This is a genomic window from Magnetospirillum sp. UT-4, from assembly GCF_902729435.1.
In the GTDB taxonomy this organism is placed as follows: Bacteria; Pseudomonadota; Alphaproteobacteria; order Rhodospirillales; family Magnetospirillaceae; genus Magnetospirillum.
The window spans coordinates 1-55,572 of the sequence record NZ_CACVCG010000013.1; the positions used below are offsets into that span (position 1 = coordinate 1).

56 protein-coding genes and 1 riboswitch (1 of these 57 only partly in view) are annotated in these 55,572 nt (G+C 67.2%); of the genes, 25 read left to right on the forward strand and 31 right to left on the reverse strand.

Annotated elements, in window-relative coordinates; genetic code table 11:
• The 6 genes from MTBUT4_RS19230 to MTBUT4_RS00710 all read left to right on the forward strand — a co-directional run.
• Nucleotides 1-353, forward strand: a 353-nt coding sequence (locus tag MTBUT4_RS19230) for a hypothetical protein (protein ID WP_217424083.1), incomplete at its 5' end; no start/stop codon positions are given.
• A 202-nt stretch (nt 354-555) separates the two neighbouring features.
• A riboswitch (cobalamin riboswitch) is annotated at nt 556-776 on the forward strand.
• A gap of 147 nt (nt 777-923) precedes the next feature.
• Nucleotides 924-1,715, forward strand: coding sequence for a DUF4198 domain-containing protein (locus tag MTBUT4_RS00690; RefSeq protein ID WP_173977739.1), 792 nt, complete (start codon nt 924-926; stop codon nt 1,713-1,715).
• A 22-nt stretch (nt 1,716-1,737) separates the two neighbouring features.
• On the forward strand, nt 1,738-2,361 hold the full coding sequence (gene cbiM / locus MTBUT4_RS00695; RefSeq protein WP_173977740.1) for a cobalt transporter CbiM: 624 nt from the start codon (nt 1,738-1,740) through the stop codon (nt 2,359-2,361).
• Nucleotides 2,354-2,920 (forward strand): cobalt ABC transporter permease, encoded by a 567-nt coding sequence (locus MTBUT4_RS00700; RefSeq protein ID WP_173977741.1) that lies wholly within the window; start codon nt 2,354-2,356, stop codon nt 2,918-2,920. The genes cbiM and MTBUT4_RS00700 overlap by 8 nt, the downstream gene beginning before the upstream one ends.
• 1 nt (nt 2,921) lies before the next feature.
• On the forward strand, nt 2,922-3,680 hold the full coding sequence (cbiQ, locus tag MTBUT4_RS00705) for a cobalt ECF transporter T component CbiQ (RefSeq protein WP_173977742.1): 759 nt from the start codon (nt 2,922-2,924) through the stop codon (nt 3,678-3,680).
• Nucleotides 3,681-4,370: an energy-coupling factor ABC transporter ATP-binding protein gene (locus tag MTBUT4_RS00710; RefSeq protein WP_173977743.1), complete on the forward strand. Its 690-nt coding sequence runs from the start codon at nt 3,681-3,683 to the stop codon at nt 4,368-4,370.
• A gap of 4 nt (nt 4,371-4,374) precedes the next feature.
• On the opposite strand, the gene MTBUT4_RS00715 is transcribed toward MTBUT4_RS00710, so the two are convergent.
• Complete coding sequence (locus MTBUT4_RS00715) at nt 4,375-5,415, reverse strand: glycosyltransferase family 1 protein (RefSeq protein ID WP_173977744.1); 1,041 nt, start codon at nt 5,413-5,415, stop codon at nt 4,375-4,377.
• Nucleotides 5,343-6,227: a UDP-2,3-diacylglucosamine diphosphatase gene (locus MTBUT4_RS00720; protein WP_173977745.1), complete on the reverse strand. Its 885-nt coding sequence runs from the start codon at nt 6,225-6,227 to the stop codon at nt 5,343-5,345. The genes MTBUT4_RS00715 and MTBUT4_RS00720 overlap by 73 nt, the downstream gene beginning before the upstream one ends.
• 189 nt (nt 6,228-6,416) lie before the next feature.
• Here MTBUT4_RS00720 and MTBUT4_RS00725 point away from each other — a divergent pair, with 189 nt between their 5' ends.
• Entirely contained in the window at nt 6,417-7,334 is a 918-nt protein-coding gene (locus MTBUT4_RS00725; RefSeq protein WP_173977746.1) for a diacylglycerol kinase family protein, read from the forward strand.
• 32 nt (nt 7,335-7,366) lie between these two features.
• On the opposite strand, the gene MTBUT4_RS00730 is transcribed toward MTBUT4_RS00725, so the two are convergent.
• The 7 genes from MTBUT4_RS00730 to moaA all read right to left on the reverse strand — a co-directional run bounded on the left by MTBUT4_RS00730 (nt 7,367) and on the right by moaA (nt 13,696).
• Nucleotides 7,367-8,410 (reverse strand): glycosyltransferase, encoded by a 1,044-nt coding sequence (locus tag MTBUT4_RS00730; protein WP_173977747.1) that lies wholly within the window; start codon nt 8,408-8,410, stop codon nt 7,367-7,369.
• A gap of 2 nt (nt 8,411-8,412) precedes the next feature.
• Complete coding sequence (locus MTBUT4_RS00735) at nt 8,413-9,165, reverse strand: glycosyltransferase family 2 protein (protein WP_173977748.1); 753 nt, start codon at nt 9,163-9,165, stop codon at nt 8,413-8,415.
• The gene (locus MTBUT4_RS00740) at nt 9,162-9,839 is read right to left on the reverse strand and encodes a bifunctional 2-polyprenyl-6-hydroxyphenol methylase/3-demethylubiquinol 3-O-methyltransferase UbiG (RefSeq protein ID WP_173977749.1); all 678 of its coding nucleotides are present in this window, start codon (nt 9,837-9,839) and stop codon (nt 9,162-9,164) included. Before MTBUT4_RS00740 ends, MTBUT4_RS00735 begins: the two co-directional genes overlap by 4 nt.
• A complete protein-coding gene (locus MTBUT4_RS00745; protein WP_173977750.1) occupies nt 9,836-10,978 on the reverse strand; it encodes a glycosyltransferase family 4 protein in 1,143 nt (380 codons plus the stop codon). The genes MTBUT4_RS00740 and MTBUT4_RS00745 overlap by 4 nt, the downstream gene beginning before the upstream one ends.
• A 5-nt stretch (nt 10,979-10,983) precedes the next feature.
• The gene (locus MTBUT4_RS00750) at nt 10,984-11,703 is read right to left on the reverse strand and encodes a polysaccharide deacetylase family protein (RefSeq protein WP_254434684.1); all 720 of its coding nucleotides are present in this window, start codon (nt 11,701-11,703) and stop codon (nt 10,984-10,986) included.
• A 206-nt stretch (nt 11,704-11,909) separates the two neighbouring features.
• Nucleotides 11,910-12,677 carry an NAD kinase gene (locus tag MTBUT4_RS00755; protein WP_173977752.1) on the reverse strand — a complete coding sequence of 256 codons (768 nt, stop codon included), beginning with the start codon at nt 12,675-12,677 and terminating at the stop codon, nt 11,910-11,912.
• A gap of 35 nt (nt 12,678-12,712) precedes the next feature.
• Nucleotides 12,713-13,696 carry a GTP 3',8-cyclase MoaA gene (gene moaA, locus MTBUT4_RS00760; RefSeq protein WP_173977753.1) on the reverse strand — a complete coding sequence of 328 codons (984 nt, stop codon included), beginning with the start codon at nt 13,694-13,696 and terminating at the stop codon, nt 12,713-12,715.
• 216 nt (nt 13,697-13,912) lie between these two features.
• Between moaA and MTBUT4_RS00765 the strand changes: the two genes are divergently transcribed.
• Nucleotides 13,913-14,431 (forward strand): DUF2478 domain-containing protein, encoded by a 519-nt coding sequence (locus MTBUT4_RS00765; RefSeq protein WP_173977754.1) that lies wholly within the window; start codon nt 13,913-13,915, stop codon nt 14,429-14,431.
• Here the strand turns inward: MTBUT4_RS00765 and MTBUT4_RS00770 are convergent.
• The 3 genes from MTBUT4_RS00770 to MTBUT4_RS00780 all read right to left on the reverse strand — a co-directional run bounded on the left by MTBUT4_RS00770 (nt 14,417) and on the right by MTBUT4_RS00780 (nt 17,800).
• On the reverse strand, nt 14,417-15,373 hold the full coding sequence (locus MTBUT4_RS00770) for a glycosyltransferase family 9 protein (protein WP_173977755.1): 957 nt from the start codon (nt 15,371-15,373) through the stop codon (nt 14,417-14,419). The genes MTBUT4_RS00765 and MTBUT4_RS00770 overlap by 15 nt on opposite strands.
• Nucleotides 15,370-16,638: a nucleotide sugar dehydrogenase gene (locus MTBUT4_RS00775; protein ID WP_173977756.1), complete on the reverse strand. Its 1,269-nt coding sequence runs from the start codon at nt 16,636-16,638 to the stop codon at nt 15,370-15,372. The genes MTBUT4_RS00770 and MTBUT4_RS00775 overlap by 4 nt, the downstream gene beginning before the upstream one ends.
• A 61-nt stretch (nt 16,639-16,699) precedes the next feature.
• Nucleotides 16,700-17,800: a glycosyltransferase family 1 protein gene (locus MTBUT4_RS00780; protein ID WP_173977757.1), complete on the reverse strand. Its 1,101-nt coding sequence runs from the start codon at nt 17,798-17,800 to the stop codon at nt 16,700-16,702.
• 101 nt (nt 17,801-17,901) lie between these two features.
• Between MTBUT4_RS00780 and MTBUT4_RS00785 the strand changes: the two genes are divergently transcribed.
• From MTBUT4_RS00785 to MTBUT4_RS00795, 3 genes are read left to right on the forward strand one after another with little or no spacing between them, the layout of a single operon-like run.
• Nucleotides 17,902-19,038, forward strand: coding sequence for a glycosyltransferase family 4 protein (locus MTBUT4_RS00785; protein WP_173977758.1), 1,137 nt, complete (start codon nt 17,902-17,904; stop codon nt 19,036-19,038).
• Nucleotides 19,035-20,297: a glycosyltransferase family 4 protein gene (locus tag MTBUT4_RS00790; RefSeq protein ID WP_173977759.1), complete on the forward strand. Its 1,263-nt coding sequence runs from the start codon at nt 19,035-19,037 to the stop codon at nt 20,295-20,297. The genes MTBUT4_RS00785 and MTBUT4_RS00790 overlap by 4 nt, the downstream gene beginning before the upstream one ends.
• On the forward strand, nt 20,294-20,782 hold the full coding sequence (locus MTBUT4_RS00795) for an NUDIX domain-containing protein (RefSeq protein WP_254434685.1): 489 nt from the start codon (nt 20,294-20,296) through the stop codon (nt 20,780-20,782). The genes MTBUT4_RS00790 and MTBUT4_RS00795 overlap by 4 nt, the downstream gene beginning before the upstream one ends.
• On the opposite strand, the gene asnB (MTBUT4_RS00800) is transcribed toward MTBUT4_RS00795, so the two are convergent.
• Complete coding sequence (gene asnB, locus MTBUT4_RS00800) at nt 20,773-22,698, reverse strand: asparagine synthase (glutamine-hydrolyzing) (protein WP_173977760.1); 1,926 nt, start codon at nt 22,696-22,698, stop codon at nt 20,773-20,775. The two genes, MTBUT4_RS00795 and asnB (MTBUT4_RS00800), sit on opposite strands and share 10 nt — an antisense overlap.
• A 107-nt stretch (nt 22,699-22,805) precedes the next feature.
• Between asnB (MTBUT4_RS00800) and MTBUT4_RS00805 the strand changes: the two genes are divergently transcribed.
• Genes MTBUT4_RS00805 through MTBUT4_RS00825 form a run of 5 tightly spaced genes read left to right on the forward strand, consistent with a single transcriptional unit; the run spans nt 22,806 to nt 28,004 of the window.
• A complete protein-coding gene (locus MTBUT4_RS00805) occupies nt 22,806-23,390 on the forward strand; it encodes an SIS domain-containing protein (RefSeq protein WP_173977761.1) in 585 nt (194 codons plus the stop codon).
• Between the two features lie 7 nt (nt 23,391-23,397).
• A complete protein-coding gene (locus MTBUT4_RS00810; protein WP_173977762.1) occupies nt 23,398-25,020 on the forward strand; it encodes a carbamoyltransferase C-terminal domain-containing protein in 1,623 nt (540 codons plus the stop codon).
• 16 nt (nt 25,021-25,036) lie between these two features.
• Nucleotides 25,037-25,780 carry an AAC(3) family N-acetyltransferase gene (locus MTBUT4_RS00815; RefSeq protein WP_173977763.1) on the forward strand — a complete coding sequence of 248 codons (744 nt, stop codon included), beginning with the start codon at nt 25,037-25,039 and terminating at the stop codon, nt 25,778-25,780.
• Nucleotides 25,781-25,813: 33 nt separating this feature from the next.
• On the forward strand, nt 25,814-26,959 hold the full coding sequence (locus MTBUT4_RS00820; protein WP_173977764.1) for an FkbM family methyltransferase: 1,146 nt from the start codon (nt 25,814-25,816) through the stop codon (nt 26,957-26,959).
• 13 nt (nt 26,960-26,972) lie between these two features.
• Nucleotides 26,973-28,004: a radical SAM/SPASM domain-containing protein gene (locus MTBUT4_RS00825; RefSeq protein ID WP_173977765.1), complete on the forward strand. Its 1,032-nt coding sequence runs from the start codon at nt 26,973-26,975 to the stop codon at nt 28,002-28,004.
• A gap of 16 nt (nt 28,005-28,020) precedes the next feature.
• Here the strand turns inward: MTBUT4_RS00825 and MTBUT4_RS00830 are convergent, their stop codons facing one another.
• The 17 genes from MTBUT4_RS00830 to MTBUT4_RS00910 form a co-directional block, all read right to left on the reverse strand.
• On the reverse strand, nt 28,021-29,619 hold the full coding sequence (locus tag MTBUT4_RS00830) for a B12-binding domain-containing radical SAM protein (RefSeq protein WP_173977766.1): 1,599 nt from the start codon (nt 29,617-29,619) through the stop codon (nt 28,021-28,023).
• 112 nt (nt 29,620-29,731) lie between these two features.
• Complete coding sequence (locus tag MTBUT4_RS00835; protein WP_217424084.1) at nt 29,732-30,565, reverse strand: class I SAM-dependent methyltransferase; 834 nt, start codon at nt 30,563-30,565, stop codon at nt 29,732-29,734.
• A 22-nt stretch (nt 30,566-30,587) separates the two neighbouring features.
• On the reverse strand, nt 30,588-31,247 hold the full coding sequence (locus MTBUT4_RS00840; RefSeq protein ID WP_173977767.1) for a class I SAM-dependent methyltransferase: 660 nt from the start codon (nt 31,245-31,247) through the stop codon (nt 30,588-30,590).
• Nucleotides 31,247-32,128 (reverse strand): NAD(P)-dependent oxidoreductase, encoded by an 882-nt coding sequence (locus tag MTBUT4_RS00845; RefSeq protein WP_173977768.1) that lies wholly within the window; start codon nt 32,126-32,128, stop codon nt 31,247-31,249. The genes MTBUT4_RS00840 and MTBUT4_RS00845 overlap by 1 nt, the downstream gene beginning before the upstream one ends.
• 17 nt (nt 32,129-32,145) lie before the next feature.
• Nucleotides 32,146-33,423: a nucleotide sugar dehydrogenase gene (locus tag MTBUT4_RS00850; protein ID WP_173977769.1), complete on the reverse strand. Its 1,278-nt coding sequence runs from the start codon at nt 33,421-33,423 to the stop codon at nt 32,146-32,148.
• Nucleotides 33,420-34,340 (reverse strand): Gfo/Idh/MocA family protein, encoded by a 921-nt coding sequence (locus MTBUT4_RS00855; protein ID WP_173977770.1) that lies wholly within the window; start codon nt 34,338-34,340, stop codon nt 33,420-33,422. The genes MTBUT4_RS00850 and MTBUT4_RS00855 overlap by 4 nt, the downstream gene beginning before the upstream one ends.
• 5 nt (nt 34,341-34,345) lie before the next feature.
• Nucleotides 34,346-35,896, reverse strand: coding sequence for a PfkB family carbohydrate kinase (locus tag MTBUT4_RS00860; RefSeq protein WP_173977771.1), 1,551 nt, complete (start codon nt 35,894-35,896; stop codon nt 34,346-34,348).
• 15 nt (nt 35,897-35,911) lie between these two features.
• Nucleotides 35,912-36,907: an NAD-dependent epimerase/dehydratase family protein gene (locus MTBUT4_RS00865; protein WP_173977772.1), complete on the reverse strand. Its 996-nt coding sequence runs from the start codon at nt 36,905-36,907 to the stop codon at nt 35,912-35,914.
• Entirely contained in the window at nt 36,904-37,617 is a 714-nt protein-coding gene (locus MTBUT4_RS00870) for a transaldolase (protein WP_217424085.1), read from the reverse strand. Before MTBUT4_RS00870 ends, MTBUT4_RS00865 begins: the two co-directional genes overlap by 4 nt.
• Before the next feature lie 24 nt (nt 37,618-37,641).
• Complete coding sequence (locus MTBUT4_RS00875; protein WP_173977774.1) at nt 37,642-38,199, reverse strand: HAD-IIIA family hydrolase; 558 nt, start codon at nt 38,197-38,199, stop codon at nt 37,642-37,644.
• Nucleotides 38,178-39,416, reverse strand: coding sequence for a hypothetical protein (locus MTBUT4_RS00880; protein ID WP_173977775.1), 1,239 nt, complete (start codon nt 39,414-39,416; stop codon nt 38,178-38,180). The genes MTBUT4_RS00875 and MTBUT4_RS00880 overlap by 22 nt, the downstream gene beginning before the upstream one ends.
• Nucleotides 39,413-40,183, reverse strand: a complete 771-nt coding sequence (locus MTBUT4_RS00885; RefSeq protein ID WP_173977776.1) for an ABC transporter ATP-binding protein — start codon at nt 40,181-40,183, stop codon at nt 39,413-39,415. The genes MTBUT4_RS00880 and MTBUT4_RS00885 overlap by 4 nt, the downstream gene beginning before the upstream one ends.
• Nucleotides 40,184-40,193: 10 nt before the next feature.
• Complete coding sequence (locus tag MTBUT4_RS00890; RefSeq protein ID WP_173977777.1) at nt 40,194-40,964, reverse strand: ABC transporter permease; 771 nt, start codon at nt 40,962-40,964, stop codon at nt 40,194-40,196.
• Nucleotides 40,965-41,078: 114 nt separating this feature from the next.
• The gene (locus tag MTBUT4_RS00895; RefSeq protein WP_173977778.1) at nt 41,079-42,062 is read right to left on the reverse strand and encodes a GDSL-type esterase/lipase family protein; all 984 of its coding nucleotides are present in this window, start codon (nt 42,060-42,062) and stop codon (nt 41,079-41,081) included.
• A gap of 2 nt (nt 42,063-42,064) precedes the next feature.
• Complete coding sequence (locus MTBUT4_RS00900; RefSeq protein WP_173977779.1) at nt 42,065-43,453, reverse strand: MBOAT family protein; 1,389 nt, start codon at nt 43,451-43,453, stop codon at nt 42,065-42,067.
• Nucleotides 43,454-43,509: 56 nt separating this feature from the next.
• Entirely contained in the window at nt 43,510-43,668 is a 159-nt protein-coding gene (locus tag MTBUT4_RS00905; protein WP_173977780.1) for a hypothetical protein, read from the reverse strand.
• Complete coding sequence (locus tag MTBUT4_RS00910) at nt 43,668-44,882, reverse strand: hypothetical protein (RefSeq protein WP_173977781.1); 1,215 nt, start codon at nt 44,880-44,882, stop codon at nt 43,668-43,670. Before MTBUT4_RS00910 ends, MTBUT4_RS00905 begins: the two co-directional genes overlap by 1 nt.
• A 289-nt stretch (nt 44,883-45,171) precedes the next feature.
• Between MTBUT4_RS00910 and MTBUT4_RS00915 the strand changes: the two genes are divergently transcribed.
• Nucleotides 45,172-45,678 carry a hypothetical protein gene (locus MTBUT4_RS00915; protein ID WP_173977782.1) on the forward strand — a complete coding sequence of 169 codons (507 nt, stop codon included), beginning with the start codon at nt 45,172-45,174 and terminating at the stop codon, nt 45,676-45,678.
• A gap of 12 nt (nt 45,679-45,690) precedes the next feature.
• On the opposite strand, the gene MTBUT4_RS00920 is transcribed toward MTBUT4_RS00915, so the two are convergent.
• Entirely contained in the window at nt 45,691-46,422 is a 732-nt protein-coding gene (locus MTBUT4_RS00920) for a bifunctional 2-polyprenyl-6-hydroxyphenol methylase/3-demethylubiquinol 3-O-methyltransferase UbiG (protein ID WP_173977783.1), read from the reverse strand.
• A 336-nt stretch (nt 46,423-46,758) separates the two neighbouring features.
• Here MTBUT4_RS00920 and MTBUT4_RS00925 point away from each other — a divergent pair, with 336 nt between their 5' ends.
• From MTBUT4_RS00925 to MTBUT4_RS00960, 8 genes are all read left to right on the forward strand, one after another.
• Nucleotides 46,759-47,754, forward strand: a complete 996-nt coding sequence (locus MTBUT4_RS00925) for a radical SAM/SPASM domain-containing protein (RefSeq protein ID WP_173977784.1) — start codon at nt 46,759-46,761, stop codon at nt 47,752-47,754.
• Nucleotides 47,754-48,716, forward strand: coding sequence for a fatty acid desaturase (locus tag MTBUT4_RS00930; protein WP_173977785.1), 963 nt, complete (start codon nt 47,754-47,756; stop codon nt 48,714-48,716). The genes MTBUT4_RS00925 and MTBUT4_RS00930 overlap by 1 nt, the downstream gene beginning before the upstream one ends.
• Nucleotides 48,713-49,711, forward strand: a complete 999-nt coding sequence (locus MTBUT4_RS00935; RefSeq protein WP_173977786.1) for a class I SAM-dependent methyltransferase — start codon at nt 48,713-48,715, stop codon at nt 49,709-49,711. The genes MTBUT4_RS00930 and MTBUT4_RS00935 overlap by 4 nt, the downstream gene beginning before the upstream one ends.
• A gap of 39 nt (nt 49,712-49,750) precedes the next feature.
• On the forward strand, nt 49,751-51,121 hold the full coding sequence (locus MTBUT4_RS00940) for an SGNH/GDSL hydrolase family protein (protein WP_173977787.1): 1,371 nt from the start codon (nt 49,751-49,753) through the stop codon (nt 51,119-51,121).
• A gap of 11 nt (nt 51,122-51,132) precedes the next feature.
• Nucleotides 51,133-53,001 carry an asparagine synthase (glutamine-hydrolyzing) gene (asnB, locus tag MTBUT4_RS00945; RefSeq protein ID WP_173977788.1) on the forward strand — a complete coding sequence of 623 codons (1,869 nt, stop codon included), beginning with the start codon at nt 51,133-51,135 and terminating at the stop codon, nt 52,999-53,001.
• A 17-nt stretch (nt 53,002-53,018) separates the two neighbouring features.
• On the forward strand, nt 53,019-53,891 hold the full coding sequence (locus MTBUT4_RS00950; protein WP_173977789.1) for a glycosyltransferase family 2 protein: 873 nt from the start codon (nt 53,019-53,021) through the stop codon (nt 53,889-53,891).
• Nucleotides 53,892-54,039: 148 nt separating this feature from the next.
• Nucleotides 54,040-55,242 carry an NAD-dependent epimerase/dehydratase family protein gene (locus MTBUT4_RS00955; protein WP_173977790.1) on the forward strand — a complete coding sequence of 401 codons (1,203 nt, stop codon included), beginning with the start codon at nt 54,040-54,042 and terminating at the stop codon, nt 55,240-55,242.
• Nucleotides 55,243-55,246: 4 nt separating this feature from the next.
• On the forward strand, nt 55,247-55,572 hold the 5' portion of the coding sequence (locus MTBUT4_RS00960) for an NAD(P)-dependent oxidoreductase (protein WP_173977791.1). Its footprint extends 616 nt past the window's final position; only the first 326 of its 942 coding nucleotides appear in the window; it begins with the start codon at nt 55,247-55,249; the stop codon falls past the right edge of the window.

Sequence of the window (55,572 nt, forward strand, 5' to 3'; positions counted from 1 at the left end):
TAGGACGGGCTAGAGTAGCCCAGAGGCTGCTACATCATATCAAGTCGGAGAAGGGTTTTTTTGAAGGACGTATTGTCCCGGACGATCTCGGATCAATCGTCTGCGTAAAGGCAAAACGGACCAATACCCGTATCAAATCACAATCAGGCGCCTTTTTGCTTTTCGGCCATGAGGCCGCGCTCCCTGAGGCTGGGCAGGAGGGCATTGAGATTGCCCGTATAACCATTACAAATAAGCAGCATATCGTGCGGCAGCTAGATAGCCTTAATATAAATACCACCACGGTGTATCCTAGTATCGACCAGACAACAGTTCATCTAAGGAAGCGATACCTGGCGGCGCAGTCAAGATAAACGAGCGTAAATGATGGGTCTCATATACGCGTCTCATTTGAAGGGCTAAGACATGTTCAGTCAACGCACCATTGACATGGTCGTAGTGGACGAGTCCGTAGACTTCATTCGCAAAAAACGGGGGCCACAGACAAGCCCCGAAAACGGGGGCAGTCATTCCCCCCCCTATCTCCACCTTGACGCCCCCGCGGCATTGGGTGTAGCCCTTGCCCTGCGTGATGGTTCCCGTTCGGGCCAAGCCCGATGGGATTAAAAGGGAACACGGTAAGGGACGACCCAGACAGGGGCCCTCATCCGTGGCTGCCCCCGCAACTGTGAGCGGCGAGCTCGCGTCCGACAACGCCACTGGGCATTCGCCCGGGAAGGCAGGGCGCAGGCGACGACCCGCGAGCCAGGAGACCTGCCCACGCCGGCGGCCGCAAGGCCGCTGAAGCCGCATGGACGCCGGGGTGGGCGTTGTGGGTGTCGGGTTTCCGTGCCGGTCGCGTCCGGAAACCCCCGCCGGTTCCCCCTCAAGCGTCTCCCGAACCACCGCCCCGCCATGGGGGCGATCCGTCAGGGGGATAGCCGATGAAGCACACCGTTTTCGCCGTCGCGGCCCTGGCCGCGCTCACTGCTGCGACCGCCGCCCAGGCGCATTTCCAGCTGATCCACACGCCCGAGGTCAACGTCGCCAGGGCCGGCGAGCTGCCGCTCAAGCTGGTGTTCTGGCATCCGTTCGAGAACGGCCCGGTGATGGACATGGAGCCGCCGCTCTCGTTCTTCGTGGTCCACAAGGGGGCGAGGACCGACCTGATGGGGCGGCTGAAGCCGATCACCTTCCAGGGGGCGGCCAACAGCGCCAAGGCCTACGACGCCTCGGTGCCGGTCAAGCAGAACGGCGACTACGTCCTGGTGCTGACTCCCGCCCCGTATCTGGAACGCAGCGAGGACGTCTTCATCCAGCAGATCACCAAGGCCTTCATCAACAAGGGCGGCGTGCCCTCGGGCTGGAACCAGCCGGTGGGCCTGCCCACCGAGATCGTGCCGCTGAACAAGCCGACCAACATCCTGGCCGGCTCCACCTTCACCGGCCGCGTGCTGGCCGAGGGCAAGCCGGCGGCCGGGATCGGGGTCGAGGTGGAATACATGGCGGCCGAGCCGGACATGAAGGCCAACCGCGCAGGTCCGCCCAAGGCCTCGCCCATGCCGGGCGGCGCCGTGGTGGCGGTCACCGACGATGCCGGCATGTTCACCTTCGGCATCCCCAAGGCCGGCTTCTGGGGCTTCGCCGCGCTGGGCGCGGGGCCGGCCAGGCAGCACCAGGGCAAGGAGATGTCGCAGGACGCCGTGCTGTGGGTGCGCGCCCACGACGTGCAATAGGACAGGCCGAAGGAGGTTTCCCATGCATATCGTCGATGGTGCCTTGTCCGCGCCTGTGCTGGTCGGCGGCGCGGTTCTCGCCGCCGCCGGCATCGGGCTGGGGCTGCGGCGGCTGACGATCGAGAAGATTCCGGCGGCCGGCATCCTGTCCGCCACCTTCTTCGTCGCCTCGCTGATCCATGTGCCGGTGGGGCCGTCCAGCGTCCACCTGATCGTCAACGGGCTGGCCGGGCTGGTGCTCGGCTGGGCCGCCTTCCCGGCGCTGTTCGTCGGGCTGCTGCTGCAGGCGGTGTTCTTCGGCTTCGGCGGGCTGCTGGTGCTGGGCGTCAACACCGTCGCCATCGCCCTGCCGGCGGTGCTGGTGCATTACGCCTGCCGGCGCGGCATCGCCGCCGAGTCTCCCCACGGGGCGGCGATCTGGGGCGCGGTGGGCGGCGGCGCGGCCATCGCCCTGACCGCCGGCGCGGTGGCGCTGGCGCTGGCGCTGTCGGGCGCCGAATTCGTGCCGGCCGCCCAGCTGGTGCTGTTCGCCCACCTGCCGGTGATGGCGGTCGAGGCGCTGCTGTCGGGCGCCGCGGTGCTGCTGGCGCGCAGGGTCAAGCCCGAGCTGTTCGGGCTGATGCAGGCCGAGGCCGGCCATGCGTGACGCTCTCGCCGCCGTGGCCCTGCTGCTGGCCTGCGTGGCGGCCGGGCCGGCCCAGGCGCACAAGGTGGTGGCCTCGGCCTATGCCGAGGGCGCGCTGATCGAGGGCGAGGTGGGCTTCTCCAGCGGCGACATGGCGCCGGCCGGCACATTGGTCGAGGTGTTCGACCCGGCCGGCGCCAGGCTGGGCGAGACCCGCACCGATTCCGACGGCATCTTCCGCTTCACGCCGACCCAGGCGGTGACCCATGTGTTCCGCGCCGATCTGGGCGCCGGCCACGTGGCCGAGACCATCCTGGCGGCGGCGGATATGCCAGGAGCAACTGGTGCCCCGGCCGAGAGTCCGGCGCCAGCGGCACCGGCGGGCGCCGCCGGGGCTGCCGACATCCACGCATTGGTCGCCGCCGCGGTGCGCGACGAGATCAAGCCGCTGCGCCGCGAGATCGCCGCCTACAAGGAGAAGAACGATCTGCAGGCGGTCCTGGGCGGGATCGGCTACATCATCGGGCTGGTCGGACTGGGCTATTACCTGGCGGCGCGGCGCAAGCTGCGGCAGGGCTGACATGGCGGCGGTCCTGGACGGCGATGACCACGATCATGCCGGTCCGATCGGGCGGGTCGATCCCCGCGCCCGCATCGTCGCCGCCGTCGTCTTCGCCGTCGCGGTGGTGTCGTGCCGTCAGCCGGCGGCCCTCGGCCTCGGCCTGGGCTTCGCCTTCGCCCTGATGCTGCTGGCGCGCCTGCCGGTGGCGGCGACGCTCCGGCGCATGGCCGCCATGGACCTGTTCGTGGTGGTCATGCTGCTGACCCTGCCCTTCACCATGCCGGGCGACGTCGTGTTCGAGCTCGCCGGCTTCCCGGCCAGCCGCCAGGGGCTGGACCGCGCGCTGGAGATCGCGCTGAAGGCCAATGCGGTGGTGCTGGCCCTGCTGGCCCTGGTGGGGTCCATGTCGCCGGTGACGCTGGGGCATGCGCTGCACCGGCTGCGGCTGCCGGCCAATCTGGTCCACCTGCTGCTGTTCACGGTCCGCTACATCGACGTGCTGCACCAGGAATACCAGCGGCTGCGCACCGCCATGACCACCCGCGGCTTCCGCCCGTCCACGTCGCTGCACACGCTGCGCAGCTTCGGCTATCTGGTCGGCATGATGCTGGTGCGCGCCCTCGAGCGCTCCGAGCGCATCCTCGCTGCCATGACCTGCCGCGGCTTCGCCGGCACCTTCCCGCTGTTCGACGACTTCCGCCTGGGTGGGCGGGACTGGGCGTTCGCCGCCCTGGTGCTGTCCGCCTGCGCCATGACCGTGGCCGTGGAGATGCTGTAAATGTCGCCGCTGATCGAGATGTCGGGGATTCATTTCGGCTATCCCGGCCGGCCGCCCGTGCTCAAGGGCGTCGATCTCCGGCTGGAGGCGGGCGAGCGGCTGTGCCTGACCGGCGCCAACGGGGCGGGCAAGAGCACCCTGTTCCACCTGGTGGTCGGGCTGCTGCGCCCGTCGCAGGGGCGCATCCTGGCCTTCGGCGGCGAGCGCAAGGCCGAGGCCGATTTCCACGAGGTGCGCCGGCGCGCCGGCCTGGTGTTCCAGGACCCCGACGACCAGCTGTTCTGCCCGACGGTGGCCGAGGACGTCGCCTTCGGCCCGCTCAACCTGGGCCGGTCGCGGGCCGAGGCCAGGGCCATCGTCGCCGATGTGCTGGACCGCCTTGGCCTCGGCCACCTGCACGACCGCGTCACCCACAAGCTGTCGGGCGGCGAGAAGCGGCTGGTGACCCTGGCGGCGGTGCTGGCCATGGACCCCGACGTGCTGCTGCTGGACGAGCCCACCAACGCGCTGGACGAGCCCACCACCGAGCGCATCGTGGAGATCCTGGGCGGCCTGAAGCAGGCGATGATCGTCATCTCCCACGACCCCCACTTCCGCCGCCGGATCGCCACCCGCACCCTGCGCCTGGAGCACGGCCGGCTGGAAACGCCGCAGCCGAAATGCAGCCACGCCATCGGCGAGAAGGGTTAAGGGCCTACGCCGCGCTGCGCAGGCGGCCTGCCTCGAACGGGCGCAGATTGTCGAGGAACTGGCGGGTGCAGGCGGTCCACGAGAAGGACAGGGCGTGGGCGCGGCAGGTTTCGGGGGTGATCGTCAGGGCGTCCAGCGCCGCCTGGCGCAGATCCTCGGACAGCACCCCGGCGGGCGACTGGCCGATCACGTCGAGCGGGCCGGGGACCGGATAGGCCGCCACCGGCAGGCCCGAGGCCAGTGCCTCCAGCAGTACCAGGCCGAAGGTGTCGGTGCGCGACGGGAACACGAAGACGTCGCCGGCGGCGTAGTGGCAGGCCAGGTCCTCGCCGAACCGGGCGCCGACGAAGCGCACCTCGGGATGCTTGCGGCGCAGGGCCTCCATCTGCGGCCCGTCGCCCACCACCACCTTCGACCCCGGCAGATCGAGGTCGAGGAAGGCCTGGATGTTCTTCTCCACCGCCACCCGGCCGACATAAAGGAAGATCGGGCGCGGCAGGCCGGCCAGCGGCCCGTCCTCGCCGCGGCATTCGGGGCGCGGGCGGAAGGTCTCGGTGTCGACGCCGCGCGACCAGCGGCCGATGTTGCGGAAGCCGCGGCGCACCAGTTCGTCCTCGATGCCCTTGGTCGCCACCATCACCCGCGACGAGGCGCCGTGGAAGCGCCGCATCACCGCGTAGGACAGGGCCAACGGCACCCGCCAGCGGGCCTGGATGTATTCCGGGAACTTGGTGTGGTAGGCGGTGGTGAAGGGGATGCCGCGCTTCAGGCAATAGCGCCGCGCCGCCCAGCCCAGCGGCCCTTCGGTGGCGATGTGGATGGCGCAGGGCTGCGCCGCCTGGATCAGGCGCGCCACCTTGCGTCCCGGCTTCACCGCCAGACGGATCTCGGGATAGGTGGGACAGGGCAGGGAGCGGAAGCGGTCGGGGGTGACCAGGACCACCTCGTGGCCGTCCTTTTCCAGCTCGCCCCTCAGGGTATCAAGCGTGCGAACGACACCATTGACCTGAGGAAGCCAGGCGTCCGAGACGACGAGTATTCGCATTCAATCTCCTTGGCCTTGTCCTTGGCCGGCGGGGACGGCGCGGCCAGGCTGACGGCCGCTTCGGCAAGCCAGTGCAGCACCTCGAGCCGGCCGTCGGCATGCTCGACCAGGGCGGTGCAGCTTTCCACCCAGTCGCCGTCGTTGCAGTAGACGATGCCGTTCAGATCGCGCATCTCGGCATGGTGGATGTGGCCGCACACCACCCCGTCGACGCCCAGGCGGCGGGCCTCCTCGGCCATGGTGTGCTCGTAATTGTCGATGTACTGGACGGCGTTCTTGACCTTGTGCTTCAGGTAGGCCGACAGCGACCAGTAGGGCAGGTCCAGCCGGCGCCGCGCCTCGTTGAACCAATGGTTCAGCCAAAGGGCCAGGGTGTAGGCGGTGTCGCCCAGGTGGGCCAGCCACTTGGCGTATTTCACCACGCCGTCGAATGCGTCACCGTGGATGACCAGCAGCCGCCTTCCGTCGGCGGTCTGGTGGACGGCCTCGCGGACCACCTCGATGTCGCCGAACTTCAGATCGGCATAGTCGCGGGCGAATTCGTCGTGATTGCCCGGAATGAACAGCACCTTGGTGCCCTTGCGCGCCTTCCTCAGAACCTTCTGCACCACGTCGTTGTGGGCCTGCGGCCAGAACCAGCCCTTGCGCAGCCGCCAGCCATCGACGATGTCGCCGACCAGATACAGGGTGTCGGATTCGGTGTGCCTGAGGAAATCCAACAGGTATTCCGCCTTGCACCCGCGGGTGCCGAGGTGGACGTCGGAAATCCAGATGGCGCGGTAGCGCCGGGTCGGAAGGGTGTCGGCGGTCATGGACATCAAGCCCGCATGCAGTACCGCGTGGTGAACTTGAGCCGTTTTAGTATTCGGGCTGCGGCCATGTACATATAGATTGTGGCGACGAACCAAAAGTTCATCAAATTGCAGTGAGCCTGTAACAATTAATTCACTGCGTATTCATCCCCCCTTGCCGCTATATCCCCAACCATGTTGGCACATGCTATGACCCATTCGGATAGCCCCCTCATCGCCCCGGCGCAGCCGCGACGGGTGCTGGTGATCCACAACCCGACCGCCGGCCGCAATCGCAGGAAACGGCTGGAGACGGTGATCGGGCATCTGCGCCGCCTGGGCTGCGCCGTCGAGACCCGCGAGACCCGCTGCCGCGGCGACGCCGAGGAAATCGCCCGCAACGCCTGCGCCGACGACTGGGACGTGCTGGCCGCCGCCGGCGGCGACGGCACCGTCAACGAGGTGGTCAACGGCATGGTGGCCGGCGGCGGCGGTCTGGCGCTGGCGGTGATCCCGCTGGGCACCGCCAACGTCCTGGCCCTCGAGATCGGGCTGGACCCCAAGGACACCCGCCGCATCGCCGAGTCCATCGCCGAGGGTCCTGCCCGCACCGTGCATCTGGGCATGGCCAACGGCCGCCACTTCCTGCTGATGGCCGGGGCCGGCCTGGACGCCCATGTGGTGGCCGGGGTCAGCACAGCGCTGAAGCGCCATACCGGCAAGCTCGCCTATGTGGTGGAAAGCGTGAAGCAGGCCTTCGGCTACGATTTCCCGGAACTCACCATCCGCGCCAATGGCGAGACCTACGAGGGCCGCATGGCGGTGGCCTGCCGCGGCCGCTACTACGGCGGTCCCTTCATCGCCGCCCCCGGCGCCCGCCTCGACCGGCCCAAGCTGGAGGTCTGCATCCTGCCCCGGAGCGGCGTCGCCGGCGCGATGCGCTACGGCCTGGCGCTGCCCATGAACAAGCTGTCGTCGCTGCCCGAGGTCACCCACGTCTCGGCCGACAGCATCGTCATCTGCGGCCCGCGCGGCGCGCCCCTGCAGGGCGACGGCGACATCGTGGCCCGCCTGCCGGCCGAAATCAGCGTCGCCCGCGAGACGGTGGACCTGATCGTTCCGGAATAGGATAGCTCCCTTCCCCACCGGGGGGAGGACGCTCAAGCGCCGATCGCCGCGATCCGCTCGAACTCCGCCGCCGCCCGGTCCCAGCCCCAGGACCGTTGCAGCGCCAGGCAGTCCCTGTGCATGGCCAGCCACAGGGCATCGTCGGACAGCACCCGCACCGCCTTGTCGGCGAAGTCCTCGGCGCCGCGGACCGCCCAGCCGGTGCGGCCCTCGACCACCCGCTCGGTCATGCAGGCGATGTCTTCCAGCACCGCCGGCAGGCCCATGGCCTGGGCCTCCGCCACCGCCGAGCAGAAGGTCTCGCCGATGTCGCCGCGATACAGCAGGGCGCGCGCCGCCGCCAGCTCGTCCACCAGCTGCGCCTTGGGCACCGGGCCGCGCAGGATCACCCCCTGCCCCGCCATGGCCGCCGCCCGCTCCAGCACCGGCCCCATGCGGCCGGCCTTGGCGGCGCCGGCGGCGCCGTAGGTGGCCATGCCGGCGAAGACGTGCAGCTCGGCCGCCGGCACCCGGGGGCGGATGCGGCTTTCCCACACGTCCAGCAGCCAGTCCAGCGAGCGCATGGGGTTGGAGGTGAACACCGCCCGGGGCGGCGGCGCTTCCGTGCGCTCGCCGGCATGGGCGAACAGGTCGGTGAGGCCGTAGGGCACGATCTCGCGCCCGCCGGCGAAGGCCCAGCCGGGATAGGTGCCGGCATGGCTGGCGCCCGAGAACACGATCACCGGCCGGCGCCAGGCCAGCTTCCACTGGTAGCGCCATTTCAGCAGGTAGCCGGCGGGGTTGTGGATCCAGAAGATCACCCGCCGGGCGCCCCGGCACCGCGTCAGCAGCTTGTCGCCGCGATTGGGGATGTAGAGGTCGGCATCGTCGGGCACGCCTTGGGATATGGGCCGCCAGGTGACGCCGCGATGGGTCACCTCGGCCTCGCACTTGTTGCACACCAGCACGTCGTGACCGCGCGCCGCCAGGGCGTTGGCCATCTCGATGAAGCTGGTCTCGGCCCCGCCCAGCGGCCGCTCCTCCAGGGTGCGGCCGTCGAAGGAGATGCCGTCATCGGCCATCACGACTCGCGCCACGGTCACTCCTTCTCGTATTTCGCCTTGAAGTGCGACAGCAGCGGATAAAGCCCGGCGCACACCGCGATGATGAAGCCGTAGCCGCCTTCGCGCCAGCCGCCGCGCCGCACATAGCACTTGAAGAAGCGGCTGACCAGCCGGCGCAGGTTGGACGCGGTCGAGCCCCAGGTCTCGCCCTTGTCGCGCAGGTCGCGGGCCTTGGCCGTGGAATAGGAATCGAGGCGGCGGATCATGTCCGAGATGTCGCGATCGACGTAGTGGTCGAGCCGGTTCTTCAGCATGGCCCCCTTCGACCCCGTCCAGGTCAGCGAGGGATGCACCCGGTCGCGGCCCCAGACCTTGGCGCCCTTGCGGAACAGCCCGGGATAGGCGGCCTTGCCGTAGCTGGCGCCCCAGCCGTGGCGCACCAGCCGCTCGCCGATGTAGTTGTCGACCAGGATCTCGTGCCAGTCGGACCGGGACGCTTCGATCACCCGGCGGATTTCGGCGGCCAGGGCGGGGGGCACGTGCTCGTCGGCATCGACCTCCAGGATCCAGTCGCCGGTGCAGGCATTGATGCCGGTATTGCGGCGGTCGCCCTCGATGTCCCAGCTCCCCTCCACCACCTGCGCGCCGAAGGAACGGGCAATGGCGGGGGTGGAATCGGTGCACTTGTCGCACACCACCACCAGCTCGTCGGCGAAGGCCAGCGTCTCCAGGCAGGCGGCGAGGCGCTTCTCCTCGTTGTGGGCGACCACCAGGGCGGAGAGTTTCATCCCCGCTTCTCCAGCACGCCGACCACGGTGGCCTCCCAGAAATCGGGGCGATAGGTCAGCAGCCGCGACAGCAGCCCGTGCAGCCCGCGCTCGGCCAGGCGCTTCAGCGCGCTGCCGCCGGTGGTGCCGCCGAACACCGCCACCGCTTCGAAGCCGGTGGCGGCGGCCAGCTCGCGCAGGCGGCCGGCGGTGATGGGGGTGACGTGGTCGAAGGTGTCGAAATGCATCTTCAGGCCCCACGGCGAGCCGCAATTGGGGCTGCGCAGCACCACCCGCCCGCCCGGCCTGAGCACCCGGTGGATGTCCTTCATCAGCGCCACCAGCGCCTGCAGCGGCAGGTGCTCGGCGACGTCGAACAGGGCGACGCGGTCGAAGCGCGGACCGGGAAGGCGGTTCAGGTAGCCGGCGGCATCCTCCAGCCGGACCTCGAAGCCGGCCAGGTCGTCCAGCACCGGCGCCAGCCCGGCATCGGCATCGAGCCCGACCACGTCGGAGAAGCCGCGCGCCTTCAGGTAGCGCAGGAAGATGCCGGTGCCGCAGCCGATCTCGAGCACCGCCATGGCCGGGGTGGCGGCGGCGGGGCGGAGGAATTCGCGGTCGAACTGCTCCAGGTGCTTGCGCTTGACCTGGGGCCGGTCGAGGCGCGGCGCGGCATAGACGTCAAGCGCCTTCATGGCGTCACCTCGCGGGCGCGGAGAACGGGTCGCCGGCGGGCGCGGGCGATGGCGATGCGGTAGATCTCCAGCGTCTGCGCCATGCGGTGGTCGAAGCGCATGGCCTGTTCGGCGATGCGCCGGGCGTTGGCGGCGACACGGCCGGCGGTGGCGGGATCGGCCAGCACGGCGGCGATGGCGTCGGCCAGCGCCACCGGATCGGCCGGCGGCACCAGCCAGCCGGTCTCGCCGTCCTTGACGATCTCGGGGACACCGCCCACCGCACTGGCCACCACCGGCTTACCGGTGGCGAAGGCCTGCACGGCGACGCGGGGCTGGGCCTCGGTCAGCGACGGGATCACCACCAGATCGGCGGCCTGCATCAGCTGGGACACGTCGTCGCGGTAGCCCAGGAACCTGGCGTCCAGCCCCAGCCGCGACGCGGCGGCGCGCAGATCCGCCTCGTACCCGGCGCTCTCCGCCGTGGCCGAACCGGCCAGCACCACCGAGGGCTCGACGCCGCGCGCCTTCAGCAGGGCCAGCGCCGCGACCAGATGGTCCTGGCCCTTGTCGGGGCGCAGCATGCCGACGCACAGCAGCACGGTGGCGCCCGCGCCCAGGCCGATCTCGGCGCGCAGGCGGGCGCGGGTGGCGACCGGGTCGGGCAGGTCGAAGAAGCGCTCGTCGGCCCAGCCGCCGATGGCGGTGGACCGGGTCGGATCGGCCAGGCCGATATGGATCAGGTGGTCGCGGGTGCATTCGGCGACGGTGATGACGTGGTCCGACAGCCGCCATTGCAGGCGGCGGATCAGCGACGGCTTCAGGGGCTGGTTGACGTGGCGCGAGCGCACCACCGCGCACAGATCCATGCAGCCGAGCGCGGCCTTGGCGTCGCGGGTGACGTGGGAATCGATCACCTCGATGCGGCGCTCGCGCACCAGGGCGCGCAGGGCCATCATGGTCGCCGGGCGCCACGGGCGGTCGAAATCGAAGTCCAGCACCGGCAGGCCGAGGTCGCGGGCGCGGCCATAGGGCTCGCCGTCGCCGGGCGCCGCCAGCCACACCGCGTGGCCGTGGGACTCGAGCCAGCGCACCTGCTCGATGGTGCGATGCTCCATGCCGCCCCAATTGCGTCCCGGTATGGTGTGGAGGATGCGCATGGGCGTCAGACCAGGGCGTAGCGGGTCCACCACGCCGCACCGGGCGCGGGAACCATGGGGACGGAAACCAGGCCGCGCCGGTCCAGGGCCTGCAGCAGCAGCCGCATCAGGGTGATGGTCACCGCCGGCTTGAACGCGGCCCCTGGGCGCTCGTTGATGGGCTGGTCGTGCATCAGCACCACCGCGCCCTCGAGGCGGGGATCGGCCTCGAGGCGCGCCACCTCGGCGGCGCATTCACGCTCCACGTCGGACTCCGAGGCGCAGCGGGTGGAGATCAGGTGATCCTCGGTGGACAGGCCCCAATGGGCGAACTGGCAGCCCGGCATCCAGGCCGCCAGGGTGCGGTGGACCAGGGAATTGCGGTAGCCGCCGTTCTGCGGCAGACGCACCAGATAGGGCGACGGCGTCGGGCGGAATTCGGTCAGCAGCGCCTCGCAGGCGGCCATGTCGGCGCGCAGCCGGTCGGGACCGGCCTTGTCCAGGCGCACATGCTCCCAGCCATGGGCATAGACCGCATGGCCGCGCGCCACCATGTCGGCGACGATGGCGCGGTTCGGCTCGGCCCGGCAGCCCGACAGGAAGAAGGTGGCCTTGGCGCCATGGCGGTCCAGCAGGTCCAGCAGCGCCGGCGTGGTGTCCGGGTTGGGGGCGTCGTCGATGGTCAGCGCCACCTGGCCCCGCGCCTCACCGGGCAGGCGGCGCAGCACCGGCAACCAGGAACCCAACGACCACGAAACACCCAAGACCGGCACCCTTTCGCCATAACAACGGCGCGCATGGTGCCACGGCGTTCGGGTGGGGGCAATGTTGCGTCGCTTCTCCCCTCCCCTTGATGGGGAGGGGTCGGGGGCGGGGTGGAGTCGCACACTGATGCGCCGACGCGGTTCCCCCCCACCCAACCCTCCCCCACAAGGGGGGAGGGCTGGCTTTGTCAGGGCAGGAACTGCTCGGCCAGGATGCGTTCCTCCAGCGAATGCTCGGGATCGAACAGCAGGGTCAAAGTGAGGTCGGCGGCGCGGCTGACCTCGACCCGGGCGACGTCGCGCGCCTCGGTGTAGTCGGCCACCGCCGAGACCGGGCGCTTGTCGGCCTCCAGCACCTCGAACGCCACGCTGGCATGGTCGGGCAGCAGGGCGCCGCGCCAGCGGCGCGGGCGGAAGGCGGAGATGGGGGTGAGGGCCAGGATGCCCGAGCCCAAGGGCACGATGGGGCCGTGGGCCGACAGGTTGTAGGCGGTGGAGCCGGCCGGGGTGGCGACCAGGATGCCGTCGCACACCAGTTCCTCCAGCCGCGCCTTGCCGTCGATGCGGATGCGGATCTTGGCCGCCTGGCGGGTCTCGCGGAACAGCGACACCTCGTTGATGGCCAGCGCCTCGATGTCGCTGCCATCGGCCAGGCGGGCGCGCATGCGCAAGGGGTGCAGCCGCACCGCCTCGGCCCGGGCCAGGCGCTCCTGGAGCCCATGCTCGCGGAAGACGTTCATCAGGAAGCCGACGGTGCCGCGGTTCATGCCGTAGATGGGCACCCGGCGGTCGATCCAGCGGTGCAAGGTCTCCAGCATGAAGCCATCGCCGCCCAGGGCGACGATCACATCGGCCTCTTCCGGCGGCACGTGCGGATAGTGCGCCAGCAGGCGCGGCAACGCGGCCTGGGCGGCCTCGGTCTCGGCGGCGACGAAGGCGACCTTGGAGAAGCTCATACGCGACCTTACCGCATCGCGGCAGGAAACGCCATTCAGCCGCCGGTGACGCTCATGTGGCGGGCCATGGTCGGGCCGGCGGCGCGGTCGATGATGAAATCGTGGCCCTTGGGCTTGCGCCCGATGGCGGCGTCGATGGCCGCCTCCAGCAGGTGGTCGCCCTCCGAGGCGCGCAAGGGGGCGCGCAGGTCGGCGGCGTCCTCCTGCCCCAGGCACATGTAGAGGGTGCCGGTGCAGGTCACCCGCACGCGGTTGCAGGATTCGCAGAAGTTGTGAGTCATCGGGGTGATGAAGCCGAGCCGGCGCCCGGTCTCGGCCACCGTCACGTAGCGGGCCGGACCGCCGCTGCGGTGGTCGCTGTCGGCCAGGGTGAAGCTGCGCTCCAGCCGCTGGCGCACCGACGACAGCGGGATGTATTGCTGGACGCGGTCGGCGTGGACCTCGCCCATGGGCATGGTCTCGATCAGGGTCAGGTCGAAGCCGTGGGCGCCGCACCACTCCACCAGCCGCTCGTACTCGTCGTCGTTGACCCCCCTCAGCGCCACCGTGTTGATCTTGACCGCCAGCCCGGCGGCCTTGGCCGCCATGATGCCGTCCAGCACCTGGTCGATGCGGCCCCGGCGGGTGACCGCGGCGAAGCGGTGGGGGTCGAGGGTGTCGAGCGAGACGTTGATGCGGCGCATGCCGGCGGCGACCAGGCCGTCGGCGTATTTCGCCAGCTGGGTGCCGTTGGTGGTCAGCGTCAGCTCGTCGAGGCCGTCGCCGATCAGCGATCCCAGGCGGCCGATCAGCCCCATGATGCCGCGCCGCACCAGCGGCTCGCCGCCGGTCAGGCGCAGCTTGCGCACCCCCTTGCGCACGAAGGCGGCGCACAGGCGCTCCAGTTCCTCGAGGCTGAGCAGGTCGCCCCGGGGCAGGAATTCCATGTCCTCGGCCATGCAATAGACGCAGCGCAGGTCGCAGCGATCCGTCACCGAGACGCGCAGATACGTGACCTGACGGCCAAAGGGGTCGATCACCTGGTCCTCCCGTTCCTGCCCGCCACTCTAGGATAAGCGAGCCGCCGAAAACGAGTCTTGGCTTTGGTCAAGCCTTCTTCCTTATGTGCCCTCAGGCGCCGGGCGGGTTTCTCCGAAACCCTTGGCTTCCGCGGCATAAGCCGCGCGGCCCCTTGGGCCTAACCGTACTGCGAAGAGAGGTTCTCTTCGCAGTACGGTATCAGATAGTATCGCGCCATGCCCGCGCCCAGTCCCGCCATCGCCGCCGTCGTCTACGCCCCCGGCCAGCCGGTGGAAGCGCTGCTGCGCGATTTCGCCGCCGAGCTGGCCGCCGCCGGCGTGCGCCTGGGCGGGCTGCTGCAGCGGACGGTGCCGGGCCCCGACCATTGCAAGTGCCGCATGGAGGTGGTCGAGCTGGACAGCGGCCGGCACCTGTCCATCAGCCAGGATCTCGGCAGCGGGTCGTCCTCGTGCTCGCTCGACCCCTCGGCGCTGGCGGAAGCGTCGGGCGCGGTGCGCCGGGCCGTGGAGGCCCGGGTCGAGCTGGTCATGGTCAACAAGTACGGCAAGGCCGAGCAAAGCGGCGGCGGCCTGGCCGCCGAGATGCTGCAGGCCATGTCCGAGGGCGTGCCGCTGCTGACCACCGTCCCCGCCGCGCTGGTGGACGACTGGCGCGCCTTCACCGGTGATGCCGGCGCGCTGCTGGCGCCCGAGGCGGCGGCGCTGCGGGCGTGGTGGCAATCAGGCGTGGGCTGAGCGCCACAGATCCTCGGCCGCCGCGACCACCCGCTCCACCTCCAGGTCCAGCATCATGCAGTCGCCGCTGCGATGGTCGAAATCCGGGGCGTGGCAGATGTCCTCGAACGAACGCGGGCCGCGCACGGCGGCGCAATGGCGGCCGGTCGGCCCGTAGAACAGCTCGGAACTGGGGCCGAACAGCCCCAAGGTCGGCGTGCCCGAGGCGGCGGCGATGTGCATCAGCCCGGAATCGTTGCCGACATAAAGATCGGCGCGGCGGATGCAGGCGTGGATGGTGGCGAGGTCGGTCTTGCCGATCAGGTCGATGACCCGCTCCGCCGGCAGGGTGTCCAGCAGCGGCCGCACCGACTCGCGCTCGGCCTCGGCCCCGAACACCGCCACCCGCGCCCCGGGCAGGATGCCGGAGGCGGCGGTCACGGCCTCGGCCACCCGGGCGAAGCGCTCGGCCGGCCATTGCTTGGCCCCCCAATTGGCGGTCGGCCCCACCGCCAGCACCGGGCCGCCGGCGGGGATCAGCCGCGCCGCCTCGGCCTCCTGCGCCGGATTGTTCCACAGCACCGGCGCCAGCGGCCGCTCGATCCCCAGCACCGAGGCGAGGTGCAGCAGGCGATGCTTCGGCTCCCAGGACGAACGCAGGACCCGGCGTTCCAGGGTCGGCAGCACGTAGCCGATGCCCGAGCCGCGCAGATCCACCACCAGCGACCACGGGGTGGTCACGGTGGCCCGCCACAGATCGAGCCAATGGCCGGAGCGCTTGCGCTTGACCATGGGAATGACCCGCTCGACGAAGGGAGCCGGGCGGAACAAATCGGCGGCCGAGGCGCCGCAGGCCACGGTGAACCTGGCCCACGGCCGGGTCGCCGCCAGATGGGCGAGCAGGCCGGTGGACAGGACGGCGTCGCCGATGCGGCTGGCGGTGATGAAGAGTATCCGACTCACAGCGACCAGAGGCGCAGCCCCTCGGGCAGGGCGCGCCCGCGCCACAGCGCCTTGACGTCGGCCACCAGCCCGCCGGGCTTGAGCAGGGTGCCGAAATGCTCGGCGGTGAAGGCGCAATAGGGGGCGTGCGGCACCGCCCCGACGATGCAGTCGTAGCCGGCGAGCCCATCCAGCGACGGGATCAGGGTCTCGCCGTATTCATGTTCCGCCTCGGCCGGGTCGGCGAAGGGATCGTGCACATCGACGCCGTGGCCGCGCTCGCGCAGGGCGCGGATGACGTCCACCACCTTGCTGTTGCGCAAATCGGGCACGTTCTCCTTGAAGGTCAGGCCGAGCACCAGGATGCGGGACTTCGCCCCCAGCAGGTCCGAGACCTTGCCGGCCACCCACGGCCCCATGCCGTCGTTGATGCGGCGGCCGGCCAGGATGATCTCGGGGTGGTGGCCGTTGTCCTGGGCGCAGCGGGCCAGGTAGAACGGATCGACCCCGATGCAGTGGCCGCCGACCAGGCCGGGCTTGAAGTTGAGGAAGTTCCACTTGGTGGCCGAGGCCTCCAGCACGTCGTGCACCGAAATCCCCAGCTTCTGGAAGATCATGGTGATCTCGTTGATGAAGGCGATGTTGATGTCGCGCTGGGCGTTCTCGATCACCTTGGCCGCCTCGGCGACGCGGATCGAGGCGGCGCGGAACACGCCGCCGGTGGTCACCGCGCCGTAGACGCGGGCCAGCAGCTCGGTGACCTCGGGGGTCTGGCCGGCGATCACCTTGGTGATGCGGTCCACCGTGTGCTCGCGGTCGCCGGGATTGATGCGCTCGGGCGAATAGCCGAGGAAGAAGTCGGTGCCGCATTTCAGTCCCGACGCCTGCTCCAGCGCCGGGCCGCAGATGTCCTCGGTGACGCCGGGATAGACGGTGCTTTCGAACACCACCACCGCGCCCTTGGCCATGGCGCCGCCGACCGAGCGACAGGCCGACAGCACCGGGCCGAGGTCGGGCTCGTTGTCGTCGGTGACCGGGGTCGGCACGGTGACGATGTAGACGCCGCAGCCGCGGATGTCGTCGAGACGGGCGGTGAGGCGGATGGTCGAGGCCCGCAAGGCCGCCGCGTCCACCTCGCCGGTGCGGTCGAAGCCCTTGTGCAGCTCGTCGATGCGCGGCTGCGCGATGTCGAAGCCCACCGTCGGGAAATGGCGGGCGATGCCCACCGCCAGCGGCAATCCCACATATCCGAGGCCGATGACGGCGACCGAAGGGTTGGTGCTCATGAAGGGCAGATCCGATCCTCATCCAGGCAAGCCGGCACTGTTGCCGGGGAACGCGCCGTAGTCAACACCCGCGCGCGGCCTCGACCAGCAGGTCGGCGGTGGCCCGCGCCGTGGCGGCCCACGAGAAGGCGCCGCCGCGCCGCAGGGCCCGCCCGGAAAGCTCGCCGCGCAGGTCCGCGTCGCCGAGCAGGCGGGCCAGCGCCTCGCGCATCGCCGCGGCGTCGAGGGGATCGAACAGCAGCGCCGCGTCGCCGACGATCTCGGGCATGGCGGCGGCGTTCGAGCAGGCCACCGGGGCGCCGCAGGCCATGGCCTCGACCAGCGGATTGCCGAAGGTCTCGGCGGTGGAGGGAAAGACGAAGGCGGCGCAGCGGCGGTAGAGATCGACCAGCGCCGCCTCGTCCAGCCGGCCGAGGAAGGTCAGCCGGTCCGCCACCCCCAGCTCGGCGGCCAGGGCCATCACCTGGGCGTGGTACCAGGGATCGACGATGCGGCCGGCGACCCTCAGCTCGATCCCGGGCAGGCCGGCCAGGGCCCGCACCAGGGTCAGCAGGTTCTTCTGCACGTAGACGTCCGAGACGGTGAGCAGGAAGCCCTCGCGCCGCACCGCCGGATCGGGAGAGAAAGCGGGCGCCACGCCGTGATGGACCACCCGCACCTTGGCGCCGAAGCCGAAGGACAGCCGCTCCGCGGCATAGGCCGACACCGCCACGGCGCGACGCACCCGGGCGAGAGAGGCCCAGGTGAGCGCCGCCAGCGCCCACCAATAGAGCTTCTTGGCCAGGCGCGGTTCGTCGCGGCCGACGGTGACGTCGTTGCGCAGCACGATGACCTGATTCGGAACCGCCAGCGGCCCGAAATTGGCCGGCGAGAACACCACGTCGGCCCCCAGCCCGCGCGCCACCGCCGGCAGGCGCAGCTGTTCCCACAGCATCTCGCGGACCATGCCGCCGGGCAGCTCGACCGGATGGACCCGGATGCGCCCGTCCAGCGGCTCCAGCAGGTGCAGCAGGTCGCGGTGGCCGAGCAGCACCAGTTCCAGTCGCCCGTCCGTCGCCAGCTGCGGCAGCATGGCGCGCAGGTAGGTGACGCCGCCCCCGCTTTTCGCGTGCAGGGCATTGACCAGGACCGTGCAGGGGTGGCCGGCGAGTGCGTCGTTCATGCCGGTTCTATACTCCAGGACAGCGCCGGTGCCCAGCATGGTTGCCCCGGCCGATTCCGCGTGGCACCATTCGCCGCCCGCCCCCAAGTTCCGGCCCCCCCATGCATAGACGCCGCAAGATCCTGTTCCTGATCACGGAGAGCGGCTACCTGCTGTCGCACCGGCTGGAACTGGCCTGCGCCTGCCGCGACCTGGGATGGGAGGTGGTGGTGGCGACCCGGGTGATGGCCGGCAGCGAAATCGACATGCCCGGCATCCGCACGGTGCCCATCACCATGCGCCGCGCCGGCCGCCATCCGCTGCAGGAACTGGCGACCTTGTACCGCGTGTGGCGTCTGCTGCGCCGGGAGCGGCCCGACATCCTGCACAGCGTCGGCCTGAAGCCAGTCCTCTACGGCGCCACCGCCGCCATTTGCGCCGGAATCCCCCACACCGTCAGCGCCCTGGCCGGGATGGGCTACATCTTCATGTCCGCCAGCCTGCGCATCCGCCTGATCCGCCGCCTTCTCGTGATCTGGCTGCGCACGGTGCTGCGGCGCCGCCATTCCTGGCTCATCCTGCAGAACGGCGACGACAGCGCGATGCTGGTCGGCGGCCGGGTCGCCGACGCCGAACACGTCCGGGTGATCCGCGGCTCGGGCGTTGATCTGTCGCACTTCCGGCCCTCGCCCGAGCCGGACGGCCCGGTGGTGTTCGCCGTGGTGAGCCGCATGCTGGCCGACAAGGGCATCCGCGAGATCGTGCTGGCGTCCCGTGAACTCGCCCGGGCCGGAATATCGGCGGAGGTGTGGCTGGTCGGCGCCCCCGATCCGGAGAACCCGACATCCCTGAGCCGGGAGCAGCTCTCGGCCTGGAATGCCGAGGGATGCGTCCGATGGCTGGGCGAGACGTCCGACATCCCCGGCTTCTGGGCCAAGGCCCATGTCTGCGTGCTGCCGTCCTATCGCGAGGGCCTGCCGAAGGCGCTGCTGGAAGCCGCCGCCTGCGGCCGGCCGATCATCACCACCGACGTCCCCGGCTGCCGCGAGGTCGTCCTTGACGGGGTCAACGGGCTGCTGGTTCCCGTTTGCGACTGGTGCGTCCTGGCCGAAGCCATGGCGAAGCTGGCAGCCGACCCGGATCTGCGCCGCCGCATGGGGGCGGCGAGCCGGGCCAAGGCGGAAGCCGAATTCGGTGTGGCGGGGGTGGTCGATCAGACCATGGACCTGTACCGCCGCGTCCTGGAGGTGGGGCCGTGAAGATCCTGTTCCTGGCCGACAATTTCCCGCCCGAGACCAACGCCGCCGCCACCCGCGTCTACGAGCGCGCCCTCTATTGGGTGCGCTGGGGCCATCAGGTGACGGTGATCACCTCGGCCCCCAATTTTCCCCAGGGCACGATCCACGCCGGCTACCGGAACGACTGGTACGCGGTTGAAGAGAAGGACGGCATCCGCATCGTCCGGGTGAAAACCTTCATCACCGCCAACAGAGGCACCCTGCTGCGCACCCTCGACTTTCTCAGCTTCATGTTCACCGCCGGCGCCGCCGGTCTGGTCCAGTCCCGTCCCGACGTGGTGGTCGCCACCAGCCCGCAATTCTTCGCCGCCGTCGCCGGCTGGCTGATCGGCTTCTGCCGCCGCATCCCGTTCGTCTTCGAACTGGGCGACATCTGGCCGGCCTCGATCATCGGCGTCGGCGTCATGCGCCGCAATGTCGGTCTGGCCGTGATGGAATGGCTGGAGCTGTTCCTGTACCGCCGGTCCGCCTGCGTCGTCGCCCTGACCAACGCGTTCAAGGCGAACCTTTCGGAGCGCGGCATCGACCCGGACAAGATCGCGGTGGTGAGGAACGGCGTCGATCTGTCGCGCTACGCCCCCCGCTTGCGCGACGAGGATCTGGCGGCGGAATGGGGCCTTTCGGGGCGCTTCGTCATCGGCTATGTCGGCACCCACGGCATGGCCCACAACCTGATGAACGTGGTCGAGGCGGCGGATCTGCTGCGCCACCGCCCCGACATCTGCTTCCTGATGGTCGGCGACGGCGCCGAGCGGGCGATGGTCAAGGCCGAGGCGGACCGCCGCAACCTGCGGAACCTCGTCATGATCGGCCCGCAGCCCAAGAGCCGCATGCCGAGCATCTGGAGCGTCTGCGACGTCGCCCTGGTCCACCTGAAGGATTCGCCGGTGTTCGCCGAGGTCATCCCCTCGAAGATCTTCGAGGCCATGGGCATGGGCAAGCCGCTGCTGGGGGTGATGCCCAAGGGCGAGGCGCAGGAAATCATCGAACGCGAGGAGGCCGGGCTGTGGGTGCCGGCGGGCGACCCGGAAAAGCTGGCCGAGGCCGCGGCGCGCCTGAAGGATGAACACGACCTGCTGGCACGCCTTGCCGAACGCAGCCATGCCGCCGCACCCTTCTATTCGCGGCGCACCCAGGCCTGGCAGATGCTGCAGGCGCTGGAGATCGCGGCGGCCGGCTGGGGGGCGCATGCGGGGCGCCGCCTGGAGATGCCGACGTGACCGGGCGGCCCGGCAACCAGCTGCATTTCCTCGAAGACCCGACACCCATGCGGCTGCGCCCCGCCGCCGCGGCCATCCTGGTCACCGTCGATGGTCGCTATGTCCTGCAGTTGCGCGACGACACCCCCGGCATTCCCTATCCCGGACACTGGGCCTGCTTCGGCGGCGCGCTGGAGGACGGCGAGGACCCGCCTGCCGCCCTGGTGCGCGAGCTGGCCGAGGAAACCGGCCTCGCCTTCGCCTTGGCCGAACTGTCCTACTTCACCACCAGTACCTTCGACTACGCCTTCGCCGCCGGTCCGATGCTGACCCGCACCTACTTCACCGTGACCATGGACGACGCGCGGCTGGCGGCGGTGCGCCTGACCGAAGGGCGCAACTGGGCGGCGCTTTCGCCCGGCGAGGTGTTCGGCGAGATCCGGCTCGCCCCCTATGACGGCTTCGTGCTGTGGATGCACGCCAGCCGGCGGCGGTTTCACTGGTAGGTCCGCTGCGCCTCGAGCCACGCCTGGAACATCAGCACGTCCCACAGCGGATATTGCCAGTTGGCGGTGCCGGCCAGATGCTGGCGCCAGCGGGCGCGAATGGGCGCCGGATCGAGAAAACCCTCGTGCCGAAGCCGGCTTTCGTCGAGCAGGGACTCGGCCCAGTCCCGCAACGGCCCCTTCAGCCATGCCCCGATGGGAACCCCGAACCCCATCTTCGGCCGTTCGACCAGCGCGTCGGGCACGTAACGGGACAGCACCCGGCGAAGCAGCCATTTCCCCCGTCCCGCCCGTATCCGCTGCCCAAGCGGCAGCCCGAGCGCGAATTCCACCACCCGGTGATCGAGCAGGGGCACCCGCGCCTCGAGGGAAAAGGCCATGCTGGCCCGGTCCACCTTGGTCAGGATGTCGTCGGGCAGGTAGCTCGACAGATCGGCCAACTGCATGCGGGTGACGAAGTCCGGGATGCGCCGCGCCAGGCCGGGTTGGTCGAGCTTGCCCGGCGCCTCGGCACCGGCGCCGATGACCACGGCGGCCGGGTCGTGCCAATGGCTGACCAGGCGCTTGTAGAAATCCTCGGGGCGGCGGACCGTCAGCACGTCGGCGAGCTTGTACAGCCGGTCGCCGGGATGGGCGGGACGCCAGCGGGCCGGCACCGGCGCCGCCAGGCGGTCCCAGGCCGACGGCGGCACCATCCGCACCAGGCCCGCGGCGGCGGCCCGCAACGGGCGCGGCACCGCGACCAGGGCCGGCCCGAAGCGGCGGGCGACGGCATAACGGGTGTAGCCCGCGAACAATTCGTCGCCGCCGTCCCCCGACAGCGCGACGGTGACGTGCGCGCGCGTCATCCGCGACAGCAGCGCGGTGGGGATCTGCGACGAATCGCCGAACGGCTCGTCATACCAGCGGGGCAGCTCGGGGATCACCTCGAGGGCATGGCCGGGCTCGACCATCAGACGGGTGTGGTCGGTGCCGAGATGGCGCGCCACCGCGGCGGCATGTTCGGATTCGTCGTAGGCGGCTTCGCGAAAGCCGATGGAGAAGGTGCGCACCCGGCGCCCGCTTTGCGCCTGCATCAGCGCTGCCACGGTGGACGAATCGATGCCGCCGGACAGAAAGGCGCCCAGGGGCACGTCGGCCACCATCTGGCGCGCCACCGCGTCGCGTAGCAGGGCATCCAGCGCCGCGACCGCTTCCGGCGCGCTCATGGCGGCGGGCGCGGCGGCGGCGCATTCGGTCGCGTCCCAGTAGCGGCGGATCACCGGCCGCGCGCCCGGCCGCCAGCTCAATACCGTCGCCGGCTCCAGCTTGGCGATCCCGCTCCAGATGGTCCCGGGCGCCGGGACATAGCCGAAGCGCAGGAACGAGGCCACCGCCGAGCGGTCGATCTCGGCATGCCAGCCGGAACGCGCCTGCAGCGCCTTCAGTTCCGACGCGAAGGCCAGCCCGTCCTCGCCGCCGCTCCAGTACAGCGGCTTGATGCCGAGCCGGTCGCGCGCCAGCCGGAGGCACCTTTCGGCCCGGTCCCACAGGGCGAAGGCGAACATGCCGTTGAGGCGTTCCAGCGTCTTGTCGATGCCCCAGGCCTCGCAGGCCTCGACCACCACCTCGGTGTCGGAATGGCCGCGGAAGGCCAGGCCGGCGGCCTCGAGCGCGCGGCGCAGCTCGTCGGCATTGTAGACCTCGCCGTTATAGACGATGACGGATCGGCCCGAGGCCGATGCCATCGGCTGCCGCCCGGCGGGCGACAGATCGACCACCGCCAGGCGGCGATGGCCGAGGCAGGCGGGAACCTCCGGATCCAGCCACAGGCCGTCGCCGTCGGGGCCGCGATGCGCCAGGGTGGCGATCATCGCCGCCCCGTCCTCGCGAAGCCTGTCCGTCCTGCCGCCGATGAAACCCGCGATGCCGCACATCGGGCCTTCCTACGCCGGATGGGCGGCGGGTTCAACAGAGTCCTGGACAGGTCAGGCACCGTTGCGCAAGATGGCCGCCCACAGCTCCCGGCACGCGAGAAGGTCCCATGTCACACGCGGCGCAATACCTCGCCCAAACCGCAGAAATCGCCCGGTCCCTGGACCCGTCCAAACTTGAAGCCGTGGTCCAGCGCCTTGCCAAGGTGCGCGAGGACGGCGGACGTCTGTTCCTGCTGGGGGTCGGCGGCAGCGCCGCCAATTGCGCCCATGCCGTCAACGATTTCCGCAAGCTCTGCGGCATCGAGACCTATGCGCCGACCGACAACGTCTCCGAACTGACCGCCCGCACCAACGACGAGGGCTGGGACACCGTCTTCGCCGGCTGGCTCGAGACCAGCCGGCTGAACGACAAGGATGCGGTGATGGTGTTCTCGGTCGGCGGCGGCAATGCCGAGCGCAACGTCAGCCCCAACCTGATCAAGGCCCTCGACCTCGCCCGCGCCCGCAACGCCACCATTCTCGGCATCGTCGGCCGCGACGGCGGCTACACCAAGCAGGTGGGGACCGAGGTGGTGGTGGTGCCGACCGTGGACGCCAACCTGGTCACCCCGCACGCCGAGGCGTTCCAGGCGGTCATCTGGCACTGCTTCGTCTCCCACCCGTCGCTGCAGCGCGTCGCCACCAAGTGGTAGCCTGCGCATGATCGTTCTCGGCCTTCACGGCGGTGTGACCGTCAACCAGCATGAACCGGCGGCGGCGCTGGCCATCAACGGCCGCATCGTCGCCCTGTGCGAGGAAGAGCGCTACCTGCGGGTTAAGTCCTGCTACGGCATGCTACCCGAGCATTCCATCCGCGCCTGCCTGAAGATGGCGGGAATCCGCTGGGAACAGGTGGATCTGGTGGTCGCCCCCGGCATCACCTACGACTTCTTCGCCGACCGCATCCGCGACTATCTGCGCCACCTGTTCGGCTCGTGCCCGCGGGTCGAGCTGGTACACCACCAGGAAGCCCATGTTGCCGCCGCCTTCTACGGCTCGGGCTATGACGAGGCGTTGTGCCTGACCCTCGACGCCAGCGGCGACGGCGCCTGCGGCATGATCGCCAGCGCGTCGAAGGGTGATGGCATCAAGGTCCTGGAGACCATCCCGACCGCCCGCTCCATCGGCTATTTCTACACCATGATGACCTACTACCTCGGCTTCACCGACGGGGACGAGTACAAGGTCATGGGCCTGGCGCCCTATGGCGAGCCGTCGGTGGATGTGTCGCGGATCATCCGTCCCGCCCCGGGCGGCTGGGACTTCGACCCGCATTTCCTGCGCTCTGACCCGCCGACCCGGTCGCCGTTCGAGCCCACCTACTCGCCCCGTCTGGCCGAGCTGCTGGGCCAGCCGAACCGCACCCCCGGCACCCCCCTGACGCAATTCCACAAGGACGTGGCGCGCTCGACCCAGGCGGCGTTCGAAGAATGCCTGATGACGCTGGCGGCGGAGATGAAGGCCGCCAATTCCGGGATCGGGAACTTCTGCTACGCCGGTGGCGTCGCCCTAAACTGTGCCGCCAACCGTCGGCTGATGTATTCCGGCCTGTTCGACAACGTCTACGTCTCGCCCGTCGCCTCGGATCGCGGTCTGGCGCTGGGCTGCGCCTATCTCGGCGCGGTGATGTCGGGCGATTCGCCGTGGCAGCTGTGGGACGCCTATCTCGGCTCGTCCTATTCCGACGACGATATCCGCAAGGAGCTGGTCGCCAATTCCATTCCCTTCGAGGAGGTCCCAGACGGACGCGAGGCCGCCGCCGAGATGCTGGCCCAGGACATGATCCTCGGCTGGTACCAGGGCCGCTCGGAAGCCGGCGCCCGGGCGCTGGGCAACCGCTCGATCGTCGCACCCTGCGGCGACGAGAAGATGCGCGACAAGGTCAACGCCCGTATCAAGTACCGCGAGGAATTCCGCCCCTTCGCCCCCTCGGCCCTGTACGAGGACGCGGAGGCCTATTTCCGTACCGACGGCCGCGACCTGCCGACCATGTCCTTCACCGTCGATGCTTTGCCCGGGAAGGCCGATGGCATCCGTGCCGTGGTCCACGCCGACGGCACCGCCCGCCTGCAGACGGTGAAAAGCTCGACCAACGAGCTTTATTACGACCTGATCTCTAAATACAAGGCGTTGAGCGACGTACCGGTCATCCTGAACACCAGCTTCAACCTGAAGGGCCAGCCCATCGTCGAGACCCCCCGCGATGCCATCATGACCTTTTTCGGTTGCGGGCTCGACGCCCTGGTGATGGGGAATTTCGTTGTCCGCAAGCCCAAGCCGTGAGGCCGCCGTCGCACGCATGCTGAAACGGCGGGGTGTGCCGCGCGACGGCATCCTGCTGGTGCACAGCGCGTTCCGGGGCATGGGGCGCGAGGGCTTCGACCCCGCCGCGGTGGTCGATGTCCTGGCCGAGCACATGACCCCCGGCACCCTGGTCATGCCGACCATGTCCTGGCGCTTCGTCAAGCCCGCCAACCCGGTCTTCGACGAGCTGGCGACCCCGTCCAACACCGGTGTGCTGACCGAACTGTTCCGCCGCGGACCGGCCACCCACCGCAGCCTGCACCCGACCCACTCGGTCGCCGCCCGCGGGCCGGCGGCGGCGCGCCTCACCGACGGCCACCATCTGGACGACACCCCCTGCGGACGCAACAGCCCGTTCGGCCGGCTCGCCGAGGCGGAGTCCTGGGTGCTGATGATGGGGATCAGCATGGATTGCTGCACGCTGCTGCACCATGCCGAGGAGATCACCGCCCCGGACCATTACGTGCGCCCCCCGGACCAGACCGAGACCTATCTTTGCCGCGCCCGCGACGGCCGGACGGTCGATGTGCGGCTACGCCGCCACTTGTTTCTGCGCCGCGACTATTTCCGCATGCAGGACGCGCTGGCGGAACGGGGCGCGCTGTCCGTCGATCTGGTATCTTCCACCGTCTGCCGGCTGTATCGTGCCGCCACGCTGGTGGCGCTGGCCCGGCAGGCGCTGGAGGCCCGCCCCGACGCCCTGCTGGCGTCGCCCGGCGGACGCTACCGCATGATGTAGGATGTCGACCCCCGAACCGATGGCAGGCCCGATATGAACGCTTCCGACCAAACCATGCCCTGGCTGCGGGCTCTGATGGCCGCCGGCTCGGCCGGGGACCTCAGGGCCTCGCTGTTGGCCGCCCATCCGGGGCTGTCCTCGGGACACTTGCGCCGCGTGGCGGTGGTCGGCGCGCGCGACGAGGGGCGCGCCTTCGTGAGCCAGTGCCAGCACAAGGGCATCGAGGTCGCCGCCTGGTGCGACGACAATCCGGCGCTGCTGGGAACCACCGAGGGAACGGCCACCGTGGTCCCGGTGTCGCGCCTCGACGGCCTGGAACGATCCGTCCCCGTCATCGTCGCTTCGCATCGCGGCAGGCCGCTGCGCACCCGTCTCAAGGGCGACGGCTTCGCGCAGGTGGAGCTGCTTTCCCTGCTGCAGGTGATGGAGCCGGACGTCTTTCAGCCGCACATGTTCTTCGTCGAATGGCTGGAACGCACCGTTGGCGATCGCGACCGCATCGCCCGGCTGGCCGGGCGCCTGGGCGACGATGCGTCGCGTCGCGCGCTCGACGCCTTCATCGCCTTCCGCCTGACCGTCGATCCCGACCATTTCGTCCCGGTGGTGGACCACGACCTGTATTTTCCGCAAGGCCTGTTCACCTTCACCGGGGACGAGGTCTATGTCGATGCCGGCACCTTCGACGGCGATTCCATCCGCATGTTCATCGACCGGGTCGGCGGCCGGTACCAGCGGGTCATCGGGTTCGAGCCGGACCCGAACACCTTCGCCGCCCTGGCCGCCAATTTCCGCGGCGAGCCGCGGGTGGAGCCGATCAACAAGGGCCTGTGGTCCGAGACCGGCGTCCTGCGCTTCCGCAACGATGCCAGCCGCGGCTCGATCCTGGACGGCGACGGCGGCACCATCGAGGTGCCGGTGACCAGCCTGGACGACGTGCTGGCGGGCGGGCGAGTCACCTACGTCAAGATGAACATCGAGGGGGCCGAGATCGCGGCCCTGAACGGTGCGCGCGAGGCCATCCGGGCATGGAAGCCGCGACTGGCCATCTCGGTCTATCACCGCCCCTCGGACCTGTGCGACATCTTCGAACTGATCGATGCGATCCGCCCCGACTACCGCTTCTTCCTGCGCCAGCAGGACGAGGGCGTGATCGAATCCGTCCTGTACGCGCTGCCGTGAGGCGGGCCGTCCGATGACCGACTGGAGCAAGGCGCCCTGGGTCGATCCCGCGCTGGACTGGACACCGATGCCGGTGCCCGATCTGCCGCCCAGGGTGCTGATCGATTTCGCCACCCGGTGCAACCTGCGCTGCCCCATGTGCACCGTCTGGGGGTCGGGCGACCAGGAGGCCATCGACGACGTCAAGGGGGTGATGCCTCCGGATGCCGCCGAACGGCTGCTGGACGAGCTTGCCCCGGCGCGGCCGCTGGTTCAGCCGAACATGTACGGCGAACCGCTGCTCATCCCCGATCTGGCCGGCACCATCCGCGCCATGAAGTGCCGCGGCATGGAAGTCGCCCTCAACACCAACGGGCTGGCCCTGTCCCAGGCGGTGTCGGACATGCTGGTGGCCGAGGGGGTGGACTCGGTCTCGGTGAGCATCGACGCCGTCACGCCCGGGACCCTGGCCCTGGTGCGCGGGCTCGACCGGCTGGAAGCCATCGAGGCGGGGGTGTTCCGGTTGCTGGCGGCGCGCGGGCGGGCGCTGACGCCCCGGATCAGCGTCTCCTTCACCGTGCAGGACACCAATCGCCACGAGGCCGACGCCTTCGTCGAGCGCTGGATTTCCAGGGTCGACTGTGTCCGCGTCGGCCTGTTGTTCGAGAACGGCACCTTCCCCGAGATGGAGACGCCGGCCGAACGCCGGCCCTGCCCCACGCTGTACAACACATTGCCGGTCTTCAACGACGGCACCGCCACCATCTGCTGCCTGGACGGTTTCAAGGTCACCGACGTCGGCAACGTCTTCGAGCAGGGGGCCCAGGCGGTCTGGACCGGCGAGGCCTTCGCCAAGGTGCGCTATTTCCACGAGACCGGCCAATGGGACAAGGTGCCGTTCTGCACCAACTGCAACGGATGGGCGCAGCTGTCCTTCGAGGAAACCGAAGCCGACGGCATCCTCGTCCGCCGATCACCCCAGATCGTCTATTACAACCGGGTGGACCGGCTGGAAAACTGGCGCAACAAGCTGCGATCGGCGCACGAAGGAACCAACGCCGAATAAGCTTCGGAACGGCCGCTCACTCGACCGGCGCACCCTGGCCATGAAACCCGCGATACATCTGCCGCAACAGTCCGCGCAAATCCTTGCCGACCAGCATGGCTAGCCCGCGCCCGCCGCGAAACAGGCGCCGCGCATCCTCTATGCCTCGGATTGCCGTCAGATTGCTCCACCACACGCCCGGCGAGCGGTAGTAGTCGAGATAGGCTTGGCGGTACCAGTGCCGCATCCCGTCGGCACCGAAGTTGGGGTTCACGTAGACGGGATTGTCGAAATCGATGGCGATGAAATCGCTCCAGCGCACGGTCCTACGGATTCCTCCGCTTTGCTGGCACGCCAGGAAGAAATCGGAACCAGGAAAGGGGACCGGAAGGTAGAACATCGCCGTGTGGGTACGCAGACTCTTGGCATAGTCTATGGTATTTCGAACCATCTCGGGAGTTTCATTGGGAAGACACAGGATGTAGCTGGTAAGACACCGCATTCGGGCAGACATGGCCCATTGCACCCCTTGGGTCTGCTGTTCGACGGTACACCCCTTGCGGATCAGGTCCAGGGAGCTCTGGTTGCCGGATTCCAACCCCATCGCCAATTGCCGGCAGCCCGCCGCATACATGGCATCCAACATCTCGGGGTCGATGCGGTCAGCACGGGTGTTGCAGGTCCATAGCAGGTCCAGCCCGTCCTTTACCATCAACTCCATGAGCCGCATCACCCATTTCTTGTTAATGGTGAAGGTGGAGTCCTGAAAATAAACCCCACGCGCGCCCTTCTCGTGCTTCAAAATCCGCAATTCCTCAAGGACGCGCTCGGGACTGTGCATGCGCATCTTTTTCCCGAGGATCGAGCCGGCTTCGCAGTAGGAACATGAATAGGGGCATCCCCGCTGGGTCATGAGCGGATAATTGGGAAGCCGGATGTATTGGGTGGGGTGGGGTACGTAACGGTCCAGCTTGAGATCGGAGTAGAACCCCGGAGGCAGATCGTCCAGGTTCCGGATGAAGGGACGTGGGGGGTTGACCACGATTGCTCCATCAGGCCGCCGCCACACCAGCCCGGCGATGGCGGAAAAATCGCTCAGACCGCCAGCGAGCGCCTCCAGAAGCATCTCGATGGTGACTTCGGCCTCGTGGCGAATCACGAAATCCGCCGCCGGACACTGGGTCAGGGTGAATTCCGGCAACTGGGACGCATGCACGTTGCCCAGGATGATGGCCGCCTTCGGCAGGCATCGGCGTACCAGCCGGGCGGTGTCGAACACGTAGTCGGCCGTCGGCGTGAAGGTGGGCAGCCCGACCACGTCGAAGCCGCCATCCACCAAGATGTTCCCGATCTGCTCGGGATCGAGGTCGCCGAACTGTGTGTCGAGGAAGGTCACATCGAACCCGCGGTGCTTCAGCCAGCCATAGACCGAAATGGTCCCCATGGGAGGCAGGAACCCCTGCTCGGTCTTCGCACTGCCCCACACCGCTTCGGCAGGAAAGTAGGGTTCGAGAAGCAGAATCCGTAGGCTGCGGGCCGCCGCATTGGCCGGGCCGTCAGGCAGACCTCCGTCGCGATCCACGGAATTCTTGGCTGAGCTTGGCCGCAGCAGCGAAAGATCGATCTCGGAAGACACGTCGATTTCGCCTGTCACACCGTCAGAACAGGCCCTTAGCGGACCAGGAATGGGGGAGCCGGCACCCGAACAGGTTGCCGCTGCGAATATTTGGGGACGCGTAGCCTCGCGGTCAACCGGGTGGGGCCGCGGGTTTCCGCCCGATTACGGTCCAGCTGTAGCCGTGACGATGATAGCAACATACGTCATGGAAACCGCGTGCGGCAAGAAGCGCATGAGCTTCCGCATTGGTATAATATTTGGCGTGGCTGGGGTTGAGCTGGTCGTAGACGGTCATCATCCGCTGCTTGGGGCTCAACTTCAGGAACTGTTCGACGAAGTACCGCCGCAACGGAAGCGGAAGGTACCTGCACAGACCTCCGTACAGGCTCGCGGTGCCGCTGAGTAGCCAAGCCGAACTGGTGAGGAGCCAGTGGGGCGACCACCTCGCCAGCACCCGCAAGCCGGCGAGCAGCGCCAGGTAAAGCCCATTTCCCTCCTTGCCGTACAGCCAGACCACCATGCTGCCGCCCGGCCGCAATGCCCGGAAGGCTGTATCGACAATCGGGCCGGGATCGGGGACATGATGAAGGACGCCAATGGAAAAAATCAAGTCGAAGGCATCGGTCCCGGGCAGTGTGTCACCGCGCCCCTGCAGCGCCGTGACCCGATCCATGCGGTCGGCAAGGTTGCGCCTCAGGGCGTGAATGCCTTCGGACGGCTCGACCGCGACCACATGCCGCGCCCCGGCATCAAGAAGCATGGCGACGATGCGGCCGGTCCCACTGCCGATGTCGGCAACATCCTTTCCGGCAATGGCATCCACCGGCAGAAGCGGACCGACGATATCGGCCAGCATGTCCGCGGAAACATAATAACCTGTGTTGTCGCCGCCGAAATTGCGCCATTGCACGCTGAAATCGACGACAGAGTCCCCAGCCCCCGTGATGTGCTCAGTCCCCTTCACATGCCAACTCCGCCGAGGATGCCTATTCGATGACCGTCCAGTCCCAATCGCCGCTATATCCCGCTTCCTCGAAGACCCTGAGCCAGCCGTCGGGGTAGTCGTGGAATTCCGCCGTCAGGACCCAGCTTTCGAACACCTCCTTCTGCTCGGGCGTATGGTAGCTGTCCACCACCACAAAGGAGGCGCTGCCCTTGCACACCCGCTCGATCTCGGCCAGGCAGCGGATGGCGCGCGGCCGCGGGAAGTTGTGGATGGTGTTGAGCGAGAGGACGCAGTCGAAGGAATCGTCCGGGAACGGAAGCCGCTCGGCGGTACCCAGGTGCAGGCGGCCGATGGTCTCGTCGGGAGCGTGGGTGACGGCATAGAGCGACACGTCGAGGCCGAAGGCCTCGAGCCCGGGACATTCGAGCATCAGGTCCTTGACCAGGAATCCCTTGCCGCACCCCACATCCAGCACCTTCATGCCAGCCTTCAGGCCGTAATGATCGATGATGTCGCGGGCGACCGGCCGCCAGCGGCCATCGTAGCGATAGCCGCCATAGCCGTATTCGCGCGGCCCGTCCCAGTACATCTCGCCGTACTGCCTGGCGATGGCGATCACCGCCGGGTCCTTGGCCTCCGCCCGTTTGGCGATGTTGCGTCTGGGCTTGGGCAGCGATCGCAGCAGATTGACCTGGGCCATCAGCCGAACTCCTCCTGCTGCGCCAGCCGCAATCCCTCGGCCAGCGGGGTGTAGCGGAAGTCGGGAAACGCGGCCAACGTCGCCGCTGGATCGAAGGCGCGGTAGCCGTTGTGCGGCATCGGACCGCGGCGCGGGCTGCCGGACAGCGTCACCTCCCTGCCGCTGAAGGCGATGACCTGGCGGGCAACCTCGTTGAAACTCGTCACCACGCCGGTTGCCGCGTTCAGCGCGCCGGTCGAGCGATGCGCCAGGATGCGCCAGACCAGTTCGGCCACGTCGTCGATGGCGACATGGTCGCGGCGTTCCTCGCCTTCGCCGAACAGGACGATATCCTCGCCCCGGTTGGCCTTGCGGCGGAAGGAATTGGGCCCGTATCCGTTGTGCGGGTCGCCCGCCCCGTAGATCAGGGTCGGGCGCAAGGTCGCCAGCGGCGCCTTGAGTTCGGCCTGAAACATCAATTCCCGGGCCAGATGCATGGCGCCGTGCAGGCTGGTCGGAGCCGCCACCGCCGATTCGATCATGGGATGGTCGCAATCGCCATAGATGGCGTCCGAACCGATATTGACGACGTGGGCCGCCTCCACCCGGGACAACGCCGAGATCATCGCCGCCGTCATCACCATGTTGTCGCGCAGCATCGCCGCCGTCTTGACCGGCGCCATCGCCGCCGCCGCCACCACCGAATCCCCCGGCCGCAGAAGGATCGCCAAGGCGTCGGCGGCGTCGGCCGCCAGCAGATCGACCTCGCGCCGGGTCAGGGCGAGCACCGGCACCCCGGCCGCCGCCACCCGCCGGCAGACGGCGCCGCCGACGAAGCCGCCGGCACCGATCACCACGACCCGCAGCGGCGGCATGGGCAACGAGGAACCGTGATGAAGCATGAACGCTGTCCTCCCCCTCAGCCGGCGGCGGCGGGCGCCCCCAGGCAGAACCACGACAGGCCGGCCGACCGCGCGGCCGCGCCGTCCAGCATCCGATAGGGATCGATCACCACCCGGCCCCTCATGACGGCCGCCAGGTCGTCGGCCTTCAGGCCGCGGTAGTCCGGCCACGGAGTGGCGATCACCACCGCATCCGCTCCGGCCACCGCCTCCATGGCGCTGGCGCAGCCCCGCGCCCACGGCACCACCGAGGCCGGCACCACCGGATCATGGACGGCGACGTCGTTGCCGGTCAGATGCTCGAGCAGGACCAGAGCCGGCGAGTTCTTGGTGGAATGGGTGTTTTCCTTGTAGGCGAGGCCGAGAACGGCAATCCGGGCCTTTGGGTCGCCGTCCAGCACCGCCGCCTTCAGGGTCCGCCACGGCCAGTCCTTGCGCCATTGGCTGTTGTCGAGCCAAGCCTCGACGACGCCGACATGGGTCCGCCTGTCGCGCGCGATGTCAATCACCGTGCGCAGGTCGCGCTCGAGGTTGCCGCCCGAAATGCCGAGGCCCGGGGCGAGATAGGCGAACGGCCCGATGCGCTTGTCGAGCTTCAGGGCCGGGGTGATCTCGGACCAGTCGGCACCGATGGCCTCGGAAAGCTCGGCCAGGGTGTTGGCCACCGACACCGACGCCACCAGGCAGAAATTGATGCTGATCTTGGCCAGTTCGGCCGATTCGTACCGCATCGGCAGGATCGGGCACGCGAACGCCTCCAGCACCGTCCCAAGGACCGGCGGCAGGCCCCGCGACGGATCGGCCAGCCCGACGATGAACCGTTCGGGGTGCATGGCGCGCTCGACCGCACGGCCGAAGATCAAGGTTTCCACCTGGTAGACCAGGCGGGGGTGGGGGACCGAGGTGAGGGCGCGGGTGAAGCCCGGCGGGACCTGGCACAACACCACCAGCACGGCGTCGGGGCCGAGATGGGGGGCGACCGCGTCGATCAGGGCGCGGATCGGGGCAAGATCGCTCTTGGCGTCGTCATCGGTGGGCACGTCGGCGGCGATGTAGACCACGTCGCAGGCCTTGAGATCGCCCGCGTCGGCGGTGAAGCCGAGGCGGTCGGCATTGGCCGCCACCAGGTCGTCCAGGCCCGGCTCGACGATGGGCAGCCGGCCCGCCGCCAACCGCGCCACCAGCGCGGCGTCGGGATCAAAGCCCAGCGTCCGGAAACCGCGGGCGGCCGTCGCCGCCGCGGTGTTGATGCCGAGATGGGTCATGCCGGCGAAGCCGACGACGGGAAGGCTCATCGGGCGATCTCCGCGGACAGCCGGCGCAGCGTTTCCTGAAGCCACGAATCATTGCTCAGGTCGGTCTGTTCCCCGGCCGCCACCAGGCGCTTGAAGTGCTGGTATTCCAGCGCCCAGGTGGGATCGTCCTGGACCAGCGTCAGGGTTTCCTCGGGCGGGCGGCCCGAGGGCAGGATCCGGGTCCGCCGGGTGAAGGTGGCCGGCCCCCACTTGCACAGGGATTCGATGTGGGCCGAGCCCTTCTCGGCCAGGATGTCGCAGGTGAAGTGGTTGCGCCACATGCACAGCGTCATCTCCAGCTCGATCCGCGGCCGGTTCGCCTCGGAGCCGATGATGACGTGGTCCGGTGCCCGGTTCTCGAAGCGGTTGGCGGCGACGACGGTGAAGGTGTCGGCAAGCGGGCCGAACCAGAACCGGCAGGTATCGAGCAGATGCGAGCCGAGATCCGGCAGCACGCCGGCGCCCTCGTCACGCCACGCCGACTCGCGGACCTGCCGTGCCGTGCCGTTGCCGTAGAACATGCGGCAGGAATAGATGGTGCCAAGGTCGCCCGAGGCGATCAGGTCGCGCATGCGGGCGAAATGCGGCTCGAACCGGTGGTTGTAGGCGGTGTAGCACACCGCGCGGTTGGCACGGGCGATGCGCTCGAGTTCGGCGATGTCCTGGTCCCTGGCGGCCCAGAGCGGCTTTTCCACCAGCACATGCTTGCCGTGCGACAGGAAGTACCTCAGCAGCTCGACCTTGGGCTCGTCCGGCAGACAGGCGAGGACGGCGTCATAGGCGTCGAGCGGCACCTCGTGCGCGGACCTGTAGTCGGCTTCCGGGTTGACCGGATCGACCGAGGCGACGAAGTCCGCGCCGGCGAATTTGCGGCGCTTGTATCCCTGGATACCGAGGCCGACGACGATGGCGCGCATGGCGGTCAGCGCTCGTACTTGGCGCGCGCCTCGACGGCGTCGATCTTGGCCAGCACGTCGTCGGGCCGCACCGGGATGTTGCCGTCGCATTCGCACTCCACCGCCGCCGCCATGGAGCCGATGATGGTCGCCACCACCGGGTCGCCGGTCGCCAGCATGGAGAGGGTGGAATAGGCCAGCAGCGCGTCACCCGCCCCGACGGCATCGACCACCCGATCGACGAAGGAATCGACGACGAAGAAGGAATCCAGCGATTCGTGGTCGTGCGAGCGGCAGGTCAGCACGCCGCGATCGCCCAGCTTCAGGATCAGCACCTTGGCTTTGGCCGCCTCGTAGACCTGCACCGCCAGCGGCCGCACGCCCGAATCCTGATCCGCCAGGGCGAAGCGCGCCTCACGCTCGTTGGGGGTGATGAGATCGAAGCCCTGGAACTCGGTGATGTTGCCCCAGCGGCTGGCGACCTGGCTGTCGGCAACCTTGAAGGTGTTGTCCGGGATGGCGCCGACCAGGGCGGGAATGGTGCGGCGGTTGAAGATCCCGTGGCGGAAATCGGCGAAGACCACCGCGTCGGCCGGCGTCGATCGCACCGCCGCGCCCAGCTTGGCGACGACCTCGTCCGAAATGGAGCGGTTGTCCAGGGTGTCGACCTTGAGCAGGCGGTAGCCGCCGGCGACGATGGCGTTCTTGTTGGTGGTCGGCCGCGTGGGGTCGATGATCGCCCGGCAGTCGACGCCCGACTCCTTCAGGCCCTCGAGAACGAAATCCTTGTGGGGATCGTCCCCCAGGACGGTGGAGAACACCACCTCGGCCCCGGCAGCGCGGATGTGTTCGGCCACCACCGCGGCGCCACCGATGTAGTCCTTGCGCTCCTGGAACAGCACGCTCATGGTCGGCGTCTTGGTCTGGCCGCCGATCATGGCGCACTGGGTCAGGCTATCGACGATGGTGTCACCCAGCACATGCACGCGCTTGCCGGCGAACCGCCCGAGCGCGGCGCGCAGATCGTCGAACCCGATGCCGGCCATGTCCATCAGGGTCAGAAGCTTCTCGGTCTTGAGGTTCGGCGGCTCCAGCTCGATCAGCCGCGAGGACGAATACACGATGTCGCCGGGGGTGAAGATCACCTCGCCGCCGTAACTCCCGACGGTCTCCACCTCTTCCTGGGTCTTGGGCGGCAGACCGGTCGCGGTATATTCGTAGCCCTTGGCGAAGTAATCGGGCTGCAGCCGGAGAAGGTTGTCGATCGGCTTGTCGTTGGGGTCGATGATGACGTAATCGACGATCTCGAACGCCGCCAGGTTCAACGCCCGCAGGTCCTGGGGCACGTGGGGGCGGTGTTGGCCCTTGGCGATGTGGCGGTCGGCGGTCAGGCTGGCGATCAGGATGTCGGCCTTGCTCTTGGCGTAGATCAGATGCCGGAGATGGCCCGGATGCACGACGTCGAAGACGCCATGGCACATGATGGCCTTGCGCTTGCGCGGCCGCGGGCCGAGGACCTCGATCAGCTCGTCAACGGTCTTGATCTTGTGCTTGAACCGGTCGGTCAATGAAATCATGCGGGCCTCGCGCCGTCACTTGTCGCCGAGAAACTTGAACCACGTCTCGGTGGCCTTGGCGATGGAGGAGGGGTCCCACAGGGGCGCCTCGCGCCAGTATTCGATGTTGTCGAGGATGAGGCGGACCCCCTCCTCGAAGGACACCTTCGGGTGCCAGCCCAGATCGGTGGTGATCCGGGTAATGTCCGCCCAGGTGCAGTCGGGCTCGCCCGGGCGCTTGGGAATGTGAATCTTGTCGCCGCCCAGCAGTTCCACCAACCGATTGACCGATTGCGGCTTTCCCGCCCCCAGGTTCCACACCTGGCCGGTCATGGGCGTTCTGGCGGCGGCGTAGAACGCCTCCGCGACGTCGGTGACGTAAAGGAAATCGCGGGTCTGGTTGCCGTCGCCGACCACCGTGAACGGCTTTCCCGCCAGCTTCTGGCGCAGGAACACGCCGAACACCGCGCCGTAGGCACCGGAGGTGCGGGAACGGGTGCCGTAGGCGTTGAAGATGCGAATCGCGTTGACCGGCAGGCCGTAGCACTGGTGCCAGTGGAAACACGCCTGCTCGGCCTGGTACTTGGACAAGGCATAGGGGTACTGGGGACGGATCGGGTGATCCTCGCGCGTCGGGACGTCGGCAAGCCCGTAGCATGAGGACGAGGCGGCATAGACGAACTTCTCGACGCCGGCGGCACGGGCGCATTCAAGCACACGCACGGTGCCCTGGACATTGGCGTCCATGTACTCGATCGGTTGCTCGATGGAGGGCACGATGTCGCCGATGCCGGCGAAGTGGAAGACGTAGCGCGCGTCGCGGAACAGGCTGCTTCCAGGCTCGAGAGCGCGAATGTCACCCTTCTCGAGCACCACGTCGGCCTGGCCGGCATGGTGGGCGATATTGGCCTCGCGCCCGCCGATCAGGCTGTCGATGACCCGGACCGCGAAGCCGTCGGCAACCAGGACGTCCACCATGTGCGACCCGATGAAGCCGGCCCCGCCGGTGACGACTGCGACCGGCCGAGTCATGGCGCACCGGTGCGGATGCTGTAGCCGGCGGCGCAGGCATCGTCGTAGAACATGCGCACCGTCTCGAGCGAAAAGGCGTCCAGATCCTTGCCCACCACCGCCAGCTTCGCCAGAACGTCCGCGGTCACCGTGATGATGTGGCACCCCACCGCGTCGGCCTGAAAGATGTTGAGGATTTCGCGCGGGCTGGCCCACAGCAATTCGGCCTTCGGGCGCCCCTGCAGCAGGGCGCGGCAGCGCGCCATGACCGGCACCGGGTCGATTCCGGTATCGGCGATCCGCCCGGCGAAGACCGAGACGATCGCGGGTGTGTCGGCGTGCAGGCAGCCGGCCACCGCGGCCACCTGCGCTTCGGTGGTGATGGCGGTGACGTTGAGCACCACGCCCGCGGACGAAAGTTCGCGCAGGATCGGCCCGGTGAACTCGCCCTTGGTGTTGGTGACCGGAATCTTGACGTTGACGTTTCCACCCCACGAGGCGATGGCCCGCGCCTGCCCCGCCATGGTCGGCAGGTCGTCGGCGAAGACCTCGAGCGACACCGGACGATCGGTCACCGCCTCGAGCAGGCTGCGGCCGAACGACTCGTAATCGGTGACGCCGGCCTTGCGCATCAGGGTGGGGTTGGTGGTGAAACCTTTGACCAGCGGATTGGCACGAAGCTGCAGAATGCTGTCGATGCTTGCGCCATCCGCGAAAATTTTGATCTTCAATGCATCGAGAGGGGACATGAGCGGTCAGGAGCCCTTCGCCAGGCGGTCAAGAATTACGTTTACGGCCTGTCCGAGAGAGCGAACGCACGCATCGGGCCTCTGCGGCGAAGCCTCGGCGTATCCCCTTCGGACATACAGCGTATAGCATCCGGCCCCCTGCCCCGCAACGATATCACTGGCGCGGTCGCCGACAAGGAAGCTGCGCGACCTATCGATGCGGTGGCGGGCGGCGGCCTCGATCAGCATGCCGGGCTTCGGCTTGCGGCAGTCACAACCGTCCGTCTGGCGGTGGGGACAGACCAGGATGTCATCGACCGGCACCCGTTGGCGCAGACGCGCGTTCATGGCCGCAACCGTCGCGGCATCGACGAGGCCGTTGCCGATATCGGGCTGGTTGGTCACCACGATCACCACCAGGCCGGCCGCCTTCAACCGGGCGACCGCCGCCGTCGTCCCCGGGAACAGGCGGAAGTCCTCGATCCTGCGCGGCGCGTAGGGCTTGCCGTCGATGACGAGGGAGCGGTTGAGGACGCCGTCGCGGTCGAGAAATACGGCACGGCTCAGTCGTTGACGATTTTCCATTGGGGATCTTCGATGAGCGGCTTGCTGGCGCGCAGATTGAGGCGCCACAGCACACGGGCGGTGACGAAACGGCGGTTGCGGATGTGCCAGCGGACGAGACTGCGGAACTGGCGTGCCAGCATGGCGGTCCGCCACACCGTGCGGGACACGAAGCGGACGAACTGCAAGGGAAGGTGGCCATCCCGGTTGATGGCCCCGCGCAGGATGGCCGAGCTGTCCTTGACGCACCGTGCAAGTTCCGGCGTTACGCCGCCCTGGTGGAAAACCACCGGTGTCAGGAACAGGTCACGCTTCAGCGGATCCATCACCGGCCCGGCCCACAGGGCATGCAGCCGCGCACGCCGAACCAATCCGCCGAGCCACCAGTTGACGTCGGGATCGGGGCGCAGGTCGAAGGTGAGGTCGGCTTCGCGGGTGAGGCTGATCATTCCCACATCGTCGCTGTCGGTGATGATCATGACGTCGCGGGCATCGGGAAAATTGCGGTAGATGTAGTCGCCGTCCAGCGTCCATTCGTCGAAGGTGGAGGTGTCGTGCTCCCGCAGCGCCCCGTAATCCACCAGGATCGGACACCAGCTGAAGCTGTAGATGACAATGCCGCCGGAAGCTCGCCAGAACACCGAAATCGGCGAGTGGGCGAAGGCCGGGCTGCCGAATTCGTAGCGCTTGGTCTCGGAATGGAGATTGGCTAGGCCGATCTCCATGAGTTCGCGGGCCCCGATCGCCATCGGCTGGTCTGGGCGCATGCGGCCGCGGGACACCAACTCCTGTTCGATAGGGTCCTGCGAAAAGCGGATCGCCACGCTGAACAACACCTTCACGCCCTGGCGGGCATAGTGCTCGATACGGGCCAGCGAGCCGTCCGACAGGATGATGTCGGGGGTCAGGAACACCCCGAGCGCGCCATCGGCGAAGCACCGCTCGGACACCAGGCGGTGGCCGAGGGACTGCATCCGCATCTTGCTGTCCTCGGGTCCCGGCATCGGGATCTCGAACCACACCACCTCGCAATGGGCCTGCAACTGGTGGAACAGGGGCTCGTCCTGAATGTCGGCCCAATCCGTCGCGGTCGTCGCCAGCAGGAATTTGTTCTTCCGCGCCGGGTCCAGCGCCGGCAGGTTGCCCGGCGACAGCATGGACGCCACCAGATAGCGCAGCAGATAGCCTCGGTGGACGGCGCCCCAGAAGATGGCCATGAAATAGAACGGCTTGATCATTGCGCCGCAGCCGCTTCGGAATTGAGGTGATGGTAGCGTTCGATGACCTCATCGACGTCGCCCAGGGCGATGATCCTTCCGCCATGCAGCAGAGCCGCCCGGTTGCACATGGACTGGATCAGCGCGTCGGAATGCGAGGCGAGGATCAGGATGCTGGTCCGCTCAACCAGATCGTCCACACGTTGCTTGGCACGCTCGGCGAAGCGTGCGTCGCCGGCCCCGAGCCCCTCGTCGAGAATGAGGATCTCCGGGTCGATGCTGGTGGCGATGGCGAAACCCAGACGCACCATCATGCCCGACGAATAGGTCCGGACCGGCAGGCCGAGAAAGTCCCCGAGCTCGGAGAAGGCGACGATTTCCGGAGTCTTGCGGTCGATCTCGGTCGAGCTCATGCCCAGGAACATGCCACAGGTGCGGATGGTTTCGTACCCAGTGTCGTCCATGTCGAGGCCGGGAAGGATATTGAACAGGGTGGACACGCGGCCGTTGATGACCGCGCTGCCCTCGGTCGGGTGGTAGATGCGGGCCAGCACCTTCAGCAAGGTGGTCTTGCCGGCACCGTTGTGGCCGATCAGGCCAATCCGGTCGCCGTGGCCGATCTCGAGATTGATGGAATCGAGCGCCCGCACCACAACATGTCCGCCGCTTTCCTTCGAGCGCCGGATGAACCCGCCGGTCGCCCGTTTCACCAACTCATGGCGGAAACTGCGCTGCGAACCGTAGATGGGGAAATCGAGGGCAACGTCCTCAAGGCTGATATGCGCCATTCCGCCCACCCTAAAGCCAGTAGACGACGCGGCACCGCAGCTTGCGGAACAGCCAGAACGTGAATGCCGAGCCCACGATCGCCATCACCACCCCCACCGCATAGGACAACAGCGCCGGCGCCTGCCCGAGCAGCGGCGAGCGGATCAGGTCCACCAAGTGGAACAAGACGTTGAAATTGGACAGGTATTGCCCGCGGTGGCCCAACTGTTCGGGAGCCCAGAACACCGGCGTGACGAACATCGCCACCTGCAACAGGCTGCTTACCACCTGCTGGACGTCTCGGTAACGGGCGCAGATCATGCCGAACAGCACGGCGGCCCAGACCCCGTTCACCGCGATGATGACCAGGCCCGGCAGCAGCAGCAGGGTCTCAGGGCGCAACGGCACAGACAGGGCGGCCGCCATCAGGACGTAGATGGCCAGGTTGTGCGCGAACGTGATCAGGCTGCGCCACACCTGGGCGCAGGCGAGGAGGGAGAAATTGAAGCTGGTCTGGGTCAGCAGGCCGGAATTGGTGATGAAGGTGCTGCAGCCCTCGGTCACCAGACCCGAGACCAGGACCCAGCTGATCATCCCCGAACACAGGAACGGCAGATAGCTCTCCGGCGCCTGGTTCCACAGCGCGGCATAGAGGAAGCCCATGGTCCCGACGAAAAAGCCAAGGCTGAGCGAGGACCAGAAGGGACCGATCAAGGTACGGCGGTAGCGCCGCCGGACCTCGGCCCAGCCCATACGGCCCCACAACCGCCAATTCCCGACCCCGTCCAGAACATCGGACACGGCAATATTAGTGATTGATGTCATGTGAACGGTACGCCGGTCCTTGCGTGCGGGAGGCCTACTATAGCAAAGACCCTTCCCAATTCAACACGGCACCCACATGGGCCGCCCAGGTCACGGCGGCAGCACCTTTGCGCCGAGATAGGACAACAGCTGGTTCGCCATGATGGCGTGTCCCTTGGCGTTGGGATGAGGATCACCCGGCATGTTCCACAGCGTGCGGGCATCGATGCCGCGCAGACCGTCGAGGAAATCCAGGTAGCCGGCCCCGACCTCGGCGGCAAGATCCCTGACCTTGTCGTGAATCGCCTGGAATGGGTAGTCGTTCAGGTAATGAAGGTCCGGCGTCATGGTGATGACGAGGGTGATGCCGCGGGCACGGCATTCCCGCGCCAGCCACGCCACCTCGTCCCGGGCCTGCCGCCACGGTTCGGACTCATCCGCAAACAGCCGTTCGTAGCGGACCCTGTAACTGTCCTGCAAACCGAGCTTGGCCGACAGGAAGTTCAGCCTGCTCCACGCCATCACCGCCAGCTGCGAATTTCGCATGATCGGGTTGTTGCCACCGGACGCCGAAGGCTGCGGCCCGTTCACGAAGAGAGACAGGACGACAAGGTTCGGATCGAGGCTGGCGCCCACGGCCTTGAAATGAGCGATCTGCCTCTTGACGTTGTGGTTCGCGACCCCGGCATTGATTATCTCGACCCGTCGCCCCTCGGCATTCAACGTGTCTTCGACCACCTCGGTATAGACCTCGGCTGCCGGCACGCCCCATCCGAACGTTATCGAATTGCCGAGAACTAGGATTCGGTAGACACCCTCGGGCTTGGTCGCCACCGGGTAGTCTCGATCCCGAAAGCCCATCGCGTTGATCTTGATCTCGGTGTTCTGCAGTACCGCGCTTTTCCCCGGAAGGTGCTCGACCCCGACATCCGGGTTGGCCGCCTCGTGACGGGTAAGCTCGACGCTGTAACGCCACATCTCGATGTCGTAGTTGGTCCCGGACGCGTTGAGCAGCCGGACGAGAATCTCGAGCGATGCAAGTGATACGGCAAGAACGAGGACGGACAGACCGAGCGCCCGGAGAATCCTGAGCATGTCTAGAACTCGAAATAAATGAACTGGTTCGATTTTCCAGAACCAAGCAGGAAAATCAACACCAATAGGACCAACGGGACGAATTTCCTGATCTGCTGAAAATGCCGGGGCAGCTTATCCGAAAGGCTAAGGTAGTCTGCAACTATCACCAGAGGGACCATGACGAGCGGGGCCAGCGCCAGGGTCGCCGCGCCACGCTCGCCCGACCATGCCTGTCCCAGAATTTGGGTGGCCGTAGCCATGTCGGGCGATCGGAAGAATACCCACCCGAGGGCAACCAGAATAAAGACGGTGACCGCCTTCACCGGAGCGGGCAGGGGAAGCCTCCAGGAACGGTCCCGGATGACCTTGTGCCCGACCAGCAGCATGCCGTGATACGCTCCCCAGACCAGGAACGTGTAGTTCGCCCCATGCCACAACCCGACCACCGTCATGGTGAGCACGAGGTTGAGATAGAAACGCCACCGGCCTTCCTGCGACCCCCCGAGCGGGATGTAGAAATAGTCCCGGAACCACCTGGACAGCGACATGTGCCAGGCCCGCCAGAAATCGGTGATGTTCGTCTTCAGATAGGGCTGGTCGAAATTCTGAACCAGCTTGATGCCGAACAGAAGGGAAATCCCCATCGCCAGATCTGTATATCCGGAAAAATCGGCATATATCTGGAACGAGAAGGCGATGGTTGCGGCCCACGCATCCGCCAGCACTCCGGTCGGGTTGGCGAAATAGGGATCGGACAGGGTCGCCAGGCTATCGGCGACCACCACTTTTTTGAATAGGCCCAGGGTCATCAGCGAGAACGCCGAGGCGAGGGTCGGGCGGTCGAGGCACACCCTGCCCGGCAGCTGGGGCAGCAATTCGCGGGCACGCATGATCGGCCCGGCGACAAGGTGCGGGAAATAGCTGATGAAGAGCAGGGTCTTGTCCAGCCTGTGCTGCGGTGGAAACTCCCGACGATAGACATCGACCGTGTAAGCGATAACCTGAAAAGTGAAGAACGATATGCCGAGTGGAAGGCTGAACTGGCCGATCAGGGCTGCGCGCGCCTGCCGAATCCAGTCGGGCATCACCCACCCGACCGCGTCCGCCAGAACCGCGAAGGCGAAATCCACGTACTTGAACAGGGCCAGGATCGCCAAATTGGCCAGTATCACCGCCACCAGCAGCCGGCGCCGGCGCCGTTCATCGCTTTGTTGGGCCATGGCCAGGGCCCCGAAGTGGCTGATGGCGACCATTCCCGCCAGCAGCGGCAGGCAGGCGACGTTCCAGTACGCATAAAAGAGCAGGCTGGCCGCCAGCAGCCACCACCCGCGCCAGGGGCCGGCAATCACCCGATGGCCAGCCAGCACAACAACCAAGAATACGAAGAACTCGACCGAATTAAAGAGCATGTGCGAATGGCCCGGGCAGTCCGTTTGGCCCGAGAATGGCGCGGCGGGACTCTATGTCAATGAAATGCATAATCATAGGGCGAGAGGAATTCCGCGTCGGTGAACAGATACAAGGCGCAAAGGCCGACGATGACGAATACGACGGGAAGCAGCAGTACGAACCTGTACCTCCGGAAGAAGCCGTCCTTTTTGCCCCCGTTGCCGGTCCCAGTCATCAGCGTTCTCCGTTCTCCCCGGTGGAAACGTCCCTTGCCGAATCGGCGGCCAAGCGCTCGCGGTCGAGTTCGACAAGGCCACGTTCGGCCCGGCGGCGCAGATGCGCCAGCACTTGGTCCTTGTGCGTCTCCAGGAGGGTTGCGACCGATTCGGCCACCAGCCGGTTTCCCGCCGCGCTCCAATGCCCGTCCTCGATGAAGGCCTGCGGCATCACTGTCCGATCGAGGACCGGAAGCAGGTCCAAAGCGGGCACCGAAGCCGCCGCCAGGTTGGCGACCGCCTTGGCGTTCGGCGTCGGCCCCGGGATGTCCTGCCACCACCGTTCCGGAACGCCGCGCCAAAGCAGTGCCAGAAACGCTACGTCGTCATGGGCAAGAAAGCGATCGACGTTAAGGATATGGTTGACCGCTTCGATCGGCTGGTCATGGAAAAGCTTCACCGACCTTAGCCATTCGGGGTCGGATGCGAGATCGCGCTGAGCCCGGTTCTCGTGGGTACGCAGGACTCGCACGGAAATCTGACGAAACAGTGCGCTGGCACGGGACAATTGGCGCAGGAGCGGGGAATCGAAAATGTGGCGACGAAGGTAGCCGTTGTCGTCGATGTAATAGGGCAACCCCTCCGGAAAGTCCCGGACCGGGTTCAGGTAGGTGTCCAGCCTGTCCTTGTCGAGGTCTATTGCGGGCGAAGGGAAGTTGGCCCGGGTCTCCATGACAACAATATCCGGGTTATACCTGGACAGCCTGGAAAGGTAGCGCTTGAACGGATCGATCAGCCCGTTGGCGCCGCCATTGACCACCTCCACCTCGAACGGCAGCGATTTTCGTTCCCTGAGCACCTGTTCGAGTTGAGCGGGCCACGATTCATCGTCCCCTACGCCCCAGCCGAAGGTGAAGCTCGTTCCAATGGCAAGCACGCGAACGACGTCGGGCCTGCGCTCGCGGACCGCACGGTCGCGCAGGCCGTCAGCGTTGGTGGTGACGGGGAACGGCTTCCCGCCCACTATGATTGGCCGGTCATGGGAGAGATTGGGGCGCACCTCGACCAAGGTGATCGGGTCGAGCACGAAGAAATGCTGGATGGCCCCCTGGAAAAGGGTCTCGCTCTCGAAGCGCTGGCGAAAGGCAATCTCCAGCGCCCCGAGCACGATGATGGCCGGCACCAGACCCAGCAGGGAAACAACGACGATCCGTCCGAGTGCGCCGAGCGTCACGCTTCAATCCATGGCATGAGACGGTGCCCCCCCGAGCGGGGCGACAAGCGCCCCCAGGCGCGAACGGCCACGATGTGGAGCACTGCAACACCTTGAGAAATGCTAAGGAATGCGGCTAGCCCCCGACCCAACCGCGCGGTCTCTTGGTATCATGTGCCCCCCGAGGGGGTCAAGCCCGCGGGCGGCGGCCGGTTGCGTGTTGCGTCTTGTCCTTGGCCAGCGGCAGGGCCAAGATCGCACCGCAAATGCGCGCGGGGAATCGATGCCCCGATGACCGGGGGGAATGCACATGGACGCCTTCAAGATCGTGGTCTGGAAAGATGGGGGCGAGGTCGTCGCGCACATTCCCGACCTCTTCTTGTGCGCCCGGGCGGATACCTGGGAGGGCGCCATTCGCAAGGTCGAGGAGCAGCGTGAGGCCCTGTTCCGGGAATACGACGCGGCCGGTTTGGCAAAGCCTGCACCCGCCCGCGCTCGGAAGCGCCCGGAAGCGGAAGCCGCCGCAGGGACGGGCGTCGGACGCGCGCTCGGCCTGTTTGCGGCGAAAGTGGCGATTGTCGGGCTGATGGCGGCGGCATCCCTGGGCGCATTGGCGGCCGCAATCCACGGCAGCGCCGAATCGCTGCTCGCCGGCATTCGCCCCCCGGGAGTGGCGGAAATGGTGCACCGGGCGGCCGAGCGCCTTCGGTCCGCGCCACCGGAACGCAAGGCCGCCCTGCGCGAGGACTTGCGCGTCATCACGGCGGAACTGCAAGGCCTTGCCGGCGATCCGTGCGGCGTTCCGACACGGCGCTGACAGGCCGCCGGGTCACCGGCGGACGACGCAGATCGCCGACTGGCCGAAGAACCTGCGCGTCACGGGATCGACGAGCCGGGAGATCGGCACGACAAATCGGTCGAACACGGCGATCTGCCCGTTGACCGCCGGGTCATTGAGACTGGCGTGACCGACCAGGCCGTTAACCCACCAACCGACGCCGCCGATCGAATTGAAGTAGCAGCTTCGGACCACCTCGCCGGCGCCTGCGGGCACCAGACGGCGCAGATCGTCCAGACGGTAGCGGCGCATGTGACCGGCAAGCCGGTCGAGGCTGCCGTACAGGCCGGGAAAAGCCGGCACGAAGAGAATCAGGTGGCCGCCCGGGTCAAGGAGCTGCAGCAGGTTGGCAATCGCGGCGGCATCGTCCCGGACATGTTCAAGGACGTTGATGCACACCACGGTGTCGAACGCTCTGCCGCCGAGGACGGCGGCCAGTCCGGCCGACGTGATGTCGCCGGCGAGATACTCGCCGCCGGGACAGCGGCGCTGGGCCTCGGCCACCGCCGCCTCGTCGATGTCGATCCCCACATAGGCCTGGCAATCCCCGAACGCAGCGCGGTAGCTTCCGTGACCGACGCCGATTTCCAGTATCCGCCGGCCGATGTACGGCCGTACCGCATCGACGATCCATCGGGTATAACGGTCAGCGGTGGCGATCGCCGAGGAATAGGTCGATGCCCCCGTGGGGACCGATGCCCGGCCGGTATCGGCGTGTGCCATGGTTCCCTCCATCGGCAAGCGCCATTCCGGGGCGCCGCCTTGACCCGCGTCCAGCCTGCCACGTCGAAATTACGCCGGCAGGCGGGTTGGGGGCAATGGGCGAAGGCGGGGCGGGCGCTGTTGACTGCCTGCCCCGGGTGAGAGGATTGCACTCAAGCCCGCGAAAGGGGTAGAAAAGGCCAGCCTGTCCGAATGCCCCGGAGCAGCGGGGATGGCCGGCCTGACAGTGGCGTGGTGCATGGCGTGACCCCTTCGACGCGGATTGCGAACAGTTTCCGAAACGGTCTATTTCTGGCACGGGTATTCGCCAGAAAGCCGAGGTTCCTTGCCCGCGCCATGGCAGGCTACCTGCGGGCAACGGCGTTCCGGGAACACCGGCTGAGATTTTCCGACATTGCCGTCGATTACGCCTGCAACCTTTCCTGCACCCATTGTTCCGCGCTGCCCATGCGGTCCGAGGACAAACCCCTGCTGGCCGTCGAGGACTACCGGCGGATCGCCACCGATCTCCGGCGGGAAGGGTGTGTCCTGTTTCATTTCACCGGCGGCGAGCCGCTGCTGCGCAAGGACCTTGAAGATATCATCCAGGCATTCGATCCTGCGTCCAGTTGCATCAGCATCCAGTCGAACGGCATGGCGGCGACGCCACGGCGCCTGCGTTCGCTGCGCCGCAGCGGCGTCGATATCTTTTGTGTAAGCCTGGATTCGGGCATGGCCGAGGAACATGACACATTCCGACGCAGCCCGGGATCGTTCCAAAAGACACTCGCCGCCCTTCAGGCGGCTCGCGACGAGGGGCTGATCGTTTCGGTTTCCGCTTGCGTCTCCCACCAGAATCTCCATTCCGAGGGCCTCAGACGACTGCTCGACCTGACCGCCGAACTGGGTGTGACGTGCCAGTTCAACCTGGCCGTTCCGATCGGGCATTGGAAGGCCAACACCGAGGTGATGCTGACCACGGACGATCAGGAGCAGGTCCGCGCATTGCTGCGAAATCACCCCCATTGCCGCCTGGACCTCTATCACAATTGGTCCAAGGTGGGCTGCGGCACCATCAAGGAAAAACTCTATCTATCGGCCTACGGTGACGTCCTGCCGTGCCCATTCATCCCCGTCGCCTTCGGCAATCTGCGCGACAGCACGGTCGCAGCGGTGCGCAAGCTGGCGATGGAGGTACCGCAGTTCCGCGACTATTGGCCTTCCTGCCTGGCCGCCGAGGACCCCGAATTCACCGCCCAGGTGGCGCGGTACTGCGCGGCGGAGCCTACCACCCCCGCCCGCTTCGATCCGACGCGCTGGCGCGCGGCGGGCGAAGCGACGGGAGATGCGTGATGGTCTCCGACGCATACCGGATTCACCGCCGGCGGCTGTCGGCAGAGGTGGTGCGCGATCTTTCCCGCCTACGCCCCCGGGTCGCCGTCCGCGACACGTTGCTCGACTGGGCCTTTATCGTCGCCGCGTGGGCGATGGCGGCCTGGGTTCCAGAGCCCTGGCTCCTGCTGCCCTGCGCTCTCGTGGTCGGCAACCGTTACTACGCCCTGGTCATCATCGGGCATGATGGCCTTCACCGACGCCTTTTCGACGACGAGCGGCTCAACGACCTTTGGAACGACCTGTTCATCCTGGGGCCGGTCGGGGCGGTCACCCGCCTGAACCGGGTCAATCACATACTCCACCACCAACGGGCGAGCACCGTCACGGATCCTGACCGGTACAAGTATACCCACGATAACAAGCGCACCAATTTCGCCTTCCTGGCTTACCTGACAGGGATTTCGGTGCTCGGACGATCATTCGGAAACATCTTCCGAAATCGGGACGGCCTGTCCGCGGAAAGCCGCCGTGGCGAGGGCTACCGGCCCAGGGACCTCGTCATCCTGGCCGGTTGGCAGGGGGCACTGGTGGCCGGTCTCACCCATTGGTTCGGATGGTGGGGATATCCGGTCCTCTGGCTGGTTCCGGTCGGGATTGCCTATACCGTGGATGTGATCCGGGTCTTCGCCGAACACTCGATGCTGGATGACGATACCGCAGCCGACCGCACCGGGCGGTTGATCACTTATGCTAGCGCGGCCTGGGAACGTCCCCTGATCGCCCCCCACAACATGAACTTCCATGCGGCACACCATCTGTGGCCGTCGATCCCCTACTACTCCTTGCCGGAGGCCGACCGGCGTCTGAGGGCTTCGGGCAATGGCGGGCAACTGCAGTGGCGGGGCCTTTACCTGGGCTACTTGTCCCGATACTGGCGCTTCGACCGGAGCGGCCGGGCGTCTTCGTCGTGGGCGACATGACACCCTACCCGTCGGGGCTGCCCGAACTTCCGACACTCGCCGTACCCACCTGTCCGGTCTGCACCGGAGCGAATCGGCACCCCGTCGCCACCGGGCTGGACTACGAGTTGCAGACCTGCGCAAACCAATGGCATTTCGTCCGCTGCGGCGACTGCGGGTGCGTGTGGCTCGACCCGCGGCCGGCAGCGGCCTGCCTGTCCGCCATCTATCCCCCCACCTATTATTCCTATGATTTCGAGAAGCGGATCAGCGCCGTGGCGCGTTTCGGCAAGTCCATACTGGACGCCAGGAAATTTGGCGGCGTATTCGCATCGCTGGACGCCCCGCCCGGTTCGTATCTCGATATCGGGTGCGGCGACGGCCGCTATTTGCGGCTGATGGCGGACCGCGGCGTTCCCCGCCAGCGCATCGTCGGGCTAGAGCTGTCCGCAGAGCCGGTGGCCCGCCTGCGGCAGGAGGGGTTCCAGGCCTTCCACCGGCGGGTGGAGGATTGCACCGAGATCGCCGACGGCACCATCGACCTGGCAACCATGTTCCACGTCATCGAACATGTGAGCGACCCCTTCGAGACGTTGCGCACCATCTCGCGCTGGCTTTCTCCCGGCGGCGTTCTGGTGATCGAGACGCCGAACACCGATTCGCTGGATTTTCGCCTGTTCTCCACGGGGTTATGGGGGGGTTATCATATCCCGCGCCACTGGACGCTGTTCGACTCCCGATCCCTGGAGCGCCTGCTGCGGCGCTGCGGCCTCGAGCCGGTGGCGACCAGCTTTCAGACCGGTCATTCCTTTTGGATGTACTCGTTTCACCACCTTCTGAGGTACCGATTCGGGTTGCGTTCACTATCGCGCCTCTTCGATCCTCTCGAGCGTGCGGGCCTGCCGATGTTGATGGGATTCACGGTGTTCGACATCCTTCGTCGAAATCTTGGCGCATCGACCTCCGCCATTCTGGCAGTCGCCCGTAAACCGGCCGCAGGCGTCCCTTCGCCGTAGGGATGCAAAGCACGCCGGCAGAAATTCAGGAGAAGCACAATGAAGAAGCGTGGTTCGGGCGGCCATCTGGCAGCCTACTTGATCGTGACGGCACTTGCCTGCATGGCGGGCTTCGCCGGCTTCGAGCTTTATGTCCGCTACGATCTGTCGCGCTATCATTCGGGCCGATCCCAGGCGAACATGATGGTCGCCTATACCGAGCCGCTGTATTCCGTTCCGGCGGGCGACGGCGCGGTGCGGATATCGCTGGGGCCGTTCTGGGGCCGCTCGGCCGAATGGGCGGCAAGCCGGCCCTCGCTGGGTCCGTTCAATCCGTCCTTGGAAGTGGAGAATTTCATCTATGACGCCGAGGACACGCTTCGCCTGAACGTCAAGGTGCGGACCAACAATCTCGGCTTCCTGTCCGATCTTCCCTACGACCTGTCATCCCCCGGGGACGAATACCGGATCGTCGTTTTGGGCGATTCCATGACCGGCACCACCACCATGCCCTATCAGTGGGTGGATGAGGTTCAGACGCTCCTGGATGCCGACGAGGATCTCAAGGGGGCGCTGGGGCGGCGGAAAATCCGCCTCTACAACCTGGGCATCCCGGGCGCCGGCTTTCCCCATTTTGCCGAGGGGCTGGGCTGGTACGGGGCGGAGATCAAGCCGGACCTTGTGGTGGTGAACTTCACCCTGGGCACCATGCCCCGCAAGACCGTCATCACCACCGCCAACGGAGACATGGTTATCCCGGGCCTGGTGTCCTATCGCATCGGCACGGAACTCGTTCGTGTCTATGTCAGCTGCCTGTCCGAGCCCATTTCCCTGAGCAGCGACGCCTGCTGGCATTACAACTGGTACTTCGCACCAGCAAAGGTCATACGCGATCCGGTCCTGAGGGCCGAGATGCGTGCCCTGGTCGGAAACGACATGGTGAAGGGCCGGGTCTGGTCGAGCATGCGCTCGCTTGCCCTCGACCGGTTGCTCGGGCGGGACGACCACATGTACAATTGGCGCGTCCCGACCCAGTCGAAAATGGACGAGAGCGAACGCCAAACCATCGTCGCGCACGTCGCAGCCGAGATGAATCGGATTGCCGAATCCCATCCCAACGTTCTTCCCGTGCTCATGCCACTTTATTGGGACATGGTCCCGGAGCGCATCGACTACGTGCTTCCGCGCATGCTGGCGGAACGCGATCCGCGGTTTGACGCCGTGATGATGCGCGCGGCAATGCCGGAGGCCGGACCCGAGGAAATCGCGTCGTGGTACAACGTCCCCCATGATGGGCACCTCAGTGCCAAGGGCGGCCACATCTACGCCAAAGCCATGGCTCGGGCGATCGTCGAGCACCTGGGTCGTCAGGGCGTGATCCCGCCACCGCCAACGCCCCACCTTCCCCTGGTGTCGGCTGGTCAGAAATAGGGGGATCGGCCGTGTGCGGCATCGCCGGCGAGTTCAGGCCGTCCCGCTCGGCGGACACCGGCGCGGTGCGGGCGATGATGGATCTGCTCGGCCACCGGGGTCCTGACGCCGAAGGGCTGGTGGGGTTGGGTCCGGTGGCGTTGGGCCATCGACGTCTGGCAGTAATCGACACCTCGGTGGCCAGCAATCAACCCATGCTCCATCGGGATGGTCGTTGCGCCATCGTCTTCAACGGCGAGATCTACAATTACCGCGACCTTCGCCGCGACCTCGAGGCGCTGGGCGCCCGATTCCGCACCGAGGGCGACACCGAGGTGATCCTGGAGGCGTACCGGCAGCATGGCCCCGCCTGCGTGTCGCACCTTAACGGCATGTTCGCGTTCGCCCTGTGGGATGCCGGCAGGGGCGAACTGTTACTGGCCCGCGACCGGCTTGGAAAGAAGCCGCTCTTCTACGCGCCGCTTGCCGAAGGGGGGCTTGCGTTCGCGTCGGAACTGCCTGCATTGCTTGCCCATCCTGGGGTACGGACGGGTCTCTCCGGGGCCGGCCTGATGCAGTTCCTCTGCTTCGGTTACACCGTCGGCGAGGACACCCTGGTGGAGGGGGTCCGCAAGCTCGCGGCGGGACACACCCTTGTCGTGTCCCGCAACGGCATCGGAACGCCCAGGCGTTACTGGCATCTGGCGGATGCATTCCGCAACAAGTTCCGGGGTGGTTTCGAGGATGCCAAGGCGGCCCTCAACGCCCTTATCGATGATGCGGTCAGGATACGGCTGACCGCCGATGTCGGTGTCGGGATCTTTCTCAGCGGCGGCATGGATTCGGCCGTCGTCGCGGCGGCAACGGCACGGGTGGCGGGGGCGCAGGCCCACCAGGCCTTCTGCATGGGCTTTCCTGAACCCGGCTTTTCCGAGGCCCAGGAGGCGCGGGCGAGCGCGAGCTTTCTGGACATCCCGCTGCAGATCGAGCAGCCGGAGCGCCTCGACGACCTCGTCATCGCCGCCCTCGAAGGCTGCGGCGAGCCCCTGGCCGACACCTCCGTCGTGCCCACCTGGGCGTTGTCGCGTGCGGCCCGCCGCTCGGTCACCGTCGCCTTGTCCGGGGACGGCGGCGACGAGCTTTTCGCGGGCTACGACACCTATCGTGCGGGCCGTCTGCACGCCGCCCTTGCCCGGTTTCCGGTTCCGTTACGGCGAGCCCTTGCCGGTTTTGGAGGCCTGCTGCCACATCGAATGGAAAAGGTTGGCTGGGATGAAAAGTTGCGCCGCTTCCTCGCGCAGCTGCCGGAGCGGCCGGAACGCGCCCACGCCTTGTGGCGCGTCGTCTTCGACCCTCGCCGGATGTTCCTGCGCGCCCCCCCCGCCGATTGCGATCCGGTGCTCGCCGCACTGCCCACTGCGGAAGACACCCATGGTCTCGATCCGCTGGATCGCGCCCTGTTCGCCGACATCAACACCTGGCTCGTGGACGACATCCTGGTCAAGGTGGACCGCGCCTCAATGGCCAACAGCCTCGAGGTCCGCAGTCCGCTGCTGGATCATCGCGTCGTCGAGTTCGCGGCGTCGCTTCCTCCCGAGTGGAAGTTGCGCGGGTTTACGGGAAAACACATCCTGCGTCAGGCTCAGAAGCCATTTCTGCCGCCGCACGTTCTGGCGGGCCGGAAGAAGGGCTTTAACGCCCCGGCATCCCATTGGCTGCGCGGCCCGCTTGCCGCCGCCGGGCGCGACATCACCCTTTCCAAGGCAATGACCGACCTTTTCCACCACGACCGTATCGAACTGATGTGGCATGAACACTTGGCAGGCAGCCGCGACAACGGATATATGCTATTCGCCTTGCTGGGCCTGGGATTGTTTCTCCAGAAACTCCATACGCGGTGAACTGAAAGTCCAAGCCGATGATTTCCGTCGTCATTCCCGCCCTGAATGAAGAACAGACCGTCGCCGCCACCGTCGAGACCGCTGCAGCCATCCTGCGGGATGCGGATCTGCCCTGCGAGATCATCGTGGTCGATGACGCATCCTCGGACCGCACCGCGGAACTGGCGCGGACGGCCGGCGCCAGGGTGGTCTCTCACGTGGCGAACATGGGATATGGCCGCTCGCTGAAGGACGGCATTCTGGCGGCATCACATGACATCATCGTCATCACCGATGCCGACGGGACGTATCCCATCGCAAAGATCCCATCACTGGTCCGTGGACTAGACGCTGGCTACGATATGGTGGTCGGCCAGCGCACCGGCCGGGCCTATCGAGGCTCGGTGATCAAGTCCCCGCTGCGTTGGCTGCTCAAGAACTTGACCGAATTCACCTGCGGCCAGGAAATCCCGGACATCAATTCAGGATTGCGCGCCTTCCGCCGTAGCGCGGTGCTTCCCTATTTGGCCCGACTTTGCAACACATTCAGCTTCACGACATCGTTGACCCTCGCCTTCCTCATGAACGGCAAATCGGTGCTTCACCTGCCAGTCTCCTACGACGAACGCATCGGCAGCACGAGCAAGGTCAGGCTGCTCCGAGACTCCCTGCGCACCATGCAATACATCGTCGAGGCGGTCACTTACTACAACCCCCTCAAGATTTTCATGTTGATCAGTGTCTGTTGCCTTCTGGTATCCTTTTCAGGGTTCGTGTTCGCGGCGCTGAGCAAATTTCTTGCGGTATACGTCCTCGCCATCGGCATGGCGCTGATGTCGGTTCTGGTGTTCGCGCTGGGACTTCTAGCGGTGCTCCTGAAGCAGATCATGGATGGCAAGACCGGCGGATAAGACCCAGCGGACGGTCGTCGGTATTAGTTTTTTCGGTTATCCCCTCCTGCCGATTCATGCTACCAGTCGCAGCGACACTCGGGAGGCGGAGCGCCATGCCGCACCGACAAGCCCCGACGACGCTCAGTAATGATTTGGGAAAGTGATGATGAGGATACTGTGCCTGGGAGGAGACGGTTTCTGCGGATGGCCGATCAGCCTTCATCTTTCTCGGGCCGGGCACCAGATCGGCATCGTCGATAACTTGGCGCGCCGAAAGATCGACCTTGAGCTCGAAACAGAATCTCTGACCCCGATCCGCCCCATCCGCGAGCGGATTGACGCATGGCGGGACACTACCGGCCAATCCATTGATTACTTCGATATCGACGTCGCCGAGCAATACGACCGGCTGCTGGCGGTGGTGACCGCGTTCCAACCGGACGCCATCGTGCATCTGGCCGAACAGCGCGCGGCGCCGTATTCGATGAAAAGCTCCTGGCACAAGCGTTACACTGTCAGCAACAACCTCAATGCGACCAACAACGTCCTTGCCGCCGTAGCCGAGTCGGGCCGGGACATCCACATCGTCCACATCGGAACCATGGGTGTATACGGCTACGCCACGGCCGGGATGACGATACCCGAGGGCTACCTGAAGGTGAAGGTGACCGTCGATTCGGGCGAGGAGATCATGCATGAGATTCTGTACCCGACCAGTCCCGGCAGCATCTATCATATGACCAAGAGCCAGGATCAGCTGCTGTTCTCGTTCTACAACAGGAACGACGGCATCCGCGTCACCGATCTGCACCAGGGCATCGTCTGGGGCACGCAGACCGCCGAAACCAAGCTGGATTCCCGCCTCATCAACCGCTTCGACTATGACGGCGATTTCGGCACGGTCCTCAACCGCTTCCTCGTCCAGGCCGCGGCCGGCCATCCCCTCACGGTCTACGGCAATGGTGGCCAGACGCGGGCATTCATCAACATCGAGGACACCGTGCGCTGCGTCCGGCTGGCCATCGAAAGCGCGCCGCGTCCCGGCGAGCGGGTGCGCATCTTCAACCAGATGACCGAGACCTTCCGGGTGCGCGAGCTGGCCGAACTGGTCGCCTCAATGACCGGAGCCCGTATCGCCGAATTGCCCAATCCGCGTGTCGAGGCGGCCGAGAACGAGCTTAAGGTTGACAACAGCAGCTTCCTCGGTCTCGGCCTCGACCCGATCAGGCTGGAAGTCGGTCTGCTCGAGGAAATCCGGGACATCGCACGCACCTACGTCAATCGCTGCCACGAAGGCAAGATCGCCTGCAGTTCGTTCTGGACCGAGGAGCGCCGGCGCCAGTCGCAGGCCGCGGGTGCCGGGGCCTAGCGTCATGCCCGCATTCCGCAAGGTCGTCATCACCGGAGGCGCAGGGTTTCTCGGCCGGGCGTTGATCCCAGAGCTGATGGCGGCGGAATACGCGGTCACCGTCTTCGACAATGAAGCCGTCTGTCCGCTGACAACCGCAACCGCGCTGGGAGCCACGCCGTGGCGCGGAGACGTGCGCGATTTCGACGCGGTTCTGGCCTGTTTTTCCGGGGCCGATGCCGTGATCCACCTGGCCGCCGACAGCCGAGTGATGGATTCGCTCGAGAACCCCAGGTTCAACTTCGAGAACAACGTGGTCGGGACGTTCAACGTTCTCGAGGCCTGCCGCCT

What these genes read in the sequence shown, in the direction of transcription:
- MTBUT4_RS00815 (WP_173977763.1), top strand. Translation starts at nt 25,037, where the DNA reads ATGCTGAAACGGCGGGGTGTGCCGCGCGACGGCATCCTGCTGGTGCAC.
- MTBUT4_RS00915 (WP_173977782.1), top strand. Translation starts at nt 45,172, where the DNA reads ATGGACGCCTTCAAGATCGTGGTCTGGAAAGATGGGGGCGAGGTCGTC.
- MTBUT4_RS00735 (WP_173977748.1), bottom strand. Translation starts at nt 9,165, where the DNA reads ATGAAACTCTCCGCCCTGGTGGTCGCCCACAACGAGGAGAAGCGCCTC.
- MTBUT4_RS00935 (WP_173977786.1), top strand. Translation starts at nt 48,713, where the DNA reads ATGACACCCTACCCGTCGGGGCTGCCCGAACTTCCGACACTCGCCGTA.
- asnB (WP_173977760.1), bottom strand. Translation starts at nt 22,698, where the DNA reads ATGTGCGGCATCGCGGGTTTCATCGGCGGCAGGACGGACAGGCTTCGC.
- MTBUT4_RS00805 (WP_173977761.1), top strand. Translation starts at nt 22,806, where the DNA reads ATGTCACACGCGGCGCAATACCTCGCCCAAACCGCAGAAATCGCCCGG.
- cbiM (WP_173977740.1), top strand. Translation starts at nt 1,738, where the DNA reads ATGCATATCGTCGATGGTGCCTTGTCCGCGCCTGTGCTGGTCGGCGGC.
- MTBUT4_RS00925 (WP_173977784.1), top strand. Translation starts at nt 46,759, where the DNA reads ATGGCAGGCTACCTGCGGGCAACGGCGTTCCGGGAACACCGGCTGAGA.
- MTBUT4_RS00745 (WP_173977750.1), bottom strand. Translation starts at nt 10,978, where the DNA reads ATGCGCATCCTCCACACCATACCGGGACGCAATTGGGGCGGCATGGAG.
- MTBUT4_RS00850 (WP_173977769.1), bottom strand. Translation starts at nt 33,423, where the DNA reads ATGAGCCTTCCCGTCGTCGGCTTCGCCGGCATGACCCATCTCGGCATC.
- MTBUT4_RS00930 (WP_173977785.1), top strand. Translation starts at nt 47,754, where the DNA reads ATGGTCTCCGACGCATACCGGATTCACCGCCGGCGGCTGTCGGCAGAG.
- MTBUT4_RS00885 (WP_173977776.1), bottom strand. Translation starts at nt 40,183, where the DNA reads ATGGCGCATATCAGCCTTGAGGACGTTGCCCTCGATTTCCCCATCTAC.
- MTBUT4_RS00780 (WP_173977757.1), bottom strand. Translation starts at nt 17,800, where the DNA reads ATGAACGACGCACTCGCCGGCCACCCCTGCACGGTCCTGGTCAATGCC.
- MTBUT4_RS00940 (WP_173977787.1), top strand. Translation starts at nt 49,751, where the DNA reads ATGAAGAAGCGTGGTTCGGGCGGCCATCTGGCAGCCTACTTGATCGTG.
- MTBUT4_RS00860 (WP_173977771.1), bottom strand. Translation starts at nt 35,896, where the DNA reads ATGATTTCATTGACCGACCGGTTCAAGCACAAGATCAAGACCGTTGAC.
- MTBUT4_RS00725 (WP_173977746.1), top strand. Translation starts at nt 6,417, where the DNA reads ATGACCCATTCGGATAGCCCCCTCATCGCCCCGGCGCAGCCGCGACGG.
- MTBUT4_RS00775 (WP_173977756.1), bottom strand. Translation starts at nt 16,638, where the DNA reads ATGAGCACCAACCCTTCGGTCGCCGTCATCGGCCTCGGATATGTGGGA.
- MTBUT4_RS00840 (WP_173977767.1), bottom strand. Translation starts at nt 31,247, where the DNA reads ATGGCCCAGGTCAATCTGCTGCGATCGCTGCCCAAGCCCAGACGCAAC.
- MTBUT4_RS00785 (WP_173977758.1), top strand. Translation starts at nt 17,902, where the DNA reads ATGCATAGACGCCGCAAGATCCTGTTCCTGATCACGGAGAGCGGCTAC.
- MTBUT4_RS00955 (WP_173977790.1), top strand. Translation starts at nt 54,040, where the DNA reads ATGAGGATACTGTGCCTGGGAGGAGACGGTTTCTGCGGATGGCCGATC.
- MTBUT4_RS00820 (WP_173977764.1), top strand. Translation starts at nt 25,814, where the DNA reads ATGAACGCTTCCGACCAAACCATGCCCTGGCTGCGGGCTCTGATGGCC.
- MTBUT4_RS00855 (WP_173977770.1), bottom strand. Translation starts at nt 34,340, where the DNA reads ATGCGCGCCATCGTCGTCGGCCTCGGTATCCAGGGATACAAGCGCCGC.
- MTBUT4_RS00950 (WP_173977789.1), top strand. Translation starts at nt 53,019, where the DNA reads ATGATTTCCGTCGTCATTCCCGCCCTGAATGAAGAACAGACCGTCGCC.
- MTBUT4_RS00765 (WP_173977754.1), top strand. Translation starts at nt 13,913, where the DNA reads ATGCCCGCGCCCAGTCCCGCCATCGCCGCCGTCGTCTACGCCCCCGGC.
- MTBUT4_RS00700 (WP_173977741.1), top strand. Translation starts at nt 2,354, where the DNA reads ATGCGTGACGCTCTCGCCGCCGTGGCCCTGCTGCTGGCCTGCGTGGCG.
- MTBUT4_RS00720 (WP_173977745.1), bottom strand. Translation starts at nt 6,227, where the DNA reads ATGACCGCCGACACCCTTCCGACCCGGCGCTACCGCGCCATCTGGATT.
- MTBUT4_RS00875 (WP_173977774.1), bottom strand. Translation starts at nt 38,199, where the DNA reads ATGGAAAATCGTCAACGACTGAGCCGTGCCGTATTTCTCGACCGCGAC.
- cbiQ (WP_173977742.1), top strand. Translation starts at nt 2,922, where the DNA reads ATGGCGGCGGTCCTGGACGGCGATGACCACGATCATGCCGGTCCGATC.
- MTBUT4_RS00710 (WP_173977743.1), top strand. Translation starts at nt 3,681, where the DNA reads ATGTCGCCGCTGATCGAGATGTCGGGGATTCATTTCGGCTATCCCGGC.
- MTBUT4_RS00755 (WP_173977752.1), bottom strand. Translation starts at nt 12,677, where the DNA reads ATGAGCTTCTCCAAGGTCGCCTTCGTCGCCGCCGAGACCGAGGCCGCC.
- MTBUT4_RS00810 (WP_173977762.1), top strand. Translation starts at nt 23,398, where the DNA reads ATGATCGTTCTCGGCCTTCACGGCGGTGTGACCGTCAACCAGCATGAA.
- MTBUT4_RS00865 (WP_173977772.1), bottom strand. Translation starts at nt 36,907, where the DNA reads ATGACTCGGCCGGTCGCAGTCGTCACCGGCGGGGCCGGCTTCATCGGG.
- MTBUT4_RS00740 (WP_173977749.1), bottom strand. Translation starts at nt 9,839, where the DNA reads ATGAAGGCGCTTGACGTCTATGCCGCGCCGCGCCTCGACCGGCCCCAG.
- MTBUT4_RS00905 (WP_173977780.1), bottom strand. Translation starts at nt 43,668, where the DNA reads ATGACTGGGACCGGCAACGGGGGCAAAAAGGACGGCTTCTTCCGGAGG.
- MTBUT4_RS00825 (WP_173977765.1), top strand. Translation starts at nt 26,973, where the DNA reads ATGACCGACTGGAGCAAGGCGCCCTGGGTCGATCCCGCGCTGGACTGG.
- MTBUT4_RS00895 (WP_173977778.1), bottom strand. Translation starts at nt 42,062, where the DNA reads ATGCTCAGGATTCTCCGGGCGCTCGGTCTGTCCGTCCTCGTTCTTGCC.
- MTBUT4_RS00920 (WP_173977783.1), bottom strand. Translation starts at nt 46,422, where the DNA reads ATGGCACACGCCGATACCGGCCGGGCATCGGTCCCCACGGGGGCATCG.
- MTBUT4_RS00900 (WP_173977779.1), bottom strand. Translation starts at nt 43,453, where the DNA reads ATGCTCTTTAATTCGGTCGAGTTCTTCGTATTCTTGGTTGTTGTGCTG.
- MTBUT4_RS00880 (WP_173977775.1), bottom strand. Translation starts at nt 39,416, where the DNA reads ATGATCAAGCCGTTCTATTTCATGGCCATCTTCTGGGGCGCCGTCCAC.
- MTBUT4_RS00715 (WP_173977744.1), bottom strand. Translation starts at nt 5,415, where the DNA reads ATGCGAATACTCGTCGTCTCGGACGCCTGGCTTCCTCAGGTCAATGGT.
- MTBUT4_RS00690 (WP_173977739.1), top strand. Translation starts at nt 924, where the DNA reads ATGAAGCACACCGTTTTCGCCGTCGCGGCCCTGGCCGCGCTCACTGCT.
- MTBUT4_RS00845 (WP_173977768.1), bottom strand. Translation starts at nt 32,128, where the DNA reads ATGCTTCATCACGGTTCCTCGTTGCCCATGCCGCCGCTGCGGGTCGTG.